This window comes from Spirosoma soli (assembly GCF_042684525.1).
Lineage (GTDB): Bacteria > Bacteroidota > Bacteroidia > Cytophagales > Spirosomataceae > Spirosoma > Spirosoma soli.
The window spans coordinates 1-57,671 of record NZ_JBHULN010000021.1 but is presented as its reverse complement, the minus strand read 5'-3'; the positions used below and the strand labels follow the sequence as shown (position 1 = coordinate 57,671).

Sequence of the window (57,671 nt, the reverse complement as noted above, 5' to 3'; positions counted from 1 at the left end):
CTGAAATACGGCATCACCGTAACAGCCCCGATCTTGGCGTTCGTCAGGAAAGCCGGATTGGGAATCTGGCCGATGGCCTGCGCCCCGCGAATGTTTTTGAGCAGGATTGGAAAACCAGCCGCACCCGTACCGCCGAAAATAGAGCTAACAATAAAGATCCGGTCGTTGGCCCCGAAGTTTTCGGCAAATGCCTGGAACACGTCGGAGTAGCGGAACTGATTCAGGACCGTACTACCGATGTTTGGGTTACCCACAAAGCCAATGTCCATCTTGGTTTCCAGGTTCTCTTCCGAAAACAGCAGGCTGGCCAGTGCTTTATTAGGACCGTCTAATCCCTCGTAATTAATATAATCCCGGAACTTCTCCTGTTGCACGCCCTGCAACTCGAATACATACGTGTCGGCGATGGTCGCATTGCCCCCGATAGAGCGATTCAGCGTCTTGATTTCGGTGCTAAAAAAGCCAGACGTTGGCTTGTTCTGGAGGCCAGCCCGGATGTTGCCGTACTCGCGCAGGAGGTCTTTTGTCCGCAGGAGGTCGTCATTGGTTGCATGAGGGTCCAGCACAATTGGGATTACCTCATCGGTGTTGTTCATCTTAACGCCCGACGCCAGTAGGAAGGTCAGCGCCTTGAGCACTCGTGAACCGGTTCCGCCAATGGCGAACACAAATAGTTTTGGCATAGTTTTTTAATTTTTGTAGAGACGCAAGTATGCCGGTCCGCCGGTGCGATCTCTATATTAACGGGATGGCCAGAGCATAGGCCGGTGTTTCGCGTTTTTACTGAAGTTTTTCATCACCATTGAGATGATAAAGAAGATGACGGCCGTCAGCAGGGCCATCTCGAAGGCGTAGCTCAGAAACACACTAACGCCCTGGTCGAAAAGCGTTCCCTGATCGGGATCGGCCTCATCGCGCAGAATCTCCTGCCCAGCTTTTTGGTAGCACGTCACCAGCGTAATGACAAACAAGGTCAGCGCACTGACGCCCAACATAATCAACCAACTCCCAAAACCGCTGAAGCTAACCCGGTTAAAGGGCCAGATGTAAAACGCAAAGGCGACGACAAAGGCGATGCCGATAGCCGACCAGGTCAACGGCGACAGCAGTTCTTCCTGGTACAGATCTTCGAGCAGGTTGCTGTTAACGAACAGGTTGTAAAAATTATAGAGCGATTCTTCCATTAGTAAAGAGTGAAAGAGCGGAAGAACGAAAGAGTGAAACAACAAAGTGGCTCTTGAAGGAATCACTCGTTCACTCATTCGGTCGTTCGCTCATTTCAGATTGATTGTTAAGGTAAAATATTCGGTTTCGTTATTGGGGTTATAGGCTCGTTCGACGCCCTGCAAAAGATTTTGTAAGCCAAACGTTGAGTTGGCATCGGGTGGAATGTCGTTGGTTGTGTTGGTTTGGGCAATCCATTTGGGCGGAAACTGCCGACGTAGTCGAATTGTCGCCGTACGTTCCCCACGAGCGGGCCGCTCGGTGGTCAGGAGCAGCTTATGCGTGGTGCCATTGGTACCAGCATAGGTCTGTACGGCAGAAACTTTGAAGTTGTCTTTACCAACCACTTCGTATTGACTGGCGTCGGTCAGTAGCGAAGCGGGCAGGCGTTGGGCTGACAGATCGACGGCGACGGGAACCGTAAGGCTTTTGTCTGCAACGTCGGGCTGTACGTCTTCGAGCGCATGAACGGCTTTGACCCGCTCGCGCACTTCTTCCTTAGCCCGCTTGAACCGTCCTTTACGAGCTGGATCAGTTACCAAAATCGTGTAGAAAGGCGTTTCCTTTTTTGTGTCACGTCCGAAGAACCAGGAGTTTTCAAAACTAGATAGCTCATCAAAACGCCGAATGGGCTGGTATTTCGGGTCGGTATAGAGCCGCTGCATGGCTTCGTTTCGGCCGATGAGGCAGAGGTAATAAGGCCGATCACCTTTGTATTGATGCTTGGCATTGTTCCAACTGTAATACGTCCCGTCGAAGTCAGCGTTTAATTTCAGCACCAACATCGAGTGGGTTCCGGTGTAAGGGCTAAATACGGTTGTCAGCAGTGAACGGGCAGCATCTAGTGTTTTCTGCGCACTCATGCCAGTAAGTTTTGGGTCGGAGTAAATCAGGTCAGATACCAGTACACTCATATCATCGCCCGACGTTTCGGATAAGATTCGGCGGAAGATTTCTTCAAAGTCGGTGCTTGTTGTTTTCCCCTTCGTCTTCGCAACCGTGAAGATGTTTTTCTCTTTGAAAAACTGCGATAACGATAGGCCAAGGTCATTTACCTCGGTGTTCACTACATACAGCTTTGCCTGATTAGGATTGGCCGCGTCGAACCCTGTCAGCACATCGTTGAGTGCGCGTTTGAAGCTGCCAGTACCACCAGGCGTATCGTACGGAAACATACTGGCGCTGGCTTCGAGATATAATTTGAGCCGCAGTGCTTTGGTCGACGTAGTGGCTCCAGCCAGCGAAACTGTCGGTGCATCGCCTTCCTTGGCCAGCTTCCGATACGTCATGTTGCGCTGAATGTATTTCAGCAGGGCAGCGTTGTCCACATTTCCGTCGCTCCCTATTAGCTTCGTCGTTTTCTTGTTTTCGGCTAGATCGTCCTTCTCTTTAGCAATGAACGAACGGATGGCCTGAGCCTCCGAAGCGTCAATAGCATTGTCATTGCTTAAGGCATCGCTGATCTGACTGTCTAAGTCGTCAGCCGGACTAGAGCAGCTGGTGAGCCAGCCAACCGATGCGGCCATAAAAAGTAATTGGCACAGGCGGGTGCGAATCATGAACAGTGTTTTGGTGATTGGAAAAGCCATGCGTGAGCGGCAAAAGTACCAAACCGCCCACGCACTCCCCCGCTATTTGACGGAAGGCTTTTAAAATTTCTTAAATTTCTACCTAACGTAACGAAACAAGCAGCCATTTTATGTCAGTCGGTACAGAAGAACCATAAACGGGCGTTTACCTTTGTAGTATCATTCCCACAACATGAAGTTTCGTCATTTCGCCCTTGGTTGGCTGTTCTTATTGCCTATTCTGTTTCATAACTGCGCTCAGGTAGCTCAACCACCGGGCGGCAAAAAAGATACAATAGCTCCCAAATTAGTGAGCAGCGTACCCAAAATTCGTCAGCTGAACTATGCCGGGCAGTCCATTACGCTGGAGTACGACGAATATGTGAACGTCGAAAACATCCAGCAAAAGGTCAGCATCACCCCCCAGGATAGTAACACGTACCTTGTGAAAGCGCTACCAACGGGGCTCCGCCTTAACTTCGACAAGCCGCTGCAACCGAATACAACCTATACGATTAACTTCTCGGACGGTATTAAAGACATTACCGAACGGAACGTCACCACCGATAACAAGATTGTGTTCAGTACGGGGTCAGTCATCGACTCGTTGTACCTGACTGGTACCGTCATTGACGATGAAAGCCGACTGCCCATCCTGGGATTTGTGGTCGGTTTGTTCGGCCCAAACGATACCCTGCCTATTAACCGCAAACGCCCTTCGTATTTCGCCCGAACCGATAGCAACGGCATTTATCGCATCGAAAACGTGAAGGCGGGTTCGTATAAAGTGTATGGCTTCGACGACAAAGACCTGAATCTGGTCAATAACACACCCGGCGAACGAGTAGGCTTTCGTGATAGTGTCGTTGCCCTGACCCGGAATTATACCGACGTAAATCTGGTAGCCTTCCGGGGGAGTGCCAAGCCCCGCATCAGCCGACGCGAACGTACCGACGAAACGCTGGGGCTGGAGCTAAGCAGCGGGATTGCCAGCTACAAAATTCAGTACCAGAAGCCTCAGGATACGCTGGTGTCTTTTCTGGAATCACCCAAAATGATTCGGTTATTTCGCCCCGCCAACCGGGCAGCGGGCGATACAATCAACGTAACAATTGCGGCCGAAGATTCGGTCGGGAACGTAACGGATTTAAAGGAGCGAATCTATTTTTCACCCTTAAAAACGAAAGCCAAAGACCGTAAGCCGCTGAACGTACAGGTAGCGCCTTCGCCGGGTGAACCCATTGACAACAATCTGGAGTTCACGCTGACCTTCAATAAACCGGTACTGCGTTATTCTACCAATCTGATCAACATTGGACGTGACACCACGAAACCGCTCGAACTCAGTCCGGAAAACCTGGTTTGGAGTAACAACTTCTCTCGGCTGGCCATTAAACGCCAGACGAACCTCCGCGATACATTGTACCTGAAGCTAGCTAAAGGCGCGTTTATCAGCGTTCAGGGCGACACGCTGGCGCGTTATCTGGCCCGCTACACGATTGCCGAAGAAGACAGCTATGGATTAATTGCCGGTCGGGTCAACCCAGCGACCATTGCCGGTAAAAATTTTATTATCGAGTTGCTCGACGAAAAATACAAGGTTGTCCGAACGGCTTATGGCACGTCAAACTACACCTTCGCCCGTTTGAAGCCAGGGCAGTACCGGGTTCGACTCATTATTGACGCTAACGGCAACAAAAGGCGGGACATTGGCAATGTGCAAAAAGGCATTCAGCCCGAAACGATTCTGTACTACACCGGAGCAGAAACCAACGAGGGCGGCCTGATACCGGTCAAACAGAATTTTGAGCTGACCGATATTGATTTTTAAAAACGCACAGGCACTACTTATTCTTTCAGAGCTCCTTTCAATACTTGCAATGATTCAGCTATCTCATCGGCAATTTCCCGGCGCACCACCCGATCAAGCTGTTTAAATTCTTCCTGCTCTTCTTTTGAGAGGCTGTCGTAATACCGAAACCATTCGGCCTCAATACGTATTTGCTCAATGCGATCCTGAGTAGCGCCGATACGTTTGTAGTGCGCTTTAAAATCAAAATTTATCATAACTGTAGCTTGTTCAAGATTTGTTGCACTTGTTGAGTCATTTGATTAACGTCGTTCAACAGATCTAAGTACCGGTCTATTTCATCTGGGTCAGCACTGGGGTCGTTCTCCGCAGAACGAATTAAACGGTATAACTGCTCACGTTGCTCATACAAAGTTTTCAGATAGGATTCGTAACGCCCTTTCAAAGGCTTTAGGGCGGATTAATCTATGACTGGCAAATAACACAACAATACGAAGACGCGTAAGCTATCATAAATTCATGTTGGGCCCGTACCTTTGCACAGGTCGCCAAAGCGTCCGAAAATCCCCCGGTATTATGTACGTTAAACCTAAAAAAGAACTTGGCCAGCATTTTCTAAAAGACCTCAGCATCGCCCAGCGCATTGCTGAATTGCTGACTGGACATGGCGATTATAAAAAGGTGCTGGAAATCGGACCAGGAACGGGTGTTATGACGCAGTTCCTCTTGAAAGATACTCGGTTTGATACGTACGTTATTGAGATCGACCGCGAGTCAGTTGATTACCTCAAGCAGAACGTTCCGGCTCTGGAAGGGCGTATCCTTGCGGCTGACTTCCTGAATATTAAACCCGAACTGTTGCCCACGAAGCAGGTTAGCACCGAACGGTTTGCCATCATCGGTAACTTTCCTTACAACATTTCGAGTCAGATTCTTTTTAAAGCCCTGGACATGCGCGACCGGGTGCCCGAAGTGGTTGGTATGTTTCAGCGCGAGGTGGCTCAGCGGGTGGCCTCGGGGCCGGGCAACAAAGATTACGGCATTCTGAGTGTGCTGCTGCAGGCCTGGTACACCATCAAATACGAGTTCACGGTAGATCCCGACGTGTTCAATCCTCCACCGAAAGTACATTCTGGCGTAATTTCGCTCCGACGCAACGACAAAACCGAACTGGGTTGCGACGAACGGAAGTTTACGCAGGTTGTCAAACACGGTTTTGGCCAGCGCCGGAAAACCCTCCGCAACGCGCTCAAACCGCTTAATCCAGCTGAAACAGCGCAGGATAGCCGATTTATGGACAAACGCGCCGAACAACTAAGCGTACCAGAGTTTATAGAATTAACGCAATTAATGGGCGAAAGAGCGAAAGAATAATAGAGCGGATTCATTCAGCGCACTCTTTCACCGCTACGGCGGACCGTTCTTTCACCCTTTCGCTTTATATAACCGTGACTTTCGAGCTCACCAAAGACTATCTTGACCACCTCCAGACGGCCATCAATGCAGGCGACGACGCATTGCTTAAGACCGAGATGGAGGAGTTGTATCCAGCCGACATCTCAGGCATTCTCTATGAGCTAGAGCCCGAGCCAGCCCATTATCTGCTGAACTTGCTCGATAAACCGGTGGGGGCCGAAATTCTGGCTAATCTTGATTCAACGGACCGGACGAATCTGCTGAAGACGTTTACGTCCGAAGAGTTGGCTCCCTTCATCAACCAGATGGACTCCGACGATGCCGTAGACGTGTTGAACGAGCAGCCCATCCAGGTACGCGAAGAGGTCATCGGCTTACTGGAAGACCGCGAACAGGCCCGCTTTATTCTCGACCTGCTTCACTACGAAGACGGTGTGGCGGGTAGCCTGATGCAGAAAGAGCTTATCAAGATCAACGTTAACCTGACTGTAAATGCGTGCATTGAAGAGATTCGTCAGCAAGCCGAAGATGTCGAGAATGTATACGCCGTTTACGTTGTCGATGACGTTGGTAAACTGCTCGGTCTGGTCTCGCTGAAGAAGATCGTTTTGGCCCGCAAAAACGCCAAAATCGCCGACATCTATGACGATGACGTCGTGTTTGTAGAAACGTATCGCCCAGTGGCCGAGGTAGCTGAGGTGATGCAGAAATATGACTTAGATGCCATTCCGGTGGTGAACGTACAGCAACGGCTGCTGGGCCGGATCACCATTGACGACGTCGTAGACGTTATTACTGAACAGGCTGAAGAAGATATTCAGGTAATTTCGGGTCTATCGGGCGAGGTGGAAGAAGACGATAGCGTCTGGCAGCGCTCTAAAGTACAACTGCCCTGGCTGGTAGCCGGAGCTATCGGTAGTTTGATGGCCGCCACGGTCATCAACGGCTTTCAGAGCGAGCTTGGCAAGATTGCAGCCCTGGCCGCTTTCATTCCAATCATTGGGTCGACGGGGGGCAATGTTGGTATTCAAACCTCATCGCTGATCTTACAGAGTCTCTCTGACACATCGGGGCTAACTACAACCCTCGCCAAGCGACTGCTTCGTACCCTTTTAGTAGCCATCATTAACGGTCTTGTTGTGGGGCTGATTGCAGGTACGTACACCTTCATTATTGGTGAGCCACGTCTGTTTTTCGTAGTCGCTACGTCATTACTGTCGGTGGTGCTGCTGGCATCGTTTATGGGCACGATCACTCCCCTGCTGCTTAATCGCATTGGCATTAATCCGGCCGTAGCGTCGGGGCCGTTCATCACCACAGCCAATGACTTAATCGGCATTGGTGTCTATTTCCTGATCGCCCAATTGCTGCTAGCCGAGGTTTGATTATTTTGCGTTTGCTATGACCATTCGCTTTGCAACCCCCGCCGACACTTCTCAGATTTTGGCGATATATGCGCCTTACATCATCAACTCAGTCATTACATTCGAATATGAGGTACCAGCTGTTAATGACTTTGCTGCCCGCATGCAAACCATTCAACAACAACTTCCTTACCTCGTAGCCGAGGTTGATGGACGGATACTTGGCTATGCGTACGCGTCGAAACATCGTGACCGCATTGCCTATCAATGGTCGGTGGACACGTCGGTTTATATCCATCCGGATGGGCAACGTCAGGGAATTGGACGTCGGCTATACACCGTTTTGTTCGATCTACTACGCCGGCAAGGATATTACAATGCCTATGCTGGCATTACAATACCCAATCCCGGTAGCGAAGCCCTTCATCGTTCGTTTGGTTTTAAACCGGTCGGCGTTTACACCAATGTAGGTTACAAATTTGACAAATGGCATGATGTAATCTGGCTACAACTGACGCTGCAACCATATGCATCCAATCCGTCTGATCCCGTGCCAATTGGTGATCTTGTTTAAGACGGCAGCTTAATACAGCGAATGAAAAACCAGGCTGTTTATATTGTGCTGCCAGGTTGATAAGTCGCTCAACTGATTCATGAGCCGGTCATCAATATGTTCTGGTGGAATCGTCAGCCTAAAACCATCAACATCAATCAGCCAGGCCTGATGGATTCGCCAGCCTAGTGCCTTGAAAGCGCTCAAAAACTCAAGCCCATGTTTAAGATTACGAACCTCATAGGAACCATACTGACAGCTGGCAGCAACCGATTTCTGAGCATTTGCAGTCTGATTGATCGGGTTACTAACAGCGAAATAAAGTGCGAGTAGTTTGGTCGTCGTTTCCATAACGAAGATAGCTAGGCAACTTAAACGTAAAAAGAGGATATAAATCAACAAGTTTAGTAAAATTATAGCAACCAGGCCCGAATTGTATATATAATACATAGAATTTGAGCAACTGGCCCAGAGTATTCTAAGTGAAGATCAGGCAACCTAGTGCAAAGCAGTACACATACGTGTCGTTCTTCCTATTTTTACCAACTTATTCCAGCTTACTTGCCTGTCCTCTCCGAATGATTGCCGTTATTCAGCGCGTTTCCCAAGCCTCCGTCACCATTGATAACCAAGTCAAAGGCCAGATTGAAAAGGGCTTTCTCATTCTGCTCGGCATTACGCATACCGACACTCGTGACGATGTCGAGTGGCTTAGTAAGAAGATCGTAGGCATGCGAATATTTGGCGACCATGAAGACAAAATGAACCTTGATTTAGCCGCCGTGGGCGGAGATATTTTGCTGATCAGCCAGTTTACGCTCCACGCCAGCACCAAGAAGGGAAATCGACCCAGCTTTATCGAAGCCGCCCGACCGGAGGTAGCCATTCCACTTTACGAAGCCATGATTGCCCAGCTCTCAGCTGATCTGGGAAAATCGATCCAAACCGGGGAATTTGGCGCTGACATGAAGGTTTCGCTTTTAAACGACGGGCCGGTCACTATTCTGATCGACTCAAAAAATCGAATTTGATGACAACCCCTTCTACACCACGTAACGTATTGGGCGGTGCACTCACTTGCTGCTGCACCAGCCCGATGACCGGCTTCTACCGCGACGGTTTTTGCCGAACTGATGAGCAGGACCAGGGCCGCCACGTTGTGTGTGCCATCATGACCGAGTCGTTTTTGACCTTTACTCGCAGCCGGGGTAATGATTTAACTACTCCTCGTCCGGAATACCAGTTCCCTGGTCTCAAGCCAGGTGATCGTTGGTGTTTGTGTGCCCTACGTTGGAAAGAAGCGTACAATGCCGGATTTGCACCGCCGGTATACCTGACCTGCACTCATGAACGGGCTTTAGACTATGTTACGTTGGATACGCTCCGCGAACTGGCTTTCGAAGAATAAATCCATTAAAATGAGTTATGTAATATTTTTTAGACACTACAGCACCATTTTGGGCGTTCGTTTCCTAAAAACTACTACTTTTACTTAAACCAGCCCATTAGTTGTGCTCTCATCGCCAGAACGGTAGCATAACTAAGTCTGCCGAATGGATTTTTTGCCTGCCGACATCACTGCCTACGCCGAAGCGCATACCTCACCCGAAACTGAGTTGCTTCATCGACTCAACCGCAATACCCGCGCCAAAATAATGGCCCCCCGGATGTTGTCAGGGCATTTGCAAGGTCGGTTTCTCTCGTTGATTTCCTGGATGATTCGCCCGCGGAGGGTTCTGGAAATCGGTACGTATACGGGCTATTCGGCGCTTTGTCTTGCAGAAGGACTAGCCGCCGATGGCAAACTAATCACGATTGACCACAACGAAGAGCTCGAAGATTTCGCCCGCTCCTACTGGCGTCAATCTCCGCTGAACGACAAAATAGAGTTACGGATCGGTCTGGCGGCCGACATCATCCCCACGCTTGACGAGACCTTCGATCTAGTGTTTATCGACGCCGATAAACGCAATAACATCCTGTATTTCGATTTGGTGATTGACAAGCTGCGGCCAGGTGGTTTCATTCTGGCTGATAATGTATTATGGAGTGGCAAGGTTGTTGAACCAGTAAAATCAGCCGATCAGGACACAGCGGCTGTGTTGGCGTTCAACGAGAAGGTTCAAAACGAGCCGCGCGTAGAGAATGTGCTGTTGCCCGTCCGGGACGGGATTATGATGATGCGAAAACGATAATTACGAGCAACAAAATGAGCCGCCGTAGCGGTGCGATTTATGAAAAAATTGACGTCTTCCCTAACCCTACTTTTTCTACTGATTGGCCTTGTGGCTTCGGCGCAGACATCAGCGCCCACCGTGCCGGAGCAGGTAACCTTTGCTGACATTTCGGTCCGCTTAGATCCCGACGCCCGGCGCCTTGTGCAGCAGGATGTGAACGCGCTGCTGTCGAACCGCCAATACTGGACTGCCAAACTCGATCGGGTGGCTTTATATTTCCCTATGATTGAAGCCATCCTGATTGACGAGGACGTACCGACCGATTTCAAATACCTCGCCGTACAGGAAAGCTCACTTACACCCGACGCCGTTTCGGCGTCGACGGCCGTAGGTTACTGGCAATTCAAGCGAGAAACGGCGCTGGATCATGGCCTGCGCGTAGACGACGAGATCGACGAACGCAAAAGCATTACAGCCTCCACACATGGCGCTGCTAAGTACCTAAAGAAGAACAACATACAGTTTAACAACTGGATTGCTTCTTTGTATTCCTATTATTTAGGCGCGGGCGGCATTGCCAAACTGATTCCGCCCGATTGGTCGTATGCCCGCGAAGTTGCGCTTGATGGCCGGACCGATCGCTATATTCTACGTTTTTTTGCTCATAAGATCGCGATTGAGAATGCGCTGCAAACGCACCAGACCAGCAACCGCTTTGCCCTGATTGAATACCCTAACGGTGGAGGCAAAAGCATTCGTACCATTTCCGAAGAACTAGGGGTTGATGAGTTCGAGCTACGCAAGTACAATCGTTGGGTATTAGGAGACGCTATTCCAACGGATAAAGCTTACGTAATGGCCGTGCCGGTCGCAAGTGACCAGATCAATGACGTGCGACAGAAGATCGTTAACGTAAGTACGAAGAAAACGCCCGACTTTGTACAAAACGATGTTGGTTTCCCGGTGCTACGGCGCGTAACGACCGGCTTAAGCAGCAAGAACGAACCGGTATTGTACGAAATCAATGGGCTACCCGGCATTCAGGCCCAGGCCGGCGACAACGCAGCATCGCTGGCGCGTAAGTCAAAAATTAGTCTGTCAAGCTTCCTGCGCTATAACGACATGAGCGACCGTGATCCGGTCATCGTGAATGATGTGTATTATTTAGCTAAAAAGCGGAAGAAAGCTTTGGTACCGTTCCACAACGTTCGCGACGGCGAAACAGCCCGCAGCATTTCGCAGCGGTATGGTTTGCGACTCAAAAAGCTAATGCGTTATAACCGATTGGACCGGGTGCAGAAGCTTGCCGTTGGTCGGGTTATGTGGCTGCGGGAACGTCGGCCGGCGAACAAACCCGTTGAAGTTATCAAGTCGCCAACGCCACCCGTATACGATCAGACACCAACACCACCAAACCGCAGCACGGACGTAGTAGCCGACCGGAGTTCAGCTAGTCCAAGCCGACCGGTAACTGGTAGCGACGGCATACCGCGTAATCCATCTGAACGTAAAGTGTACCAACCTAAGTTGGTTGGCGGAGGTGTTACACCAAACGATGGCACATCAGAACCCGCAACCCCAGCACCACGTACTGAAGCCGCCCGGCCGTCAATCCAACCAGCTACGCCATCGACTACGAATCGCCCGGTTCCGACAACCACCAACAGCTCGACCAGCTCCGATGGATCGCAGCGGGTTGTCATCGTCCGGACACCGGATGCAACGCAGCCAACGAAAGAAGTGCCTGTAGCTACTACGCCAGAGCGAATAGCCATCGGCGATAGGCCAGCTCCATCGGCATCAAAAGAACAAGCCAGCTCATCGGCTTCGACTCGCACTGCCCAGCCGACGTTCGTGCAGGATGATGATTTGCAACCGACGGCTTCAAAACCGACGAAGCCAACAGACACGTATGCCAGCACTCAACCCACTAAGAAGACACCCGCCAGGCCCGAGCAGGGCGGTTATGAAGGCCCTCGCGAACAGCAGGCGGATGGTTCACTAACGGTGCCCACAACCACGCCATCGTCTCGGCCGGCGTCGTCTCCGGCCGTTGCCAAAGCCGAACCCCGTCCAGCTCCACCCGCTGCTACGTTGCCCGAGCCCAAACCTGTTTCACCAAGTGTAACTGCCACTAATCGGCCTGCTTCCAGCAGCACACGTTCAACTGCGGGCACACACACCGTCGAACCAGGCCAGACGTATTACAGCATCTCAAAACTCTACGGCCTGACCGTCGACGAACTGCTGACAATGAACGGTCTGACAACGAACGACGTATTGGAATCAGGTCAGAAACTTAAAATAGGGGCTGCGGGTGAACGTACCGGCGCAGATCGGCCAACGCAATCAGCGTCAACCAAAGCTAGTCCTCAGCCAGAGGTAACCTATCATACAGTTGCAAAGGGTGAAACTATGTTTCGTATTTCGAAGCAGTATAACGTAACCATCGAGCAGATCCAGGAATGGAACAATCTGACTGATGTCGGCGTCAAAGAGGGCCAGAAGATTAAGATTATGAAGTAACTGTAAACAGCGTTGACTGTTACTCAAGAAGCCGCTCCGATTTACCGGAGCGGCTTCTTCGTTTCACACCTAGCAGCGTGAAGCTTTACGGACTGATTCGTATATTTACATAGCAATACCGTCAGCGTTTGAGGCTAACGGTATTGTTTTAACTCGCGGGTTTCCTCCCGCATTACGAATATGATTCTAATTGATAATACGTGCATTAGTGACGACGTAGCCGAAAAGTTTTTCGTCTGCAACTTAGATAAATGTAAAGGAGCCTGTTGCGTCGAAGGCGATATGGGGGCCCCTTTGGAAGGTGACGAACCAGCGATTCTAGACCGAATTTACGCGGATATAAAGCCCTATTTGTCACCAGAAGGCATCCGGGTCATTGAAGAAAAGGGCGGCTATGAATCCGACGAAGACGGTAGCTACGTAACGACTACAGTGGGCGGGCGTGAGTGTGTATACGCCACCTGGAATGAGAAAGGGATCTTAAAGTGCGGTATTGAGGAAGCGTATAATGATGGCAAAGTTGACTGGAAGAAGCCGATTTCCTGCCACCTCTACCCCATTCGTGTCACTAAGTACGAGTCCTTCCACGCCCTAAACTACGACCGTTGGCCCATTTGCAGCCCTGCTTGCGGCTTCGGCGAACAGCTAAACGTACCAATCTATAAGTTCGTCCGGGAAGCGCTCATTCGGGCTTATGGCGAAGAATGGTATGGGCGGCTAACCCAAGCTATAGAAAACAGCGAACAACCAACAACGAACAGCTAGCAGCATATTACAGGTGGCTTCTCACTGTTTATTGAAACCATGCTGGAGGACAAAGATTATTTTCAGGAAGTGTATCGGGTTGTGCGCGAAGTTCCCAAAGGGCGCGTAACAACCTACGGTGCCATTGCTCGCTATCTGAGCTTACGAGCGGGTGCACGCATGGTCGGCTGGGCTATGGTTGCCTCGCACGGTCATGACGTACCCGCGCACCGGGTTGTTAATCGCATCGGCGTGTTATCGGGTAAACACTTCTTCGGCAGCCCAACGGCCATGCAGGAGTTGCTCGAAGCCGAAGGCGTTCGGGTTGAAGACGACCGAATCATTGATTTCAAGAAACTGCTTTGGGACCCAGCCATTGAATTGGCCGTGTAGCCTTCCTTATTGAGTCTGAGTGGAATGTTGGTGCTGAACTGCCTGAATTAGGGCATTTATGACTGCCTGGAGGGCCTTGGCGGTGCCCGTATCAGTTAACTGCCCTTCGGTATCAAGCTTAGTCCGCACAAAAGGGACGATTAGAGAGGCCTGTTCAGATAACTGGGCCGTCATTACCTCTAAGGTATGCCAGAGCGATGCATGGGCCCTTGCCCCGCCCGTATCCGACGGACTGGCACTGATAACGCCAACCGGTTTATGCACAAACTCGCCCGATGAGACGACCCAGTCCAGCATATTTTTCAATACACCCGGCATGCCGTGAATGTATTCAGGTGTGCAAATAATGACGGCATCGGCTCCACGAAGCAAGGTTCGCAGACGATTTACCGGCTCCGGAGCGGAATCACCATCGCGTTCAGGACTAAAATGCGGAAGATCATCCAGACCATGGTAGAAAACAGTTTGTACACGTTCAGCCGCCAAATCGGCCACTGCTTTTAACAACAATGTATTTGTTGAGTTAGCTCGCAGACTTCCGGAGACGGCCAAGAAATTCATAGTTAATAGAAATAGATGATGGTACTATCTTAGTTTATGCCAGTAAGTTCTCACCGCAACACCTTCGTAATCTCGTTTAGTTTCTCCATCTTCTGAACAAAGTCGCCTTTGAGCTGATTACGGATGGCCGTCAGGTTATCCAAAGTCTCCTGCAAACTATCGGGTAAGATCTCTTCTAAAACTTCCCTAAACCGTTTGGCAAACGTTGGCGACTTTCCATTCGTTGAAATCGCAATCTTCAGATCACCCTTCTTTACAACTGAACTCAGGTAGAAATCACACAGATCCGGCGTGTCAGCTACGTTGACAAGTATACGTTGACTTTTACAATCAGCCTGCACCTGCCGGTTAACCGATTTGTCGTTGGTTCCAACGATAACCAGGTCTTTATCGGTCAGATGACTTGGCTGATACGATTCCAGAATCAGTTGCAGCTTGGGATGCTGCTGGGCCAGCTCCTGAATTTCACCACGTATCTCAGGCGCTACCAACGTAACACGAGCATCAGGCGAGTTGGTCAGCAGGGCCGTTACTTTTTCTAAACCGACGTATCCGCCACCCACAATTAATATGTGTAAGTTCTCGGCTTTAACGAAAATGGGAAACAGAGTATTCATGTATAGTAAATAGTAAGTGACAGACGACCGCTGATGTAAGAATCTTTACACTGTTCTCGACCGTTAACAACATTTATCAGGAATAAATACAGAAGTTCGTAAGATTTCCTGAGATTTTACAAAGAAGTGCCGGGATGACCTGAGTAATAAATTATTGTTAGCTCTCGGGTAAGCTGTTCAAACAATACTTAAATTATATAGAGATTATACAATAAATAAACCCAGAAAGCCTATTCCGTTAAAGAACCAATACGAACAGACATGCAAACCACTAACAACACCGTCCTGATCACAGGGGGTAGCACAGGCATTGGCCTGGCAATTGCCGAGGTTCTAATCAAGGCTGGAAATGAAGTAATCATTTGTGGCAGACGAGAAAGCAAACTGCTGGAAGCAAAGCAAAAATTTCCGCAACTACATACCCGAGTCTGTGATGTTGCCCAAAAATCAGCACGAGAAGAATTGTACCAATGGGCGACTTCCGAGTTTCCTCACATTAATATGCTCTTTAACAACGCCGGAATCCAAAAGGAAATCGATTTCCTGACGGGTGCCTCTGGGTTATACGATGAAGAGAGTGAAATCGAAACCAATTTGGTTGCTACCATTCACTTGTCTGCCCTTTTTATTCCTCATTTTCTACAGCAGCAGAAAGAATGTGCTGTAGCCAACGTAACATCTGGCTTAGCTTTTATACCGCTGAAAATTGTACCAGTCTATTGCGCTACCAAAGCTGGCCTTCATTCGTTTTCTATTTCGCTGCGCTCGCAGTTAGCCAAAACAAATGTTCGTGTCTTCGAGATTGCACCACCAATTGTAAAAACGGAGCTGCATCGAGAAGCACAGGCCCGCAAGCAGTCGCAGCGCGGAATTGCGGCCCCGGCAGTCGCAGAGGCAACAATTCGGGCTTTGAAAAATAATCATTACGAAACTATAATCGGTGAGGCCAACGTATTAAAAGGGGCGTCTCGGATCGCCCCTAAGTTTTTTCATAACCTGCTCAACAAGGTCGCGACTGGCTAATTACTACCAGACAGCTACGTATAGAACAAATCGCGCACCGGACGCAAGCAAATCAATACATCTACGATTCAGCCTACCAGGTTAGACGTTGATTCATGAGGGCACTTCATAGCGATATGTGGACATCGTTACGGAATTATTCAGGATTTCTGACTACTAGAAACCTACCTGATTTCAGCGAGTGTTTCCTTGAAGCAGATCTACAGGAGAGAAGGCCGACGGACTTATACAACAACAAAAAAGGCTGCCCAACCAGGAGCAGCCCTCATAAATCACATGTTCTGCAAGTTACTAGAACTTGAAGCCCACATTCACCGCTAATATCCGGCGTTGCGTGTTACTGGTATTTTTTATTACGTCAGCAAAGCCATAGTGATAGACAAAATCAATCATCAACGGCCCTGCATCAAAACCTAAGTTAGCTAGCCCATTGAAGGTAGCCGCTCTGAAATCGCTCTGTCTGAAATTGAATTCGTTATTGCCTACGCCCAGTGGGGTAGCATATTCCGCACCAATTTGAAGCCGCACGGCTGATACACCCCGCTCCGACTGCGCTAGTTTAACCCCAATGTAAGCCGGAATGTGCAAGTATTTCTGGTCTACGTTACTAATGATTTCTTTGACACTGGTCGTGGTATCAGCGCCACCTGCCTGGTAAAAGTCTGAGCTGGAGGTCAGGTATTCGGCGCCAATTTGTCCGTAGACCCGGCCACCGCCCCGGACAAAAAAGCCTAACTGATACCCCAGTCGACCGGCTAGCGAATTACCGCCCACATCTTCGCCCTGGAAACGAGTGGAGTTAGCGCCACCGTACACCCCAAACGAGAAGTTTTTATAGTTTTCCCGACGCTCTTTCCGTTGCTCGATCTCGACACTCCGCTGACCATCTTCATATCCTTCATCATACGCCTGGCTGAGATCGCGTTCGTCGAACATACGATTGCTGCGACGGTCATTTCCCATACGATCTTCATAGCGGTTGTCATATCGGCGATTTTCTTCGCTCCGCCGATTGAACTCCCGACGCTCATCGAACCGATCTTCCATACGCCGATCCTCCCGGCGTTCATCGCGACGTGACGGGCGGTCATCACGGTCGTATCGATCATCGTACGAGTTTCGCTGACCAAACACGAAACCCGTGGTGCACACCCCTGCCATCAACAGAGTTGCTTTCAGTAAATTTTTCATAACGTATTAAGTTGAGTAAACTAAACTAGCTTTCATCCCTACAACCGTTCATCTGTTGGGAATGTTTGCAGGCCGAAGCCTTACCTATTGGCAGGCTAAGTCAGTATATAAAAAAGGCCACCTTTGCAAGAAGGTGGCCCAACATATAGCCTGCGACTTAAACCTAGAATTTAAAGCCTACACTAGCGCTTAAAATACGGCGTTGCGAGCCTGAGAAACCCGCGTTTTGCTGAATTGCGTTCGAGAAGCCGTAGTGGTACGTCAAATCAAGGAAGACCGGACCTGCATCGAAGCCTAATTGACCCAGACCGTTGAATGTACCACTCTTTAACTGAAAATTGTTCAGGTCGCCAAATTGATTGGCATTTGACCCAATCTGGTTCGCGTATTCAACACCAACTTGTAGTCGAACAGCCGAGATACCCCGATCCGACTCCACTAGCTTATAGCCGATGTATACAGGCACCTGAATGTACTTGATATTGATCTGATCCTGAATGTTGTTCGCAGACTGTCCCGACCCGGCCACGAAGTAGTTGGAACTTGATGCAAAATATTCGGCACCTAACTGACCGTATAAACGACCACCACCCCGCACAAAGAAGCCTGCCTGGTACCCCAGCCGACCCGACAGATCGCCGTTAGCATTAGTAGCATCAGCGCTTTCGCCGGCAAACTTGGTTGTGTTCAAACCAGCGTAGATACCGAACACAAAGTTCTTGTAATCTTTAGCTTCTTTGGTACGTTTCGTATCCGTTGTGCTATACGTATCCGTTGTCGTGGTTGTCGTTGGCGACGCGGCACTGTTTGTTGAATATGTACCGTTCGTGGTAGTACCATTTGTTGTGGTACCAGTGCTGTTCATGGTGCCGTTGCTCATGGTTGAGCCACTGCTGCTCGACGGCGATGATGAATACGTACTGCCGGTGGCATTGGTGCTGTCGGTCGTTACCGGCGAAGTGTACGTTGGATTCGTCGTGCTGCTTGTCGACGAATACGTGTTTGTGGTAGTTTGTGCGTTTGCCACGCTAATACCACACAGGCCAACGGCCAGAAGTGTAAGCTGAATTTTCATAACGTTACTAGAGCGTTGAGTTGTACAAAAAAAGGGTGTAATCATGATTACACCCCATTAACAGGCTACTATCAGCCAATGTTTAGAATTATTCTAATAACGTCCCAAATTTAATCCGTACCGGAAATTTATAGGGATGAGCGGCTTATACCGTTGGCTAAGCGGTCGTGTTACGCATGGATTTAAAAGCATTCATTAATCCATTTGTTGAGCTATCGTGAGAGCTAACCGGGGTGTCGTCCTGCAATTCGGGTAGAATTCGACTAGCCAGTTGCTTACCCAATTCTACCCCCCACTGATCGAAACTAAAAATATCCCAAATAACGCCCTGCGTAAAGATTTTATGCTCGTAGAGGGCAATCAGGCTTCCTAACGTACGGGGTGTTAGCTGCTTAAACAGGATTGAATTGGTCGGTCGATTTCCGGAAAACATCTTAAACGGAGCCAATGCCTGCACGTCTTCTTCGCTCTTTCCTGACTTTCGCAGCTCCTCAGCCGCTTCTTCCTCGGTCTTACCGTTCATGAGCGCTTCGGTCTGCGCAAAAAAGTTAGCCATCAAAATTGTATGATGTTCACCGATGGGCCGTTGGCTCAATACTGGAGCCAAAAAGTCGCACGGAATTAATTTAGTACCCTGGTGAATGAGCTGATAAAACGCGTGCTGGCCATTCGTACCGGGCTCTCCCCATATAATCGGGCCGGTTTGGTAATCAACCGGTCTACCATCGCGATCAACCGATTTGCCGTTGCTTTCCATATCTCCCTGCTGGAAATACGCGGCAAACCGATGCATATACTGATCATAAGGCAAAATCGCCTGGGTCTGGGCCCCGAAAAAATTATTATACCAGATACCCATCAGCGCCAGCATGACCGGTAGGTTCTGGTCAATCGGCGTATCGCGGAAATGCAGGTCCATGGCATGGCCACCCGCTAAAAGCTCTTCGAAGTTGTCAAAGCCGATGTATAACGCAATGGAAAGGCCAATAGCCGACCAGAGGGAATAACGTCCGCCAACCCAATCCCAGAAACCAAACATATTGTCGGGATCAATGCCGAATTTTTCAACGGCTGATCGATTCGTCGACAGAGCCGCAAAATGCCTGGCAATATCGCCTTCCGATCCACCCTGCTCCAGAAACCACTGCCGGGCAGTCTGGGCGTTCGTCATCGTTTCCTGAGTGGTAAACGTTTTAGAAGCAATTAGGAACAGAGTCGATTCGGGCCGAACCGTCTGTAACGTTTCGTAGATGTGGACACCATCTACGTTCGAGACAAAATGCACCCGCAACCCTTCTTTAGCGTACGGTTTCAGCGCTTCGGTCACCATTACCGGCCCTAGGTCAGAGCCCCCGATGCCAATGTTTACAATGTCAGTTATAGTCTCCCCGGTATACCCTTTCCATTCCCCCGACCGCACCCGCTCGGAGAACGACTTCATCCGATCCAGCACCTGATTTACTTCCGGCATTACGTCCTGCCCCTCTACGATGATTGGCGTATTGGAGCGATTTCGCAGCGCTACGTGGAGCACGGCCCTGTCTTCGGTACGGTTAATTTTATCACCGGAGAACATCTTGCCAATCGCATCGGTCAGCCCAGCCTGCTCTGCCAGTTGCAGCAGCAACGTAAGCGTTTCATCCGTAATGCGATTCTTTGAAAAATCGAGCAGGATATCCTCGAACCGGCGGGTAAACTTGTCGAAACGCTGAGCATCTTCGGCGAACAGATCGCGGAGATGACGGTCTTTCAAAACATCGTAATGGGCCTGCAGTTGAGCATAAGCCGGCAGATCAGTAAATCGGTGATTAGCGAGCATGGGTTGGTTAGTTTATCGTTTTCAGTTTACGGTTCATGGGCTTTGGACTTTACTATAAACCAAAAAACCGCAAACCGCTATGTCGGACCGTTGACACTGAATTCGGCGCGAATATCGCCAATCGCCTGCAATCTTTTTCCCCCGCAACGGGTTAGGTTGAAAACAGTTTCCTTTAACGTTACCTTTGCGTCATGATTACCACTAATCCAACGACGTCCGATACGCTCTTCGATTACGACCGCTGGCATAACACGTTGCCTACCGACGCGCAGCGTTACCAGGCGAATCAGCCTTATCCTCACATTGCACTGGAGAACTTTCTGGAGCCTTGGGCAGCCGAGCGGGCATTGGCCTCCTTTCCGGCCGTAGGCGACGCGGGGTGGATTCATTACGTTCACGTGAACGAAAAAAAGCACGGGCTCAATAAAATGGAGTTGCTCCCAGCTGCCGTGCAGGATGTCATTCGGGAAATGAATTCGCCCCGGTTTGTGGCGTATCTGAGCAAACTGACGGGTATTCCAAACCTGATTCCCGACGACTCGCTCGAAGGAGGTGGCTTACATCAGTCTAAGCGTAACGGCTTCCTGAACGTTCACGCCGATTTCACGGTGCATCCACACAAACGGAACTGGCGTCGGCGCGTCAACTTACTCATCTACCTCAACCACGATTGGAAACCCGACTATCGTGGTGATCTTGAGCTCTGGGATCGTCAGATGAAAGGCGTTGTGCAGAAGATAGCGCCCATTTTCAACCGGTGCGTCATTTTCAACACGGACGAGGACTCATACCACGGCTTGCCCGACCCGATCCTTTGCCCCGACGATATGACCCGTAAGTCGATTGCGCTTTATTATTTTACGGAAGAAGCGACTACGCCCACGCTCCGGGCCACCAACTATAAAGCCCGCCCAGACGATGGTGCCAAAGCCATTCTTATCTGGCTCGACAAGAAAGCCGTGGCTACCTACACCGCCATAAAACGCACCTTAGGCCTTAATGATCAATTCGTTAGCAACATCTTAAATAAGCTGGGCGGCAAGAAGTCGTAGGCAAATCCTATAGGTCTTTGTGGCTATATGGGTTTACATTTACCGTTTTCAACTACTTTTACGGCCCCGTTCGTCACAACCGAGCGGGGCATTTTGCATACTGATGAATCAACGACTTTTCTATTCGCTCGTCTTCGCGGCTTTAGGTGCCCTGTTTTTTATTCCCTTTTTAGGAGGAGTTCGCTTGTTCGACTGGGATGAAATAAACTTTGCCGAATGCTCGCGCGAGATGGTGGTGCTGGGCGACTATCTGCGCGTTCACGTCGACTTCAAGCCGTTCTACGAAAAACCGCCTTTCTTTTTCTGGTTTCAGTCGGCCATGATGAATTTGTTTGGCACCAACGAATTTGCTGCCCGGCTCCCCAACGCGATTTGTGGCGTCATTACGCTGGTTTACTTATATAACTTAGGCGCTAAACTTCACGGCCACCGGTTTGGCTTACTTTGGTCGCTGGCTTATTTAGGGTCTGTCACTCCCCATCTGTACTTCCGATCCGGAATCATCGACCCTTTCTTCAACCTATTCATTTTTGCTGGACTTGTTAACCTGATTTTCGCATCCTGGAAACGAGAAGGCATGGCCAGCAACCTTCTGATTCCCCGTGGCGTGTGGGCCTATGTGTTCATTGGCGGGTTGGTGTTGGGGATGGGCATTATCACCAAAGGTCCGGTTGCTTATCTGGTTGTGTGTATGGTGCTGGGCGTTTACTGGCTACTCAGCCGCTTCCGTTGGTTCATCACGCCTATTCAGTTCCTGGCTTATTCGCTGGCGGCCACCTTAGTTTCGGTACTTTGGTATGGCCTGGAGACGTACCAGCATGGGCCAACATTCATCCGCGAGTTTTTGATTTACAACTTCCGGCTTTTCAAACAGCCCGATGCCGGTCATGCTGGCTTTCCAGGGTACCACTTCGTTATTCTGCTGGTTGGCTGTTTCCCCGCGTCTATTTTTGGCATCCGGGCTTTTGGGCAATTGTTTATCGAACGCAACTACCAACGTGAGTTCCGGCGTTGGATGCTGATTCTATTTTGGGTAGTACTCATCCTGTTCAGCATCGTACAATCGAAGATTGTGCATTACTCATCGCTTTGCTATTTTCCGTTAACTTACCTGGCCGCGCTTACGCTTATTCAGCTGGAGGAGTACAAAATTCAGCTGAACAACTGGCTGAAAGCAGGCCTGATCATTGTTGGCGGTGTCTATGTACTTGCCACCATTACTTTACCCATTCTGGCGCATCGCATGGACCTGGTTAAGTCGGTAGCGGATCAGGATGCCTTTACCCAGGCTAATCTAGACGCCAAAATCAACTGGACAGGTTGGGAAGTACTACCCGGTGTATGGTTGCTTATTATTTTGATCTTGACCCTTCGGTGGTTCAATCAGCGGGAAGTCAGTCGGGCTATTTTTACGCTCTTCGGTGGTATGGCCGTCTTTATTACCCTAACCCTTTGGTTTTTCATTGGCCGCATCGAAGGCATCTCGCAGGACGCAGCTATGCGTTTCTTCGAGCGGGCGCAGGGGCAGGATGTCTACGTCAGTACGTATGGTTATCGCAGTTACGGGCCTTTCTTCTACACCCAGAAACCCGCCGTCAAGAACCCCAATTATTATGACATGAACTGGTTGCTACGCGGCAAAATCGACAAGGACGTATGGTTCATTAAGAAAAACACAGAACTGCATACTCCTCTTGATTCTCTATCAGACATTCAAAAAACAGGGGAAGAAAACGGCTTTGTCTTCTACCGAAGGCGAGCGAAATAAACACTTGTAATAGCACAAAAAAACGGCTCACAGAGCCGTTTTTTTGTAACGACAGTATTTCTTATAATCACTGAGAAATAAGCCGTATGGCATTTGGTGTAACTGATTATACATTACTAGTGCGATGAAGCCTCACCTATTTGGCGCGTCTGGGTCCGGCGTAACTACTTTAAGCCAGTTACTTAGTCAAGAATTGAACGTACTATACTACGACACTGATTCTTACCATTGGGTGCCAACGTATCCTGCTTTTACAATTAAACGCCCTGCCGACGAGCGTCATCAGTGGTTGATAAGCGACTTGGCAAAACAGAATCGATGGATATTGGGTGGTACAGTGTATAACTGGGGAACATACTGGCAATCAGCCTTTGATCTTGCCGTTTATTTATGGATCCCGGCTGAGATTCGATTACAGCGTTTGAAGCAACGAGAAAAGGCCCGTGGCGTGCTCCAAGGCAAAGCCCTCAATCAATCTCAGCAGTTCTTAGAATGGGCTGCTCATTACGATACTAACGATTTACCAGGCAGAAATCGAAGCAGGCACGAACAATGGATGCTTCGGCTTACCTGTCCTGTACTACGAATTGAAGGTGATACTACTTTGCCTAAGCGGCTACAACTCGTTCTCGACGCGCTCAATAAAATGTAAAAAGCCGGAAGCCTGTTTACTGTAATAAACAACCAGAGCTGGGGACATGTAATGTCATGTTGGCATATCCTTTAAATCAGTACAAATCCAAAAAAAACAGCCTCTTAGCACACTTGTTGAGGGACGACTAATTGAAGAGTCACTGGAGGGATTCGAACGGCAGCGGCCGACCGTCCCCGACGCGCTTGGCCATCCTGATGACAAATCAGGCGGAATCGACCGCACAAAAAAAGCACCTCGCTGTTGAACGAGGTGCTTTCCTATTAACCGAGCCAGTGGAGGGATTCGAACCCCCGACGCGCTTGCGCATCCTGATTACAAATCAGGCGGAATCGACCGCTATCCGACACTGGCAAGGCCATTTTTAGAGTTTTAGAGAGGTTTTTGAAGATAGGTCAGACCTAAATGTTTTACCTATGTTTTACCTTATTCTATGAACCTATCAATTAGAATTCTGCTACGGCTTGATAAGCCCAATTCTGACAAACAGTATCCCATCCACATTAGGCTAACCCAAAACCGGAAGCATTATTACATAGCCACTAAGCACCGGGTCAGTTATGATCAATGGGATGAAGTCAGATTACGAGTTAAAAAAAACTGCCCTGCTCAAAAAGCTATCAACGAAGATTTGTCAGAGATCTACAACCGGATCATCCGACTGAGCAATGATGATCTCCATCCAACTCAAATTATTCAACAGATAAAAAAACTTCCTGAAGCCCCCCCTGAGCTTACTGTTCCTTTAGTTGGAGTAGCTATTACTGACTTAGCTAAACAGCTACGGGCCGCCAACCGGATTAGCTACGCCCGGGCTTTTGATGACTTACACTCGGCTTTGCTCAGATTTTGGCAGGAAGACAAACCGGCTACGGCTATTACATATACCATGCTGGTAGACTGGGAGACCTTTCTACTTCAGAATGGTTGCCGTATGAATAGTGTCTATGTGTACATGAGGCATTTAAAAGTTGTTGTTAATCGGTTACGTAAAGCTGGATTGATGCCCAAAGAATGGTACCCATTTGAATCATTTAGTTTCTCCAGATACGGACGAATCCGCACGATTAAGCGGGCTATCAGTCAAGAAGCCATCCAACAACTGATTCAACTAGAGCCACCCACTCTAGCCCAGCTTAAAGCCCGGGACTTCCTTCTTTTCTCGTACTATTGCCGGGGTATAAATTACCGGGACATGGCCCTACTGACCTCAGAGAATCTGCATGAGGGACGATTAATGTACATACGGTCTAAAACAAAAAAATCATTTTCCATCAAAGTAACTGAACCGGTTCAGACCATTTTGACAAATTACCACAATAAAGGTGGTTATCTGCTTCCTATTCTAGACAAGCGAATTGACCAAACACCCGAGGCTATAGAGGAGAAGATCCGAAGCTCTCGTCAGAATGTTAACCGATGCTTACGTAAACTGGGGAAGTCTATCGGCCTAAACCTGAATATAACAACTTACACAGCCCGGCATAGCTTTGCTACGGGCCTGAAGAAAAAGGGGGTACGGAATGGGCTTATCTCTGAAATGATGGGACACCCAACCGAAGCTGTTACTCAGATCTATTTGAAGAGCTTTGAAGATGACGAGTTAGATTCAGCTGCCGAGGTTCTCCTGTAATATATAACCCTAAGTTTAACTTGCTAACAGTTTCACAATAGCTGTATCTATTGCAGTAATTAGCGGCTGGCTAGGGTAATGTTCGGAATACAAACCCCAAACCTAAATACAGGGGTCTAATGATAATTCGTTGGATGGAGTTAACCAATAGTTCATCTACACAAAGCTATTAATGAAATTATCTGAAGGTAAATTTTGTGTATTAAAAACCGTGAGGTAACTTTGTCACTGTATTAGAAGAGTGGCAATCACCTCACGGTGAGTTCTTCAATCACTCTTTTCCTTACTAGTGTCTATTTTTACGGACTCCTCCGCCGGTTGTAATTGGTATCTTCCTTAAGAAACCTTAACCGTTGACTCCTTACTGACACTGCTCCTTTACAATTCGGTCTAGTAGGCCTGAGCTTCATAAAGCCAGTCGGCCTAGCTGTACCCCTCCCTCCGCCAACTGTCGGACATCTCCTGTAGAAGACCATCACCCAGTCAAGCGGCCATGTCCCACCTCTAAAACATGACTCATGTTTCTAGAATTTACCGACGATGAGGCTGACTATCGCAGAGCCTTACCGTTCCGTAACTCAAACCCAGAACCCGTACAAACCCCTTCCTGTATCACATCCTTTTACTCTATCGACTCCCAAGGACAACGTATGTATGACCGGGCATTTATTGTAGCCCAAAACCTACCTGACAAGTCAACTGTGATAGATACTATCTCAGGAGATCCCTACGTCCTGGATGTTTACAGAGCTCCAAAACAAAACTTTCTATTGCTTCATGTCCGGGTGAACCCTCCCCAGCTCACCTATGAACTTGCTCAGAATCTAATGATTAACTGTTTCAACAGCAGGTATAGCTGTGTCAACCTGTTCTAGATGATACCCGAATAGCCGACGATTACTCTGGCAGCAAAGTATACCAGTATCCAGACTCATACTCTCTCTGGAGAGGCTAATTCTTGAGCGTCTGATTTAACTGATCTAGGCTAGGCACCGCTGAAAAGTAGCTTTAGTATATTCCGTAGGTCTTGCTGATCCGTTCTTTAACGGAGTTATAATGCTCCCTCCTACGGCCTTCTCCTCTGATTCACTCCCCCAATTTACGAAGTAGTTTTACCCTAAGATAATCACCACCTTTTATGAACCAGCAGTCGTTAATCTGTCTTGAAGAATTTTTGAGGAGCCAGTATGAGTTCCGAAACAATGAAGTAAAGGGCCGTGTTGAAGCCAGGCCAAAAAGCGGTAAGGCAGCCTTTAAGAATGTAAATGACAGACTTATCAATAGTCTTTGGAGGTCTTGTTCAAAGAACTCTATACAAACTTCCCCAGATGAGATTAGACGACTGATTGAATCCGATTTTGTTTCCACTTACAATCCGTTCCGGAGCTACATAGACGGACTACCTGCCTGGGACGGGACGACTGATCACATCCAGCAATTAACTGACACGATCAAAACCACCAATCAGTCTTTCTGGGCCAAATACCTGCGTAAGTGGCTGGTGGCAACAGTAGTTTGCCTATATAAGGATAAGGCTGTTAACCAGCAAGTTTTAATTTTGATGGGCCGACAAGGCTTAGGTAAAAGTACATGGCTTGATAGATTGGTTCCTAAATCATTAAATCAATATTATTATTCAGGTACAATCGAGCCAAATAATAAAGACACCCTTATACACTTATCTGAATGTATGCTGATTAACCTCGATGAGCTTGAGAATATGAACCGAAAGGATGTTGGCTCTTTTAAACAGATCATTACACAAGGATCTATTTTAGTCAGAAGACCCTATGCTCGGTATCCTGAAAATCTTGTTAGAAGAGCATCCTTTGTGGGATCAGTTAACAGTCCAAGGTTTCTCAATGACCCTACCGGCTCCCGACGTTATCTTTGTTTTGAGGCTACAAAAATTGACCATAACCACAAAGTTGACATAGATTTGGTATACGCTCAAGCCGTAAATCTATACTTAGATGGGTTCATATCTCACCTTAGTACTGAAGAGGAGAAGGAGGTAATGAAGGAGAATGAACAATTTACCGTTGAAACTACCGAAATGGACTATTTGTCGAAGTATTTTGAAGTGACTGATGAAACCACAGCAACGGACGTTTTAACTACTACTGAATTACTTCATGAATTAAACAAGTTGGTTGGTAATTTAATACCTGTTAATAACTCCAGCCTCCAAAAGTTAGGAAAATCTTTATCTAAAAGTGGATTTACCAGGGTAAAGCGGGCCAATGTTTATAAACACCTGCTTCTTCGGAAAGAACTTCCAGCAATAACCAGTCATTTTACTTTTGACAACATCAGAGATCAAGTCTGATTATTGGGTAAGGTAGGTAAGCAATTCTCCAAAAAGGTACGGCTCGTAATGTGCGGCCGTACCTTTTTATTATAAGCCTATTTTCAAGACTAACCGCTTACCCTACTTACCTGAATAACCCCCACCCCAAAATCCTTTATATACATGCCCCCCCCTACCTGGGAAGGTGGAACGCCCCATCTTCGGTCGGTCGGCTGGGTACGCCCCGGTAATTAGTGGTATGAACTTGTTTGGCTGATGTTGCCGGATGTTTGAACCTAAGCAAAACAGGCGGCTTACTACTATTTCGGCAGTAGCTTACCATTATAACTAATCAGTTTACTATAGCCACTAGTTGGAACCTAGCCCACCTAGAATCAATCTTTTCACATTCAAACCAATTCTAATTATGGTTACTGTATCGGATTACCAACAACGAACCCCAGCCGGGGGAGAGCCCTTCTTTGTACTAGAATTGACCAATCAGGAGCTAGAAATGGTCGTTTCTCAACAGACCGGCCGATTCTATGCTACCGTCCGTAAGTGTTACATACCGGCCACTTTCCCCGAGCCGGTCTGTAAGATGATGGTCGGTAAGCAACTGCCAGGTAGTATAACCCGGACAGAGTGTGACCCTTATGAGTTTACTATCCCGGAAACCGGAGAGGTTGTTACGAGAACACACCGGTACGAATATCAGCCCATTGAGCAGGGATCTTTGGAGCAAACGGTATTGGCCGGTACACCGCTGCTATCTGTATTATGAGACGGGTAAGGAGGGTAAGCAATCTGACGGAAGGGGCCATAACGGTCCCTTTTCTTTTTTCACCCAAACTATAACAACCATGATCTTACGAAAAGCTAAACGGAAACAAGCCCGTATCCGTACCTTTTTGCAAGGCCCCAGTGGAGCTGGAAAGACCTACTCAGCCTTATTGATGGCTTTTGGGTTAACCGACGATTGGTCAGCCGTTGCCATCATTGATACCGAGAACCATGCGGCTGATCTTTACGCCCATCTTGGAGACTACCAGGTGTTGACCTTGGAGCCGCCGTTTACCCCCGAACGGTATATTGAAGCCTTGGTAACCTGTGAACTAGCCGGGACAAAAGCCGTGATTATGGATTCCCTGTCAGCGGAATGGACCTTCATCCTAGAGGCTCATGGTGCTACAACTGGTAACAGTTACACGAACTGGTCTAAGTTTACACCCAGGCATGAAGCTCTGATACAAACCATTCTTCAAAGCCCATGTCACATCATTGCTACAGTCCGGGCCAAGCAGGATTACGTCCTAACCGAAAAGAACGGAAAGCAGGTTCCCGAAAAGGTTGGTATGAAAGGAATTACCCGAGAGGGTATGGACTATGAATTTACTCTGGTTTTTGAGATCGACGGACGGCATCAGGCCAAAGCTACAAAGGACCGGACTGGCCTTTTCTCGAATAAGCCGGAGTTTGTTTTAACGGCCGATACTGGTAAGCAAATTCTCCATTGGTGTAATACCGGGACCAGCCAGCAGCAGGTGCAAACCCTGATTCAGCAGGCTCCAGATGTAGCAACCTTACGGGATCTGTATGCCACCTACCCGGAATTTCGGCAGGTACTAGGTCCTCTTTTCACCCAGAGGAAAGAACAACTTCAACTGATTTCTCAACCCCAATCCCCCAATAATTAATATGGAAACCCAACTTATGCGTCATGAACTTGATGCTTTGGAAGCCGTTGTCCTTTCTGACGGTGTCTCTTCGGATTCGGCTTTTATTACAGCCAATACCCTGCCTGCATCCCTGACCGAGATGCAGCAACACCACATCATCCCGGTGTACAGCAAGGACAATGAACCACTAATCAGCCATGGAGAGTTCATAGAAGCCACTATGGAAGTGGTGTACCAGTTGTTTCCCGGAGAAACGGTATTAGAACCGGCCGTTCGGGTTTCTCATCCAGTGAAGGGCCGAATCCCCCAAGCTCGTAACAAACCGGCCAAAGATTTACAGGAATGGGAAAAAACCTTGTATTATGAACGGGCCGCCTTTGTCATTGAGATACCGACTATTCATGACAATATTGGAGGTAATCCATTATCCTTAACGGTTGGTGGAGTAAAAGCCTACAATATGGATAGCCTACACCAAAAGAAGGGAGTAGATGAGCACTTTAAGGTATTTATTGGCTTCCAGAACAAAGTGTGTACAAACCTGTGTGTCTGGTCGGACGGGTATGTAGCCGACTTACGGGTTAAGTCAGTCGATCAGTTAGCCAAGGCTATTGCCGATCTTATCAGCCGATACAGAGCCGAACATCAATTACAGGTACTAGCCCAGTTAACAAACTACTATCTGACCGAATCCCAGTTTGCTCAATTGATGGGTCGATGCCGGTTGTACCAGTTCCTACCGACAGCTGCTAAACGGGAGGTTCCACCGCTGCTCCTGGGTGATCAGCAGTTCAGCACCATTGCCAGGGATTACTACCGGGATGGGTCTTTCTGTCGACAGGAAGACGGCTCTATAAGTTTATGGAGGGTGTATAATCTATTCACTGGGGCGGTTAAGTCTAGCTACATTGACACATTCCTGGACCGGAATGTCAACGCTTTTGACTTGACTTCGGGTTTGTTACAAACGGTTCAAGGTGACAGGAATAATTGGTTTCTCCAATAGACGGACAAGGCAGAGGGCTAATTAGCTCTCTGTCATTCCCTGTTTACTCATGGGCCAGAAATCTTCTCTCCAACCTATCAGCTTCGATGAGGCCAATAGCTGTCTGTTTATCAACTCGGCCGGTGTTCTGTTTCGAGTCTTCTGTCCATTTCAAGTAGTTTGCCGAATTGCTTACCCACCTTACCGGGTAGGGGACCGACTTGTCGTAACCCGAATCGGAGCCAATCCCGATCAAACCATATTGTTCCAGATTGACCGAGAGTATAGACCTCACCATTTCTTTACTCTATACCTCAGATAAGACAGTTGAGTAGGCGGTTATGCTGAATTTTGTTGGCCACGTTCTTTTGAGACGGTTTCCGCAGTAGACAAAACCACTGAAAATGAACGTAGCATTCTTACTCTGGCACGATTGAGACCTTTTTTGATTATCATTACAACAGAAGCATACTACAACTACGGCCAAGATAAAGTTATTTAGGCAGGGTCTTGAGCCGGGCAGTACTACGTCAATGACTCAGGGAGTAAAGTTTACATTCCCACATCAAACAGACCATTTTAATTGGAAGACTGGTCAAGATTAACCCGCATATGGTTTCTTTGGTAAGTACTGTGAATTAAGATTATGAACAGCCTGCTAACACGAGCTAGCAGGCTGTTTCAGCAAATTGATAATCCATTAGAATATATAACTCATTATTCACAATCAGAATACATGTAAGTAACCTCAAGAGGAGGGCTATCTGGATAATTTGGAGGAATACCTATTAAGGTTTGACACTGTATTGGATACCCCTTCTTGTTGTAACTATATTTACTTCCCTCACCAAAATAACCACCAGAATTATTGGTAGTTGACTTTGTTCTATTATTGACACTTGTACCATATAATTCGTAATTAGGTATTCCTTTAAACTGAGATAATAATAGTTCAGGATTTATCTTATCATCGTACTCAAACAAATTAGTTCGGGTTACCTTTCCTCCTATAATCTCCTCAGACCGGATCAAGTGACCTGTATTATCATAACTGAATTGTCCCGAAGATTTAGTTACACCTGTTTGGTCTAAGTTGTTAACCTTGACAATATATCCTTGAGAATTAAACTCATACTTTTGCTGATTGGAAGAATACTTGTCATTAACGATTAAACCGGATGGTTTACCATCTGTAAAAATGAGCATAGAGATACTACTAGAGCTTTCATCTCTAACCTCTTTAAGATTGTTACCCTCATACTCAAAGTATCTCTTGTACTGAGCTTGGCCCTTTACTTCCATTTCAACTAATAGACCTTTGTCATTATATATATAACTTTCATCATATACAGTTGATGAATCAATTTGCCCAGTATTATATATTCCTCTCTGGCGGATGAGTTTTCTTATCAGAAACTGACCTTTATTGTATGTATAGCTTGTGGTTTTAACAGATACGTAACCTTGCTTCCGATCTAAGGTTTCTACGTCTTGAGTAAGTAAGTCTAATTCGTTGTATGTAAACTTTCTGTCCGAAAAGAAGTAGCCCCGTTTGGTTATAGATTGTAGCTTACACTTTCGGATAGGGGTAACCTCTTCAGGTTTCTTGGGAGTACAACCAAGTAGTACAGCTGTAAGGAAGATAGAAAGAAGAATAAATCTCATTAGGTATCTGGGTGTATAACAGTATGAGCCGGACGGTTGTATCAGGGTCCAACCTGCAAAAATAAAGTGTACAGGAGTAGCTAGTTAGCTAAATTTATTAATTGGCAGATAGTATAAGCAGATACCTGGAACATCTACATCTTGAAATCAAATAAAGTTAAACCTGCCATACAACCAGCCCGAGTTGATAAGCACCCAGCTTATGCAGCTGGTGTAAACTTACCCTATTTATCAGACTACCTGAAGGATAGTCTTAATGGATGCTTATATGTTATCAACGGCATATTATCAGGGTTGATACCATTCATCAAGAATGTAGTTAACGCAGACTCAATTGAGATTCTATCTCCGACGGAACAACAATCTTAGGTGCCAATTCGGCAAGTGGTAGCTTTCAAGGTAGTGGATCGGACAGTGTAAGTCCGTACGGGAATGGATCGGTTAATGGGTCAGGAAGGGTACTCTAAGTTCTTACAATACATGTTAACTGGCTGGTATCGGTAACCAAACCTTGCAGTTTGCAACACCTATATATACCGATTACGAAATACAAGGTTGCCATTGGGTTACATGGTGTGTAATCTTTGTATATTACATGCTTGTAATATATTCATACTAAATGACTCCCGAACAAATTGCCCGCCAGTTTATCGACCGGATGTTGGTTGAGGCTGGTTGGGTTATACAGGACGTTAAAGCTCTTAACTTCTCTGCTAACGTAGGTGTTGCTGTACGAGAATACCCGACCGATTCCGGACCGGCAGATTATGTACTTTTTATCGACCGAAAGCCGGTAGGAATTATTGAAGCTAAACCGGAGGGAACCATCTTGACACCGGTAGAGGAACAATCCGGTCGGTATGCAGTCAGTAAGCTAAAATGGCAGAAAGATCACCAACCGCTGCGGTTTATCTACGAATCCACTGGTACGGAAACCCACTTTACGGACAACTCTGATCCAGCCCCCCGAGCCAGGGAGGTGTTTTCATTCCACCGGCCGGAAACGTTGAAGAACTTGGGCAGACAGGGTATTGCTCTCCGCCAACGGTTGCAGCAATTTCCGGAACTGGACACCCGGAACCTACGGGAGTGCCAGATTAAGGCTATAACTAACCTTGAAACGTCATTTGGGAAGAATCAACCCAGAGCCTTGGTTCAAATGGCCACTGGATCAGGCAAGACCTTTACGGCAATTACGGCTACTTACCGGCTGTTGAAATATGCCAAGGCTCATCGGGTTCTGTTCTTAGTTGATACCCGGAACCTTGGAGAGCAGGCCGAACAGGAGTTTCAGGCTTTTACTCCCAATGATGATCCACGGAAATTTACCGAACTGTACAACGTACAACGGCTCCGTTCATCTTTTGTAGACCCTTCCGCTCAGGTTTGTATCAGTACCATTCAACGGCTTTACTCGGCTCTTCGGGGGGAAGAGATAGATGAGTCTGCCGAAGAGACATCTCTTAATGAGACAAAGACTACTCCTGTTTCAAGGGAGGTTGTTTATAACTCAAAGATTCCAATAGAGACCTTTGACTTTATAATTATTGACGAAGCTCATAGGTCTATCTATAATGAATGGAAGAAGGTTCTTGACTACTTTGATGCCTTCCTGATTGGTTTAACCGCTACTCCGGATAACCGGACCTTTGGCTTCTTCAACCGGAATGTGGTCAGTGAATACACCTACGAACGGGCTGTGGCCGATGGGGTTAACGTCCCCTTTGATATATACAGTATTGAAACCGAGATAACCAAAAACGGGGCCGTTGTTAAGGCTGGAGAGTGGATTGATAGAAGGGATCGGCAAACCCGTCGGAAACGGTGGGAGCAGTTAGACGAGACTACGGCCTACACGGGCACTACTCTTGACCGAGATGTGGTCAACCCAGATCAGATCCGGACGGTCATTAAAACCTTCCATGACAAGCTACCTGAGATTTTCCCTCACCGGAAGGAAATTCCCAAAACCCTGATATTTGCCAAGAGTGATTTCCATGCGGATGATATTATTAAAACCGTCCGGGAGGTGTTTGGAGAAGGGAATGAGTTCTGCCGGAAAGTTACCTACAGTGTAGGCAAGAACGGTGGAGAAAAGCCATCCGAGGTACTAACCCAATTCCGAAATGATTACAATCCCCGGATTGCCGTTACGGTGGATATGATAGCCACGGGGACGGACGTAAAGGCTATTGAATGTCTGCTGTTCATGCGGGATGTGAAGTCCCGGTCATATTTTGAGCAGATGAAAGGCCGGGGAACCCGTACCATGGCTGCCGACGATCTCCGGAAAGTCACCCCTTCAGCGGTAGGCAACAAAACCCACTTCGTACTGGTGGATGCTGTGGGGGTCAGTAAGTCGGTCAAGACGGACAGTCGGCCTTTGGAACGTAAGCCAGGCGTATCCCTAAAGGATTTGCTCTGGAATGTGGCTGTTGGGGGAGATACATCCGAAGATACCCTAACCTCCCTGGCAAACCGCCTGACCCGACTGGAAAAGCAGCTTAGTCCGCCCGAACGTAACCGGTTAACAACGGCTTCGGGAGGTAAGACCATTAACCAGGTCGTTAATGAGCTACTGGATGCATACAATCCTGATAAGATAGAAGAACGGGCCGGACAACTCCAAGCCCAATCCGGAGGAGACATAACACCGGAAACCCTGGAGGAGGCTCGGGAGGAGCTAATCAGAGAGGCTTCCAGTGTGTTTGACAATCCGGATTATCGAAACCTGATTGAATCTATCCGTCGGGACCATGAGCAGTTGATTGATGTGGTCAACTTGGATACGGTTGTTGCGGCCGGCTGGGATACTTCTATGACCGAAAAGGCTGGCACTATCATTCAGGACTTCAAGACATACCTGGAGGAGCATAGGGATCAGATAACAGCCCTGCAAATCTTCTACAACCAACCAAACCGACGTCGGGAGCTTACCTACCGAATGATTGAGGAGGTTGTAGAGAAGCTAAAAGCAGATCGGCCAACCTTAGCTCCGTTAGCTGTCTGGAAGGCTTATGAAGCTTTAGAAAAGGTAAACGGTAACCAGCCAAAGAATGAACTGATTGCTTTGGTGTCTCTTATCCGTAGAGTCCTGGAGATTGACCCGGAGCTAACTGCCTATGACCTGACTGTAAACCGGAACTTCCAGAACTGGGTATTCCGTCAGCAAGCCGGGGCCTTGAAGTTTACTGAAGAGCAGATGGATTGGCTTCGGATGATGAAGGATACCGTAGCCCGATCTATCCATGTTGACCGGGACGTTTTTGATTATTCTCCCTTTGTAGAACGGGGTGGGCTGGGCAAGCTCTGGAACCTGTTCGGAGAACGGACCTTCCCGCTGATAGAAGAACTGAATGAATACTTAGCCGCCTAATACAGATGAGCAATCACTTTGGGGGAAGCTGGACCTTCCAGAAGGTACGGATCATTGAGGAGTATGCTAAGGCTTACCTTCAGATTATGAAGGAGCACCCCTATTGGAGTCTCATGTATTTTGATGGTTTTGCTGGAACCGGCGAGTTTCAGATAAAGGGTAAAATGGCTCCTGGCGTTTTTGAGGACAATAGTATTGGACTCTTTGATGGAGCAGCCAAAATAATTGCCTCCATTAATCAACCTAAACCATTTGACATCTGCTACTTTGTTGAATTGGAAAGAGAGAAGGCTTTGCTTCTCAGAGCAAGTATGAAGAAGATTCGGGATGGGGGAATATTTGTAGTAGATAAGGACTGCAACGAAGAAATCTTAAGATTAGCCGACTTCTTGGCTGGTAAACGAGGAAATGGAGGTAAAAGCTTTAAGGTTTTGGCCTTCATTGACCCATTTGGGATGAATGTGAATTGGTCATCTATTGAGGCTCTACGCGGGCTAAGTGTTGACATGTGGATACTGGCTCCAACAGGTATAGGAGCCAACCGTCTACTTCCGCGAACTGGTAATATACCTGATACTTGGGCTGCAAAGCTGGAGAGTTTTTTTGGGGTCCCAAAGGATCTGATCTATAAAAATATTTATCAGGAAACCACTGAGACTGATTTATTTGGTAATTCAACCACGGTTTTACAGAAGAACAAAAAGGCTCTGAAGGAAATAAGTAAGCTATATTCGGAGCGGCTATCTACCGTTTTCAAGTTTGTGTCTAACCCATATGAGATGCGGAATAGCAGTAACTCAACTATGTATCATCTTTATCTGGCTTCCAATAATACTACGGCTGTTAAGATAGCCAACGACATAGTTTTGAAGTATAACCTGAAACACTAGGAAACTATGGCTCAATCCAGTATCGAATGGACTGAAATGACCTGGAATCCCACAACTGGCTGTACTAAGATCACGGCTGGCTGTAAGTTCTGCTATGCTGAGGTGATGTCCCGTCGGCTGAAGGCAATGGGTGTACCTAAGTATCAGAAAGGCTTTCGGATAGCTGTTCATGAGGATCAGCTAAGTATCCCTTATACCTGGAAGAAGTCAAAGGTCGTCTTTGTCAACTCCATGAGTGACCTCTTCCATAAGGATGTCCCCCTGGAGTTTATAAAGAAGGTATTTGCCGTTATGAATGATAACCCCCAACACGTTTTCCAGGTGTTGACCAAACGGGCTGATGTACTGCTCAAATACCATACTCAGCTTAAATGGACCCATAACATTTGGATGGGTGTCTCTGTAGAGGACGACCGGGTAACGGACCGGATTGACCTATTACGGCAAACCGGAGCACGAGTTAAATTTCTGTCCTGTGAGCCATTAATTGGCCCTCTACCAGCCCTTAACTTGGCCGGAATTGATTGGGTGATTGTCGGCGGGGAAAGTGGCCATAAACCCCGGCCAATGGACACGGATTGGGTTCTTGACATACAAGATCAATGTGAGAAGGCCGGAGTATCTTTCTTCTTCAAACAGTGGGGTGGTACCAACAAAAAGAAAACCGGTCGGATTCTCAACGGCCGGACTTATGACGAGATGCCGGAGTTAGTAGCTTTCTTGTAAGTACGGATAATTATAAACAAAATAATGTCAGAAATAAAGTTGCCGGAAGGATGGGTTTGGAAGACCTTAACAGATTTAGTCGGTAAAAGAGGAGTTTTCTGTGATGGTGACTGGGTTGAGTCCAAAGACCAAGACGAAAAAGGTGAGATTAGGTTAATTCAGTTGGCAGATATTGGCGATGGATCATTTCGGAATAAATCCAACCGTTTTTTAACTCACCAAAAAGCTGTTGAGTTAAGGTGTACATTCTTAAACAACGGAGATGTTTTAATTGCTCGGATGCCAGATCCGTTAGGTAGAGCTTGTATTTTCCCTTTACAAGAGAAAAGCCGTTATGTCACAGTTGTAGATGTTTGTATTGTCCGGCCAGCACCGGACTTGGTGGATAATAAATTACTGACATACTGGATAAATGCCCCCCAGATCCGTTCTGAGATAGATTCTCTACAAAGCGGATCAACTCGGAAGAGAATATCAAGGAAAAACCTTTCAATTATTCGATTCCCTATCCCTCCAATTCCTATCCAACACCAAATCGTAGCCCGGATTGAGGAGTTATTTTCCGAGTTGGATGCCGGAGTAAAGGAGCTACAAACGGCCCTCTCCCGGCTAAAGACGTACCGGCGTTCCCTTCTGCAGGCGGCATTCTCGGGCACTTTAAACGGAACAAGCCAACATTGGACAAAAACTAAGCTTGGTGAAGTGGTGGATTGTCTTGATCATAAGCGGAAGCCAGTTAGTTCAAAAATAAGGCAAACCCAACACGGGGATGTACCCTACTACGGTGCCAATGGGCAAACCGGATGGATTAACGAATATCTATTTAATGAAGATTTGGTTTTAGTTGTAGAGGATGAAACGTTCACTGGTAGAGAAAAACCATTCAGTTACAAGATAAGCGGTAAATCTTGGGTTAACAATCACGCTCACATACTGAAACCGAAATCTAAAAGTGTCCTTAATATTGATTTCCTTAACTATTCTCTTTGGTACTACCCATTTTTACCTTTGACTACAGGTACCACTGGCAGAAAAAAATTAACTAAAGCAGCACTACTAAATGCTCCTTACATAATTCCCGACCTCAGTACCCAAACTCAGATCGTTTCGGAAATCGAAGCCCGGTTGTCTGAGGCTGATGCTATGGAAGTCACCATCCGGCAGGAGTTAGTCCGGGCTGAAAATCTTCGGCAAAGTATTCTGAAACGGGCCTTTGAGGGTAAGCTGGTCGCATCCTCCGTAGAACAATCTAAAGCAGAAAACCTTGTCGAGGTTGCCGAACCATCTGGCCCGACTTACAATGGTCCAGCGGAACAGCTGAGTTTATTCTGAACAGTACTTTATAGTTTCTAAGACACCCACCATGTTTGAAAATATTACTCGAGACCACATCATAAAGGCTTTGGAGAAAAAGGGACCTATGTATTTACCAGCAGGTGAGTACTTCGTCTATGAGAGAAAGAAATACTACCAGCCTTATAATGTTGTAAAGCTAGCTTACCAGTATGCCAATCCTGATGCTCAGGTACCAGATATAGATTCTAATCAAGCTCTAAAGCTATTAAAGAGGCTTGGCTTTTATACAAGAAAGGCAACTACTCAGGCAACAGAATTAGAGCAGCAGACCGACACATCTAGTTTTACTTGGGTTCCTTTCTACCAAGAAATGTGCCCCAAGTTGCTCCAGTACACACCATCCGAATTAATCGGCTTTATCAAACAAGTATTGAGTGTACAGAATCAGGTAGGTTTGAAAGACAAGGATGCTGAGGGGAATGTGTTTGATCTGGCCGACATGGACCCGTACACTTTCTTGTCTTTTTTGAATAAAACTGGGGACGCCAAAAGATTGGCTTCATTGGGTTTACTTAAGGACATAATGAACCTGACAGCCCCGGCCCCAACGGACGTTCGCGGCCTTCCTTCATCTCAGGCTCAAAGTGTCTGGATGTTCGGCTATTCCTTTATCCGGAAGCCGGAAGACATTAGCCAGCTTCGAACACTATATAAGCAAGTTGAGGACGGTGGGCTGAGTGATAGCCAGTTCCAGCGGGTTCTTCAGATTTACAAGGTGGGTCCAGCTAAATTAACTGAGTCCATGTTCTGTCAAAAACCGACGTCATACTTGCCAATCAACAGTCAAACCAAGCCTTGGCTAAAGAAGCGAGGGTTACCTTTTCGGTATGAAACTTTAGTTGATTACTGGAAATTGTTAAAAGCTGTTCGGGAACATGACTCCCGGCATTTTTATGAAATATCATGGGAAGCTTATCTTGAGAATAACACACTAAAGGAGCTTCAAAAGGATCAGAGCAAATACTACTGTGTTGGGGTTACATTTCGCCCAGAACATGGCGGGGACCAATTACCTCGATTTATTGAGGAAGGCATTTGGCAAAATGGATACAAAGATACCCAAGACCGATACAAGGAAATTGTAAAAAAAATACCGGTCGGGTCTAAACTGGCGGCCAAATCTACTTTTACTCAAGGCCCGAACCGTAGTATATCGGTTCTAAAAATAAGGGCTATTGGAGAAGTGGTTGCTAATCCAGGAGATGGCCTATTCCTAGATGTGATATGGGACGAAGACTTTGAGCCTTTCTCTATCAATGGTAAGGGGTCATACCAAGCCACTGTGAAGGAAGTTACTAGTTTAGAAGATATTCAATTGATTTTTTTTCATCAACCCGACCAGCCCACTGAAACAATGCCGGAGCCGTCAAGCCATCCAAAAAACATAATCCTGTATGGACCACCAGGTACAGGAAAGACATATGAGACAATTGATTTGGCTGTAGAAATAGTAGATGGCCCAAATAATAATAACCACCCAACAAACAAGCAACGGTTCGATCAGCTACGGAAAGAAAGCCAAATTGAGTTTATTACTTTTCATCAAAACTACACGTACGAAGATTTTATCACGGGCTTAAAACCGGCTACAGATGGCGGGGAGTTAAAATTTGAGCAACGGTACGGTGTGTTTTATCGGATGGCTAAGCTTGCTCGGGACAATTACAATGCTACCAGAGTTTCCAAAGGGAATAGTACATTAAAACCGTTTTATGAAGTAATCGAGGATGTTTTAGGTCCACTTATATTTTCGGATACTCCTGTTCCCGTATCAATGCCATCTGGCAAAAGCTATTTGTTGACGGAAGTGACCAATAACAGCATAAAATTTAGCAAGTCTAATGGTAATCAAGATCATTCGTTAAGTACAGCCACTTTAGAAGGCTTGTATGAGGGCACTATTGCCTTCCCAACAGGAGGCATGAGAACTTACTATAAACCACTTGTTGAATTACTCAGAACTAAGGGAAAGGTTGAGGGGCCAACAACCACTCCTCTAAAAAACTACGTTCTTGTCATTGATGAAATTAACCGGGCCAACATGTCACGGGTGTTTGGAGAGTTAATTACTCTGCTGGAAGATGATAAACGGCTGGGCGGAGACAACGAGCTTACCGTTACCTTACCATCCGGAGAACTGTTTTCCGTACCACCCAACATGTACCTGATCGGTACTATGAATACTGCCGACAAGTCTTTGGCTCTTTTGGATATTGCCCTCCGTAGACGTTTTGAGTTTATTGTTAAAAACCCAAACTATACTGTTTTAAACGACCCGGCAAAAAGTTTGTTGGAGCAACTTAACCGGTCAATCATTAAGCACAAAAAATCGGCTGACTTCCAGATTGGTCATGCCTACTTTATTAATAAGTCTGCTGAACAGATCAATTCTGTTTTGGATAACCGAGTCATTCCCCTGCTGTTGGAATATTTCAACGGCCGAACCGATATGGTTGAAAAGGTATTGGCGGAGGCTCAGATCCCCTTTCACAAAGATGATTTAACCCTACAGTTTGAAGCCCGTTATGGAGCAGCCGTTTAACCTGGTTGAAAACCAAACCCGGACGGCTGACTTTGTGGCCCGAATATCTCTTTCTGACCTTGACCAGTATCTGGATGAGGTATGGCAAAGCCGTGTTCAGTTCGATTACTCATTTTATAGAGACGTATCAACCAAACAGCCTTTTCTAACATTTGGACAGGACCTAAAAACGGGAAAGTCAACCGTCAAGGCTGGTAAGTACGTTGGGTTTATTCAATATGAAGGAGTAACCATACAAATTTTACCTAAACTGTTTCAACCAGAACAAGCTCAGTTAGCCTTTAAACATTTGATCTGGTGGTTATCCTACTGCCAAAGGGTCAGGTTTCCATTCAGCAATTTGCTTGGGGATGTTGAGTTGGTAGAAGAATTTCCAGAAGCCCTAATTAGCTACTTTGCTCAAACTACATCCCGGTTAGTGGGATCACTGCCGTACAGTCAGTATGAGGAGAGGACCGAAACACTGCCCTTTCTTCGCGGCCGATTAAATGTCCAGCAGTACTTGAACACCAGTATCAGCCAGGGCAATTGGCACCATTTGATTTGTGATTATGAACCGTTTCTGTACAATAACCGGCTGAATCAGATAATCAAGTATGTAGCCCGAAAGCTCAATTCTCTGTGTCGGACCACGGAAACCCACCGATTTTTAGAGAAGCTTATTTTTACGCTGGATGAGGTTGACGACCTACCCGCCACAGTTCAAGATTGTGATAGCCTGCACTTAAACCGGTTCTACCAGGAGTACGAAGATTGTCTGGCCATGTGCCGGTTTTTCTTATCCGATAGCTACCTGACTCAGCCGGACATTGACCAGCAACAGTTCTGCTTTCTGGTCCCAATGGACTATGTGTATGAAGGCTTTATTACGGGAGTATGTCAAAGCCATTTGGGTAGCCAGTTCCAAAAGATCACGCCACAGGCAACTGAATGGCTAACTGAAGAAGAAATATTTAAAATTCGGAATGATATATTATTGACTTATCCGGACAGGAGTAAGATAATTGTGGACACTAAATACAAAATACGAAACTATTTACCTTCTGATAAAAAGACCGGAGTTATTCAGGATGACTTGTATCAGATGGTTAGTTACGCACTAAGGCAAAACACTCAAGAGGTTTTATTGCTGTATCCAATTGCCCACGATCAACAACCAGCTTTGGAGCAGCAGTTTACTGTAACATCTGAACTAATGGCTAACAAGCCGATCCATATCCGAGCCGTTGATCTTACCATAACCGGGAAGACCAAACAGGCTATATTAAACCAATTACTACCCCAGTTAACAACAGCACTTAAATTACCTGCCGATCATGAGTACTAACGCACTGATTCAAAAAGTTTGGAATTTCTGTAATACCCTCCGTGACGATGGGATGGGCTACGGAGACTACCTGGAACAGTTAACCTACCTACTATTCCTGAAGATGGCCGACGAGTACAGCAAACCGCCTTACTTCCGGGATACCCATATACCAAAGGAATTCAACTGGGATAGCTTAACCAATAAGAACGGGGCAGAACTAGAGGTCCACTACGTCCACATCCTAACTGAGCTAGGTAAACAGCCAGGGATGATTGGGCAGATATTCTTCAAAGCCCAGAACAAAATTCAGGACCCGGCCAAACTACTCAAACTGGTAAGGTTGATCAATGAGGAGACTTGGATTGGGTTAGATACGGATGTTAAAGGAGACATCTATGAGGGGCTTTTGGAGAAGAATGCTGAGGATACTAAATCCGGAGCGGGGCAGTACTTCACCCCCCGTCCACTGATCCGGGCTATGGTGGAATGTGTCCGGCCAGAGACACTAAAAACCATTGCCGATCCCAGTTGTGGGACGGGCGGGTTCTTCCTGGCAGCTTATGACTTCCTGGCCAAGCAGGAGTTAGACCGAAATCAGTTAAAGTTTCTCAAGTATGATACCTTCCGGGGTTGGGAGATTGTCCCCAATACCGCCCGTTTGTGTCTAATGAACCTGTTCCTGCATAACATTGGAGATCTGAACAGTGAGCCACCCATTGAACGGAATGACAGCCTGATTAGCTTACCTTCCCAACGGTTTGACTATATACTAGCGAATCCACCCTTTGGGAAGAAGAGCAGTATCACGGTCACAAACGAAGATGGAGACCAGGAGCGGGAAGCCTTAACCTATCAACGGCAGGACTTTTGGGCTACCACATCCAACAAACAGCTTAACTTTCTCCAACACATCCGGTCGTTGATGAAGATTGACGGTAAAGCCGCAGTTGTTTTACCGGATAATGTCCTGTTTGAAGGAGGGGCCGGGGAAACTGTCCGTAAGCGGCTCCTTCAGAGTACAGACCTACATACCATCCTGCGGCTGCCCACTGGTATTTTCTATGCACAGGGGGTAAAGGCCAACGTCCTGTTCTTTGATAACAAGCCAGCCAGCAAAGACCCCTGGACCAAAGAAGTTTGGGTATATGACTACCGGACTAATATCAAGCACACTCTAAAAACTAATCCCCTACGGCTGGATCACCTCCAGGACTTCATCAACTGCTACCGGCCTGAGAAACGACACAACCGGATAGAATCTGACCGGTTCCGCAAGTTCAGTTACGAGGAGATAATCAGCCGGGACAAAACCAGCTTAGACATCTTCTGGCTCAAAGATGACTCCTTAGGAGATTTAGACAACCTCCCCGACCCGGACCAACTAGCACTAGATATAGTAGAGAACTTGGAATCAGCCTTAGACAGTTTCCGTCAAATTGCCAGCCGGTTACAGACAGTATAGACCAGGAGGTTTGTAGGTTGTAATTACTATAGAAACAGCTTCTGCAAACAAAATATAAGGCCCGGTTAGCAGTATCTAGTCGGGCTTTTTAATACGCCTAATGTGCAACTTTTAACCACCGTTTATTATGAAGAAGAGTTTTCTCCTACCAATAGTTGTTTCCTGCGTTATAGCCATCTTGGATTCCAGCTGCTCTAAATCAGCAGATGTTGACCCCAGGGAGCAGTACCTGGGCCGCTACCAGGTTACCTATACCCAGACAACCGAGTACTCCCGGTTACCCAAGGAAGTAATTACGGGGACTACCTCGTTAACCGTAAGTAAAGGGACAAACAATAACAGTCTGACCTTTAAGCTACCCACGGAATCCGCTGAGGTTACCTTGTCGGGTAGTTCTTTTACCTTTGACCCGGTGGTAAAAACAGTGATAGCTGGTACACAAACAACAACCGCTTCAGGAAGCTTTATCCAGAACGGGCTAGAGTTTACCCAGAAAACAACTGTTAGCTCTAACGAGTATACTCAGCAGTTGATAGCCAAAGGGATAAAACCTTAAGGAAGCTTTCTAATTAAGATTTTAGTAATACTGAAGAGTAAGTGATTTAACAGCTGCCGGATATATATTCCAGCTAGGAATAACCAAATGAAAAGGTCCAGACAACTTTTCATCATTGGCTTCAAATAATAGATTTTGATTACCTTTCAGCCAGCTTATCTAAAAACACCTCTACTATCTAAAAATGTTTTACCCCGGTGTTACCTTCCTAAGAAAATAACTACCGGGGTAAATTAAGTTGGGAGCTAACTCCCTGAGCCAGTGGAGGGATTCGAACCCCCGACGCGCTTGCGCATCCTGATTACAAATCAGGCGGAATCGACCGCTATCCGACACTGGCAGAAATTAACGTTTCGTTTCCGAATTGTGGTGCAAAAGTAGCGAATTGAGATATTCGGCGCAAGACGAATGCATAAAAAATCCGCCGATCACCTAAAAAAGTTGATCGGCGGATACGTTTCAATCTATGCCTGAGCAACGCGCAACTGATGCCGTAAGTCATCTAGCTGCTTTTCAGCATCAGCAATCTTTTTGTCAATGTCAGCCCGAAGCTTATCTGCGTTTTTCGAGCGGGCAAAGAACTCGATGTTGTTGCGGTACGTAGCGATATCGTTCTCAATGGTCGTGATTCGACGACGAATATCGCTTTCCCGTTTGTTACCGCCACCGCTGCCACCATCACGGTCACCGCGGTTGTAGTCACGATCACGTCCACCACTACCACTCCGGGTAACTTCGGCTTCGTTCTGCAACATAACACGCTCCTTATCTTTCGCGGGTATCTTCCCTGTCGAGCCTACCAATGCGTTTACAGCATTGATATAACGCTTTTGGGTAGACTGCATGTCTTTCTTAGGGACGAACCCGATGCTGTTCCACTCCTTCTTGAAGTCATTCAACTGGGAGAGATCAGCGTTTTCGGTAGCAGCCGCTTCGATGCGCTCGATAAGGGCGATCTTCTTAGCCAGGTTGCTTTCAAACTCGCGTTCGGTTTCCTGGTTCTTCGAGCGTTTCTTGTTGAAGAACGCGTCACAGGCCGCCTTGAACCGGTCGAAGATCGAGTTCTTCTGTTTCTCCGGAACCTGACCGATATTTTTCCACTGGCGCTGCAGTTCGATAACCGTCTGCGTAATCTCGGGCGATTCTTCGCCCGATGCCAGGATGGCCTCAACCTGCTCGCAAAGTTCCGTTTTAGCCCGAAGGTTTTCTTCCCGCTTCGTTTCCAGCTGTTTGAAGAACTCTCCTTTATTATGGAAGAACGTCTTCAGGGCGGCCCAGAACTTCTTGCTCAACTCTTTGCCTTCTTCACGAGGCATTGGCCCTTTGATGGCGTTCCAGCGATCCTGCAGGGCCATTACCGCCTTTGTTTTGTCGTTCCAGTCGTTGATACTGTTTGATGTGAACGAGGTAAGCGGTATTAACTCTTCATAAATCGCCGACTTTTCTTCATACAGCTGAGCCGACTCTTTACGCTGCTCATTGGTTTGCCCCCGTCGTTTATCATACAGTACGTCGAGAGCAGCTTTCATACGGCCCCACAACACTTCCTGCTCCGCCTTAGGGGCCGGTCCAATGTGCTTATATTCTTCAAACAAGGCGTTGGCTTCGTCGATCGTCTGGCGCGTTACCGGCGCTTCTTCCGATGCCTTAGCCATAGCTTCGACCTTCTCGATTACCTCCGTTTTCAGGCTGGCATTACGTTTCCGATCAAGCTCCTTTAGTTCAAAGTAGATATTGCGGTTACTGTAATAACGATCAACCAGTGCATGATAAGTCGCCCACAGCGTAGCGTTATGTGGGGAATTCATGTTTCCGGCCGCTTTCCAATCGTCCTGAATCTTTTTGAACTCGTTCCAGCTTGCTTTTGGGTCACCGGCGTTGTTTTCGTCGTTCTCAACCAGTTCACGCAAACGAGTTAAAAGTTCGGTTTTAGCCGCAAAGTTGCCGTCTTTCGCTTTGTCAAGATTCTGAAAGTACGTATTCTTCTGGCTCTTGATCTGCTTATACAGCTCATCGAAACGCTGAACCTGCTCGTCGTACTTATACTCAAAACCTTCTTCGGAGCCTGTGTCGGCAATGTAAGCCTGCAGAGCGGCTTCCCGTTCGGCCCGCTTCATCTGGTCGAAGAGCGGCTTCACTTCTTTTAATATCTGGTCAGCTTTTTTGAAATCACCAGGCGTAACAGAGGCTCCGCTGGTTGCCGTTAGTTGACTCTCAAGTAAATTGACAAAATCCGGCTTCGAGAACTGGCTATAATCGACGGCCTGCTGAGCGGGAGCATCTTCTTCGCTCTCTTCCACTTCAGGAACGTCGGCGTATTGAGCCTGAATATCGTGGCTAGCGACGGGGTCTGCTGTTACCTCATCAGAAGCTTGGGGGTCGACAACGGGAGCAGCCGTTTCGGCAACGGTCTCTAAGGCAGCTTGGTGACCATCTTGCGAAGTGACCTCCTCTGTTGCTGAATCACTCGTCGGCACCACGGCCGCATCATCAGTCGACGGTACGTCTGTCAGATTATTGGATGCAGTTGTATTTGTGTCTTCGGACACACCAGCTTCTGGCTGCGCTTCTTCGGTCGACCCATCTGGCTGAGCAACGTTTACTGGAGCAGCATCCACTGGGGCAACCTCTGTTGGGGTAGCATCCGCTGGGGCCTCGTCCGTGGATGCAGCAACAGTAGGAACGTCCGCCGATTGGGGCGTAGCATCCGTACCTTTCGCTGCACCCTCCGTTGGCGTTGCCGCAACAGGGGTTTGGGTGTCTTCGGGCGTATTGACTGCCAGCGCGTCGGCGGCCTGGGTTGGGGTCTCCGGCTGCTGGTTAATTTCTTGTTCTTCGTTTGCCATGTTGGGAACGTACCGATTACTTTTGCAAAATTACGACAAAATGCGGATTTTCTTGTAGTACAGTTCTTGAAAAGCCGTTAAACAAGCCCAGCAGAATGCCGTCGACGATCAGCGATTTACGTAAGGAATACACCCTAAACGGTTTGGACACGGCCGATGTTTCACCTGACCCGATTGCTCAGTTTCGCCATTGGTTTGAGGCTGCCCTTGACGCTGGTGTACCCGAGCCTAACGCTATGCATGTCAGCACAGTAACGGCCAATGGGCGACCAGATGGACGAATTGTCCTGTTAAAAGACGCATCGGATGCAGGGTTTGTCTTTTACACAAATTATCAAAGTAGTAAAGGTCAGCAACTGATTAATCATCCGTTTGCCAGCCTTACTTTTTTTTACCCCGAGCTCGAACGCCAGATCAGGATTGAAGGTCACGTTGAAAAAGTGAGTGAGGCCGAGTCGGACGTTTACTTCAATAGCCGTCCCCGCGGAAGCCAGATAGGCGCCTGGGTATCGAACCAAAGTTCGGTGATTGCGAGTCGAGACGTACTGGAAAATCGCCAGCGTGAACTGGAATCACAATTTGCCGACAAGCCAGTGCCACGGCCGCCCCATTGGGGTGGATTCCGGGTTATGCCTGACGCCATAGAGTTTTGGCAAGGCCGGCCAAGTCGTTTGCACGACCGAATTCGGTACCGAAAACAAGACGGGAACTGGATCATCGAGCGGCTGTCGCCTTAAGCGTTTAAACACAGAGTAAACGCTTAGGTATAAAACCCAATCCGGCCGCTTTTACGCCTGAAACCCTCTCCTTATGCTCGCTAATAAAGCAAGAGCCAAACAGGCTGTTGACAAACGTACGCTCTTCAGTGTCATTTCGGCTTCTTCGGTCGGTACGCTCATTGAGTGGTATGATTTTTACATCTTCGGTAGCCTTGCTGCTATTTTATCGTCGCAGTTTTTCCCGAAAGATAATCCTACTGCCGCGCTTTTATCAACGCTGGCGACGTTTGCCGCTGGGTTCATTGTTCGTCCGTTTGGCGCGCTTGTGTTTGGTCGGCTAGGCGATCTGGTTGGGCGAAAATACACCTTCCTCGTAACGTTGGTGCTGATGGGCGGCTCAACCTTTGCGATTGGCCTCATTCCTGGCTACGCAACCATTGGCTTTTGGGCACCACTTTTAGTACTTGTGCTGCGTTTGGTGCAGGGGTTGGCCCTGGGTGGCGAATATGGTGGAGCCGCTACGTATGTTGCAGAGTATGCTCCGGAGGGCCGACGGGGCTTTTACACTAGTTTTATTCAGACGACGGCAACCTTAGGGCTGTTTGTTTCGCTGGGCGTTATTCTGCTGACTCGTCAGGCGCTAGGTGTTGATACGTTTGCCGAGTGGGGTTGGCGGGTTCCGTTTCTGCTTTCAATTCTGCTGGTTGCCGTTTCCATTGTCATTCGTATGCGCATGGCAGAGTCTCCCCTGTTTTCTAAATTAAAGACAGAAGGGAAGATCTCTAAGAATCCGCTGGCTGAGAGTTTTGGCAAGAAACAGAATCTAAAAATGGTCTTGTTGGCGTTGTTTGGCGCTACAGCCGGTCAGGGCGTTATCTGGTACACAGGGCAATTTTATGCGCTCTCCTTTATTCAGAAAGCCTGCAATATCGAGTTTGTCCAATCGAACATAATCGTAGCGGTCGCTCTACTGGCGGCTACGCCATTTTTCGTGATCTTCGGGGGACTTTCGGACCGAATCGGCCGCAAGTCAATTATGCTGGCAGGCATGCTGCTCGGTGTGCTGACGTATCGTCCCATTTACGACAAAATGTATAGTCTGGCAGATGTAAGCCAGAAACAGGAATTTGGCGATGCCCGAACTATTGACAGTAAACTTGTCAAACAGCCCAATGGTGATCTGCTGACAACCACGACCACTACGCATTTTTATATAGATGGTACGCTGCTAAAAGAGACTCAGAAGAGCACTAAAGCCATTGGCAGCGCTAAACAGTTACCTTCAGAGGTATCGAAGGCCGTTCTACTGACAACGAACGACCTGATTATTATGATGCTGCTCATCTTTGTGCAGGTCTTATACGTAACAATGGTCTACGGGCCTATTGCCGCTTTCCTGGTCGAATTGTTTCCGACTCGTATCCGCTACACATCTATGTCGCTGCCTTACCATATTGGCAATGGCGTATTCGGTGGTCTGACGCCATTTATTGCAACGGCCCTTGTTGCAACAGCTACCAAGGCCAATGAAACAGCGCCGGGTTCGGTGGCCAAACCGTATCTGGAAGGGCTGTGGTACCCTATTCTGGTGGCTGGAGTTTGCTTTGTTATTGGGTTATTGTATCTGAATAACCGGGCGTACAGCCGGGCCGACGATTGATTTGTCTGGGCCAATCTCCAGATTGGCCGTGTTTAGAATATAACGGGCCAATCTGGAGATTGGCCCGGACATTAACTCATGGAATTACTAAAAAAATACCTCGGTGTAGTCTGGATATTATTAGGCGTTTACGTTGGTTACGATCGGATCACGGACAGCGTAACCAAAATTAGTAGCGATAAGCTCGAAGACCAGGTGTTTGGCTGGGTCGTTCTGTGCGTACTGGTACCAATTATCGTTGGCGGACTCGTTTTGTTCGGCAAATACGCACTGGACGGAGAATATAATTTAAAGAGTGAACGACTAAAAGAGCGAAAGAGCGAATAATTTTACAGCGCGTATGTGAGAATGGCTCCACTTCTGGATCACTCTTTCACCGCTACGGCGGACCGTTCATTCACTCTTTCGCTTTTACTTATGCGTATCCGAACCTTTGACGAGTACCAAACCGCTTACCAGAAAAGCGTTGACGATCCTGAAAGCTTTTGGGCAGAGATTGCTCAGGAATTTCAATGGCGTAAGCCCTGGACCAAAACACTACAGTGGAATTTCGACGAACCGAATGTAAAGTGGTTTATCGGTGGTAAACTTAATATCACCGAAAATTGCCTCGACCGCCATCTGGCTACCCGGGGTGACCAACCCGCCATTATCTGGGAACCCAACGACCCGGCAGAAGCCAGTGTAACGCTGACGTACCGAATGCTTCATGACCAGGTCTGTCGCATGGCCAATGTTTTGAAACGTAACGGCGTGGTGAAAGGCGACCGGGTTTGTGTCTATATGCCGATGGTGCCTGAACTGGCCATCGCTGTGCTGGCCTGTGCCCGGATTGGGGCAGTGCATTCGGTCGTATTTGGTGGGTTTTCAGCGCAGTCGATTGCCGACCGTATCAATGATGCGCAATGCAAAGTGGTTATTACGGCCGACGGCGCTTACCGGGGAAACAAAGAGATTCCCTTGAAGGGCGTTGTCGATGATGCGCTTATTGGTTGCCCTAGTGTGCAAAAGGTGATCGTTATGACCCGTACGCGCACACCAGTAGCCATGCTAAAAGGTCGCGATGTGTGGATGGAGCAGGAATTGAAGCAGGTAACGGCAGAGTGTCCTGCTGAGGAAATGGACGCCGAAGACATGCTGTTTATCCTTTATACCTCCGGCTCGACGGGCAAGCCCAAGGGGGTCGTCCATACCTGTGGGGGGTATATGGTCTACGCAGCCTACACGTTCCAGAATGTATTCCAGTATGAAACGACCGAGGGCGCGTCCGCTCAGGTCCATTTCTGCACGGCCGACATTGGCTGGATCACAGGTCATAGCTACATTGTCTACGGTCCGCTGGCCTGCGGAGCGACTTCGCTGATTTTTGAAGGTGTGCCGACATATCCCGATGCCGGACGCTTCTGGGACATCACAGATAAACACAAAGTCAATATTCTGTACACGGCCCCAACGGCCATTCGTTCACTGATGAGCTTTGGGCTGGAGAAGGTCGAAACCCATGATCTGAGTAGTTTGCAAGTGCTGGGTTCGGTAGGTGAGCCAATTAACGAAGAAGCCTGGCACTGGTACGACGATCATATTGGCAAGAACCGCTGCCCGATTGTCGATACGTGGTGGCAGACCGAAACGGGTGGCATTCTGATCTCGCCATTGGCAGGTATAACCGAAACCAAACCAACCTTTGCAACACTCCCGCTACCGGGCATACAACCCATTCTGGTCGATGAAAACGGAAAAGAGATTGAAGGCAACGGCGTTAGCGGTAATCTTTGCATGAAGTTCCCCTGGCCGGGCATATTGCGCACGACTTACGGTGACCACGAACGCTGCCGTCAGACTTACTTTGCTACCTATCCAGGCCTGTACTTTACGGGCGATGGTTGTCTGCGCGACGAAGACGGCTATTATCGCATTACTGGCCGTGTCGATGACGTTCTGAACGTATCGGGGCACCGCATTGGTACAGCCGAAGTCGAGAACGCCATTAACATGCATACGGGCGTCATTGAAAGCGCAGTTGTGGGGTACCCGCATGACATTAAAGGGCAAGGTATCTATGCGTACGTCATCGCCGAAGAACAGCAACCGACTGATCACGATGCCGAACTGACCAAGCGCGACATTCTGGCAACGGTCAGTCGGGTAATCGGGCCAATTGCCAAGCCTGACAAGATCCAGTTTGTGACGGGTTTACCCAAAACCCGCTCGGGTAAGATTATGCGCCGAATCCTGCGCAAGATAGCCGAAGGCGATACGTCAAACCTGGGCGATACAACCACGCTCCTCGACCCAGCTGTGGTTGATGAAATTAAGGCTGGGGCGATTTGATCTAAACCTATGAGGTTTTAGAAACCTTACAGGTTTCAAAACGCCGGGCGTATGAACCCGGCGTTTTTGTTGATGGCTAAGTGGTTTGGTAAGCAGTAACGAATCGCTCCGTTCTGTCTTTATGAGTACGTAACCCACTTTGAAAATCATGTTCAAACGTATCTTTTTAGCCCTGGTGACAATTAGTTATAGCTATCTAACCCTACAGGCACAGGCTATTAACACCTTATCAGCTCAAGAGAAGAAAGAAGGCTGGACACTTTTGTTCAATGGCCGCGACGTATCAGGCTGGCATACATATGGTGGAAAAAGTGTGGGCGCAGCCTGGCGTATCGACCAGGGCGCATTGCAGTTATATGTTCCCCAACGAGCAGGTAACAAAGCCGTAAACGGTGGCGATTTAGTGACCAATGCGGCCTTTACCGGCGATTTTGAATTTAAAGCGGAATGGAAAGTTGAGCGGTTTACGAACAGCGGTATATTCTTCTTCGTGCAGGAAGCGCCCCAGTATAAAAACATCTATGATACAGGCCTGGAACTTCAGGTATTGGATGATGCCATTTATGAAGGAGCCAACGAAAATACACACCGGGCCGGCGATTTTTTCAGCGTAGCCAATGCCCGGGTTCGCGAATTAAACCCAGTTGGCTCGTGGAATCAGGTGCATTTTGTGCTAAAAAAGCATAGGCTAACCGTCTCACTGAACGGGTTTACAATTCAGGAGCACGACCTAAACAGTGCTGATTGGAAAAAGCGAATTGCAGCTAGTAAATTAAGTAAGGCCCCCATTGGTAAAGGTGAATTTACCGGCCGAATTGGATTGCAGGATTGGGGAAGCTCCGTTTGGTTCCGGAACATCAAGATTCGTAAATTATAGTGTAATATCGGTCGCCCCAGCCGGTATTAAGGGCTTCACCGCCGGACAGCTTCGTCCGGCGTTTTTTGTATCTTTGGTTAAGATAGCTTTTACCTTATGGAACCGACCACAGACTTGTTCACCGATCGATATGGCATACCCAAGTATGCCGGGCAACGCATGGCTAAAGCCGATTTTCTACATTGGGAATCGGATGACAACTATGTGTATGAATACAACAACGGTACTCTTGAACCCACCACCTCTATGAGACAAGATGAAGATTACCTGTTAACTAATTTAGAGAATCATTTTTTTCAAACTGATGCATTTAAAGAAGGTAGTCGTTTGCGGGCGGAGATGGACATTTGGCTTACGGAAAAACAGATGCGTCGACACGATGTATCGTATTTCACGGCTGATCAGCTTAAAGGAATGGCTGCTGGCGAAAACGAGATAGCGAAATTCACCATCGAATTTTCGTCAGAAAGCGACGATATGGCAAAGAGTATAAAAAACTACACGCGTATTTTAAGGCAGGCGTTCAGGTGGTGTGGTGGGTTTTATCCCCTTTTTAAAGAAGTGTACGTATACACCTCACCGAAAACAGTTACGATCTGTACCGACACCGACATTCTTAACGCAGCCCCTGCCCTACCCGAATTACAATTAACAGTTGACGAATTGTTTCGGCGATGAGTAAATTTGCCTGCGCAACACGCAACGCAAATGACGGTCCCCCCTCCCCCGCAAAAGTTACGTTCTCGCTGGCGTACGATTGAACCGATTATCAGACGTACTGGCCACTGGCTAAACTGGCTATCTATTGGGCTTTTCGTTTGCTGGCTTTTAGGTCGCGTATTTGGCCGGTTTTACTTCTTCGAATTATTCAGCCACTTTCAAGTGCAGTACGTCTGGCTGGCATACGTTCTGCTGCTCCTGCAAGGCTTTTGCCTACGAATTGATTCTATAAGGTCTCAATCAGGGCTGGTGTTAATTCCTATTTCGCTGCTAGCCGTTGTCATTTATTTTGAAGATCGTAATTGGGTACCCAGGTATACTAGTGAGCCACCAAAAACGCCCGGTGACATACGGGTTCTTCACGCAAACGTACTTTACACACGCGACGAGTACGATACGACGATAGCACTCATTCGCCAACAGCACCCTAATTTGTACGTATTGCAGGAAATGACGCCCCAGAGCATTCGACTAGTGACGTCCGAATTACACAATGAGTTTCCACATTGGTTTGCGTGCTGGTCGAAAGGCCCTTGCTGGGTGCTGGTTGGTAGCCGGACGCCATTTAAAGTTGATCAGGGATTGGCTAGAAAATGGCGGGTTGTTTCGCTGAAGACGCGCGTTAAAGACCAAGACGTTGCCCTGGTTACGGTTCATCCGCGTACGCCCATTTTGCCCTCCTGGTTCCGTGAGCGCAATGCTCAACTAGCCCACGTAGCAAACGCGACTCGCCAAAGCCCGCTTCCAACTGTGTTGATTGGTGATTTTAATATCAGCGTTTTCTCGCCGATCTATAAAGACATTTTTGAGACTAACGATAACGAACAAAAAGCTTCATTAAAGTCGGCGCGGAGCGTACTAACTCAGCCAACATGGCCGCGTTTCATTCCGCCTATGATGATCCCAATTGACCATGCGTTTGTCAACTCAGGTTTTTACACCCAGTCATTCCAAACGCTCGAACACCCGGGCTCTGATCATAAGGCAGTCGTCGTTGATCTGGGATTCACTCGCTAAATATCCAGTAAACACAGAGGCACCACGTTCACGAAGCCAGTTAAATGCGCCGTGAACGTAGTGCCTCTGTATTGTCAATCACTTAGGCGGCTACTCTTGAACCGCTTTTTTGTTAACCCGTTGCTCGGCTAGCTTCGTTAACTTTTCGTCGGTGTTCTTTTCTTCTTCGAGTGTTTTCTCCAGTAGCTTGGCTACTTTATCCTCACCGGCCTCTTCAGCCAGCGAACGGGCTGTGCCATAAGCAGCAATCTCGTAGTGCTCCATTTTTTGAGCAGCCCCAATGATCACAGCATCCCGCAACGACTCGTTTTTAACCTCTTTCAGCAGGGTTTCTGTTTCGTCGATTAAGCCCTTCAAACCAACAGCGGGTTTACCTTTGGGGGTAATACCTAACAGTTCGCAAGCTTCTTCAATCCGTTGGGCTTGCTTTTCGGTCTCTTCGGCATGTCGTTCAAAAGCCTGTTTCAGCTTAGGTTCGCTTACTTCCTTGGCTAATTTGGTTAATGCCTTGACGCCTTCCGTTTCGGCGGCATACAACTCCTGGAGGCAGTGCTCCATTACCTCATCCATCGTCTCCATGTAACGTCTGTAATTGATTTTACTTTTTCTGGTACACCGTACCTATCGACATGAAAACTACCAATACAGTAGAGTATCCTGATAAAATCAGTTATATGATTCAATGGTCTAAGCAGAGCCAAAGACGCGGAAACATAGGCTAACCTCTCCTGAAAGAATATACTCTGCTTACTTCTTCAGATAAAGAAATACCACAAGTAACATAACTACACCGCCCAGGTGCGGCAGTGCTCTTAACAAACCAGCCTTCTCGTAGAAGAGCACAATGGTGGCGTCTCCCAGCGGCAGCACCATGCCAAGTCCTATGGCAATACTTAATGAACGCTGCTGCTTTAACAAGGTAAGCGTCAAAATCAGCAACCCATAGAACAGATCCCGGACGCCGACGGCGTAGTGCATACTGTACTTGCCTTGCTCGGGTACCGCGACGCCGTAGAGCTGCTCGATTAATTCAGGCGCCACAAAGTAGGCTAGGGCGAGGGCAAGCATGAGAAGTCCTACTCCGTAACTAACAACCAACTGTCTACGGTTCAATAGCTTATGTGTTGTCATAATGATCGGATTGGCAGACGTAAGCTCAATTTACACGTAGCGCAGCAGCGTTATTTCAGGATGAGCGGACTTATAACGGCCGTACCACTTACAAAGGGGATAGAGGATAATCACCAGCGCCAGCCATACCAGATACACCACCCCAAGCGACACACCGGCCCCGGCGGGCCGACCAAAGTTCAGCGCCCCCGTCGGCAGATCGGCCAATGAATACCCTTGAAGAAGACTCATAGCAATCATACTCAGGTGCACCAGATACCAATGTAGGATGTAGTAAAACATCGGTACTTTGCCGTATACAGTTAACACGCGGGTAAGGGCGTTATAGGCACCATCGGTAATTGACAAAATAAGTAGCGCAATCCCAACCATCAACAAGGTATAGAGCAGCGAGGGGGGGTATTTGCTCACGTTGATGAACGACATAAAGGTAAACACCGAATTTTTTTGTACCGCCCAAGGCACCTGATCGCCGTACAGATTGACGAGTCGAAGTATTAGAAACAAGGCCAGCGAAGCCAGGCCCAGCCCGAACAGCAGACGCTTACGCTGCTCCATCGGCCGCTCCATCAATTGCCCACCGACAAAACCAACCAGCATGATACCCAACCAGGGAATCAGTGGGTAAGCGGCCAGAACCGTAAACGTCGGGCTGAAGGTAAAAAGGTCTATCCGAAAAAACAGCGTCCAGATGAAGCGGGCGGTCTGATTACCAAACGGTGGAACGAGCAGCAACAGATCGTGACCGAAGATGATAATTAGCCCTATGATACCGAGTGTTCTGGCAGGTAACTTCGACAAAAACGACAAGACAATGAACCCGCCCCCAATCGTGAAAATGACCTGCAACATGATCGTCCGGAAGTGGATGTCGAACCAGAAGGCGAAGTTAACGATGGTCAGTTCCAGCAGAAGGAGCACGACGCCCCGCTTTAGCAGAAAAAATCGGTTTGCCCGGACAGTTTGCCCTGTAGCACCACGTCGGCGCAGCGATAGGTAAGCCGATGTACCGGACAAAAACACAAACGTCGGTGCACACAGATGCGTGATCCACCGGGTCAGGAAAATAGTGGGCGTTGTTGTAGCCAGATTGGCTGGGTCCTGCGTTAGGGCGGAAATATGCAGCAGGTCGCGAACGTGGTCTAACGCCATGATAACCATAACCAACCCTCTGACCACATCAATGGAACCTATCCGGCCCGCGGCTACTTTTAGCTGCTGGGTGACCGGCTCACTTCTTTCCATATCGACATTGTGTATTGTCCGATTTTACGTAATACGATTTATAGTTCAATGCTTTCGGGTCGGTACAGCCTTTGAGGTTAAGCACCTCTACGCTTTTGAAATCAATCGGATGGCTTTCGGCCTGAAGGGCAATGTATCCTTCACCCAGTGGCGTGTTAGCCCGACTCATCCAATACTCCCCGTTATCGATATGCGCAGACTTCCAGTCGTAGTCTTTACTCACAAAGCCGCCCCCTACTTCCGGACGCTGGTAGGTGAGCACCGTATCGCCTTCGATCAGGTGATGGATAACCGAATCGCCATAGACGATTGCTTCGGCGGTTACCCACTGATCGCCGTCGTATGTCTTCGAGTCAGAGTCAATACAATGCGCCTGGTCGAGCTTACCGTTAATGTACACCTGCGTACCGGGTGTGCATAGATTCCCGGTATGTCTGGGGCCTTTGCCCAAGCCGCCTAACAGCTGAATCTCCAGCGATACCGGAAAATCCTGGCCCATCGACAAGCTCTTCGCCGACTGCGAATGAATCATGATCCCACTGTTCCGCACATTCCAGGCCGCTCCACCGGGCGTCTGGTTACCGACAAACCGATACGTAAACCGAAGAATGTAATACGAATAAGGCTTGTTGTAATAAAGATGCCCGTATTTGCCGTCGAAGTTAGTATACTGGTCGTAGGCGATACGTAGCACGCCGTTCTCCACGCGGAACGTATTTTTATAGTTATCGTTGAGTGGCTGACCGGCAATCTTGATATCCCAACCGCTCAGGTCTTTGCCATTAAAAAGCGGAACCCATTCTTTTTTGTCTGCCTGCTTTTGGGCAAGAGCGGCAGGCATAGTCATCAGCAAACAGAGAGCACTAGCCAGTACAGAAAAACGAATTTTCATGAGTTATTTATCAGGGCTTACCGATTTTAACCAAACCTACAAGGCCTCATAGACCTCATAGGTTTGGCAGCTATTTCATTACCTCTACTGTATTCAGTTCTGGACCGATTTCTATGGTTCAAACAAGGATTGGCGTATAATTTTTATCATATTTTTCGTTCCGGCGCACAACGGCATAAACGCGATGAATTAGCTTATTTCGTACAGCGTTTAGAACTAACATACGATTTT

Annotated in this window: 51 protein-coding genes, 2 tRNA genes and 1 pseudogene (1 of these 54 running past the window's edge); 35 read left to right on the top strand and 19 right to left on the bottom strand. The window is 47.7% G+C overall.

Translation table 11 applies throughout. The annotated features are described in order from the left end of the window. From ACFSUS_RS24545 to ACFSUS_RS24535, 3 genes are all read right to left on the bottom strand, one after another. On the bottom strand, window positions 1-683 hold the 5' portion of the coding sequence (locus tag ACFSUS_RS24545) for a hypothetical protein (protein ID WP_381526850.1). The gene continues 808 nt to the left of window position 1, outside the view; only the first 683 of its 1,491 coding nucleotides appear in the window; its start codon is at window positions 681-683; the stop codon falls past the left edge of the window. A gap of 57 nt (window positions 684-740) precedes the next feature. Then, window positions 741-1,184, bottom strand: a complete 444-nt coding sequence (locus tag ACFSUS_RS24540; RefSeq protein WP_381526848.1) for a hypothetical protein — start codon at window positions 1,182-1,184, stop codon at window positions 741-743. A gap of 90 nt (window positions 1,185-1,274) precedes the next feature. Continuing rightward, window positions 1,275-2,813: a hypothetical protein gene (locus ACFSUS_RS24535; RefSeq protein WP_381526846.1), complete on the bottom strand. Its 1,539-nt coding sequence runs from the start codon at window positions 2,811-2,813 to the stop codon at window positions 1,275-1,277. Between the two features lie 172 nt (window positions 2,814-2,985). Here ACFSUS_RS24535 and ACFSUS_RS24530 point away from each other — a divergent pair, with 172 nt between their 5' ends. After that, complete coding sequence (locus ACFSUS_RS24530; RefSeq protein ID WP_381526844.1) at window positions 2,986-4,623, top strand: Ig-like domain-containing protein; 1,638 nt, start codon at window positions 2,986-2,988, stop codon at window positions 4,621-4,623. Between the two features lie 17 nt (window positions 4,624-4,640). On the opposite strand, the gene ACFSUS_RS24525 is transcribed toward ACFSUS_RS24530, so the two are convergent. After that, entirely contained in the window at window positions 4,641-4,859 is a 219-nt protein-coding gene (locus ACFSUS_RS24525) for a hypothetical protein (RefSeq protein WP_381526842.1), read from the bottom strand. A 319-nt stretch (window positions 4,860-5,178) separates the two neighbouring features. On the opposite strand from ACFSUS_RS24525, the gene rsmA reads away from it, so the two are divergent. The 3 genes from rsmA (at window position 5,179) to ACFSUS_RS24510 (ending at window position 7,956) form a co-directional block, all read left to right on the top strand. Further along, window positions 5,179-5,976 carry a 16S rRNA (adenine(1518)-N(6)/adenine(1519)-N(6))-dimethyltransferase RsmA gene (gene rsmA / locus ACFSUS_RS24520; RefSeq protein ID WP_381526839.1) on the top strand — a complete coding sequence of 266 codons (798 nt, stop codon included), beginning with the start codon at window positions 5,179-5,181 and terminating at the stop codon, window positions 5,974-5,976. 74 nt (window positions 5,977-6,050) lie between these two features. Then, window positions 6,051-7,403 carry a magnesium transporter gene (gene mgtE, locus ACFSUS_RS24515; protein WP_381526836.1) on the top strand — a complete coding sequence of 451 codons (1,353 nt, stop codon included), beginning with the start codon at window positions 6,051-6,053 and terminating at the stop codon, window positions 7,401-7,403. 16 nt (window positions 7,404-7,419) lie between these two features. Continuing rightward, window positions 7,420-7,956: an arsinothricin resistance N-acetyltransferase ArsN1 family B gene (locus ACFSUS_RS24510; protein ID WP_381526833.1), complete on the top strand. Its 537-nt coding sequence runs from the start codon at window positions 7,420-7,422 to the stop codon at window positions 7,954-7,956. Window positions 7,957-7,965: 9 nt separating this feature from the next. Here ACFSUS_RS24510 and ACFSUS_RS24505 read toward each other — a convergent pair whose 3' ends face one another. Continuing rightward, window positions 7,966-8,286, bottom strand: a complete 321-nt coding sequence (locus tag ACFSUS_RS24505; protein WP_381526831.1) for a hypothetical protein — start codon at window positions 8,284-8,286, stop codon at window positions 7,966-7,968. Between the two features lie 227 nt (window positions 8,287-8,513). Here ACFSUS_RS24505 and dtd point away from each other — a divergent pair, with 227 nt between their 5' ends. From dtd to ACFSUS_RS24475, 6 genes are all read left to right on the top strand, one after another. After that, window positions 8,514-8,966: a D-aminoacyl-tRNA deacylase gene (dtd, locus tag ACFSUS_RS24500; protein WP_381526829.1), complete on the top strand. Its 453-nt coding sequence runs from the start codon at window positions 8,514-8,516 to the stop codon at window positions 8,964-8,966. Next, window positions 8,966-9,343 carry a DUF2237 family protein gene (locus ACFSUS_RS24495; RefSeq protein ID WP_381526827.1) on the top strand — a complete coding sequence of 126 codons (378 nt, stop codon included), beginning with the start codon at window positions 8,966-8,968 and terminating at the stop codon, window positions 9,341-9,343. The genes dtd and ACFSUS_RS24495 overlap by 1 nt, the downstream gene beginning before the upstream one ends. A 145-nt stretch (window positions 9,344-9,488) precedes the next feature. After that, window positions 9,489-10,130 (top strand): O-methyltransferase, encoded by a 642-nt coding sequence (locus tag ACFSUS_RS24490; RefSeq protein ID WP_381526825.1) that lies wholly within the window; start codon window positions 9,489-9,491, stop codon window positions 10,128-10,130. 39 nt (window positions 10,131-10,169) lie between these two features. Continuing rightward, window positions 10,170-12,638, top strand: a complete 2,469-nt coding sequence (locus ACFSUS_RS24485; protein ID WP_381526823.1) for a LysM peptidoglycan-binding domain-containing protein — start codon at window positions 10,170-10,172, stop codon at window positions 12,636-12,638. Window positions 12,639-12,818: 180 nt separating this feature from the next. Then, window positions 12,819-13,403 carry a DUF3109 family protein gene (locus ACFSUS_RS24480; RefSeq protein ID WP_381526821.1) on the top strand — a complete coding sequence of 195 codons (585 nt, stop codon included), beginning with the start codon at window positions 12,819-12,821 and terminating at the stop codon, window positions 13,401-13,403. Between the two features lie 39 nt (window positions 13,404-13,442). Further along, window positions 13,443-13,775, top strand: coding sequence for an MGMT family protein (locus tag ACFSUS_RS24475; RefSeq protein ID WP_381526819.1), 333 nt, complete (start codon window positions 13,443-13,445; stop codon window positions 13,773-13,775). A gap of 6 nt (window positions 13,776-13,781) precedes the next feature. On the opposite strand, the gene ACFSUS_RS24470 is transcribed toward ACFSUS_RS24475, so the two are convergent. Further along, the gene (locus tag ACFSUS_RS24470) at window positions 13,782-14,336 is read right to left on the bottom strand and encodes an NADPH-dependent FMN reductase (RefSeq protein ID WP_381526817.1); all 555 of its coding nucleotides are present in this window, start codon (window positions 14,334-14,336) and stop codon (window positions 13,782-13,784) included. A gap of 50 nt (window positions 14,337-14,386) precedes the next feature. Further along, window positions 14,387-14,953 carry a precorrin-2 dehydrogenase/sirohydrochlorin ferrochelatase family protein gene (locus tag ACFSUS_RS24465; RefSeq protein ID WP_381526815.1) on the bottom strand — a complete coding sequence of 189 codons (567 nt, stop codon included), beginning with the start codon at window positions 14,951-14,953 and terminating at the stop codon, window positions 14,387-14,389. Between the two features lie 261 nt (window positions 14,954-15,214). Between ACFSUS_RS24465 and ACFSUS_RS24460 the strand changes: the two genes are divergently transcribed. Next, entirely contained in the window at window positions 15,215-15,976 is a 762-nt protein-coding gene (locus tag ACFSUS_RS24460) for an SDR family oxidoreductase (protein ID WP_381526813.1), read from the top strand. Between the two features lie 291 nt (window positions 15,977-16,267). On the opposite strand, the gene ACFSUS_RS24455 is transcribed toward ACFSUS_RS24460, so the two are convergent. The 3 genes from ACFSUS_RS24455 to pgi all read right to left on the bottom strand — a co-directional run bounded on the left by ACFSUS_RS24455 (window position 16,268) and on the right by pgi (window position 20,061). Further along, window positions 16,268-17,167 (bottom strand): hypothetical protein, encoded by a 900-nt coding sequence (locus tag ACFSUS_RS24455; RefSeq protein WP_381526811.1) that lies wholly within the window; start codon window positions 17,165-17,167, stop codon window positions 16,268-16,270. 163 nt (window positions 17,168-17,330) lie between these two features. Then, the gene (locus ACFSUS_RS24450) at window positions 17,331-18,242 is read right to left on the bottom strand and encodes a PorT family protein (RefSeq protein ID WP_381526809.1); all 912 of its coding nucleotides are present in this window, start codon (window positions 18,240-18,242) and stop codon (window positions 17,331-17,333) included. 157 nt (window positions 18,243-18,399) lie between these two features. Next, the gene (gene pgi / locus ACFSUS_RS24445) at window positions 18,400-20,061 is read right to left on the bottom strand and encodes a glucose-6-phosphate isomerase (protein WP_381526806.1); all 1,662 of its coding nucleotides are present in this window, start codon (window positions 20,059-20,061) and stop codon (window positions 18,400-18,402) included. A 191-nt stretch (window positions 20,062-20,252) separates the two neighbouring features. Here pgi and ACFSUS_RS24440 point away from each other — a divergent pair, with 191 nt between their 5' ends. From ACFSUS_RS24440 to ACFSUS_RS24430, 3 genes are all read left to right on the top strand, one after another. After that, on the top strand, window positions 20,253-21,113 hold the full coding sequence (locus tag ACFSUS_RS24440; RefSeq protein ID WP_381526803.1) for a 2OG-Fe(II) oxygenase: 861 nt from the start codon (window positions 20,253-20,255) through the stop codon (window positions 21,111-21,113). A 103-nt stretch (window positions 21,114-21,216) separates the two neighbouring features. Next, window positions 21,217-22,881: an ArnT family glycosyltransferase gene (locus ACFSUS_RS24435; protein ID WP_381526800.1), complete on the top strand. Its 1,665-nt coding sequence runs from the start codon at window positions 21,217-21,219 to the stop codon at window positions 22,879-22,881. 193 nt (window positions 22,882-23,074) lie between these two features. Further along, window positions 23,075-23,533 carry a P-loop NTPase family protein gene (locus ACFSUS_RS24430; protein WP_381526798.1) on the top strand — a complete coding sequence of 153 codons (459 nt, stop codon included), beginning with the start codon at window positions 23,075-23,077 and terminating at the stop codon, window positions 23,531-23,533. Between the two features lie 270 nt (window positions 23,534-23,803). Here the strand turns inward: ACFSUS_RS24430 and ACFSUS_RS24425 are convergent. Beyond that, window positions 23,804-23,887, bottom strand: a tRNA-Thr gene (locus tag ACFSUS_RS24425). A gap of 79 nt (window positions 23,888-23,966) precedes the next feature. On the opposite strand from ACFSUS_RS24425, the gene ACFSUS_RS24420 reads away from it, so the two are divergent. From ACFSUS_RS24420 to ACFSUS_RS24395, 6 genes are all read left to right on the top strand, one after another. Beyond that, window positions 23,967-25,166, top strand: coding sequence for a site-specific integrase (locus ACFSUS_RS24420; RefSeq protein ID WP_381526796.1), 1,200 nt, complete (start codon window positions 23,967-23,969; stop codon window positions 25,164-25,166). Between the two features lie 1,138 nt (window positions 25,167-26,304). Continuing rightward, complete coding sequence (locus ACFSUS_RS24415; protein ID WP_381526794.1) at window positions 26,305-27,495, top strand: VapE domain-containing protein; 1,191 nt, start codon at window positions 26,305-26,307, stop codon at window positions 27,493-27,495. A 388-nt stretch (window positions 27,496-27,883) separates the two neighbouring features. Continuing rightward, window positions 27,884-28,240 (top strand): hypothetical protein, encoded by a 357-nt coding sequence (locus tag ACFSUS_RS24410; protein WP_381526792.1) that lies wholly within the window; start codon window positions 27,884-27,886, stop codon window positions 28,238-28,240. A 79-nt stretch (window positions 28,241-28,319) separates the two neighbouring features. Next, window positions 28,320-29,153 (top strand): AAA family ATPase, encoded by an 834-nt coding sequence (locus ACFSUS_RS24405; RefSeq protein WP_381526790.1) that lies wholly within the window; start codon window positions 28,320-28,322, stop codon window positions 29,151-29,153. Between the two features lies 1 nt (window position 29,154). Then, complete coding sequence (locus ACFSUS_RS24400) at window positions 29,155-30,141, top strand: DUF3871 family protein (protein WP_381526788.1); 987 nt, start codon at window positions 29,155-29,157, stop codon at window positions 30,139-30,141. Window positions 30,142-30,190: 49 nt separating this feature from the next. Further along, entirely contained in the window at window positions 30,191-30,442 is a 252-nt protein-coding gene (locus ACFSUS_RS24395; protein WP_381526786.1) for a hypothetical protein, read from the top strand. Window positions 30,443-30,837: 395 nt separating this feature from the next. On the opposite strand, the gene ACFSUS_RS24390 is transcribed toward ACFSUS_RS24395, so the two are convergent. Further along, window positions 30,838-31,785 carry a hypothetical protein gene (locus tag ACFSUS_RS24390; RefSeq protein ID WP_381526785.1) on the bottom strand — a complete coding sequence of 316 codons (948 nt, stop codon included), beginning with the start codon at window positions 31,783-31,785 and terminating at the stop codon, window positions 30,838-30,840. 619 nt (window positions 31,786-32,404) lie between these two features. Here ACFSUS_RS24390 and ACFSUS_RS24385 point away from each other — a divergent pair. From ACFSUS_RS24385 to ACFSUS_RS24350, 8 genes are all read left to right on the top strand, one after another. Next, window positions 32,405-35,161: a type I restriction endonuclease subunit R gene (locus ACFSUS_RS24385; protein WP_381526783.1), complete on the top strand. Its 2,757-nt coding sequence runs from the start codon at window positions 32,405-32,407 to the stop codon at window positions 35,159-35,161. Window positions 35,162-35,166: 5 nt separating this feature from the next. Continuing rightward, a complete protein-coding gene (tcmP, locus tag ACFSUS_RS24380; protein WP_381526781.1) occupies window positions 35,167-36,051 on the top strand; it encodes a three-Cys-motif partner protein TcmP in 885 nt (294 codons plus the stop codon). Window positions 36,052-36,057: 6 nt separating this feature from the next. After that, the gene (locus ACFSUS_RS24375) at window positions 36,058-36,777 is read left to right on the top strand and encodes a DUF5131 family protein (RefSeq protein WP_381526779.1); all 720 of its coding nucleotides are present in this window, start codon (window positions 36,058-36,060) and stop codon (window positions 36,775-36,777) included. Between the two features lie 24 nt (window positions 36,778-36,801). After that, window positions 36,802-38,109, top strand: coding sequence for a restriction endonuclease subunit S (locus ACFSUS_RS24370; protein ID WP_381526777.1), 1,308 nt, complete (start codon window positions 36,802-36,804; stop codon window positions 38,107-38,109). 31 nt (window positions 38,110-38,140) lie between these two features. Then, window positions 38,141-40,675, top strand: a complete 2,535-nt coding sequence (locus tag ACFSUS_RS24365; protein WP_381526775.1) for an AAA family ATPase — start codon at window positions 38,141-38,143, stop codon at window positions 40,673-40,675. Further along, window positions 40,647-42,002, top strand: a complete 1,356-nt coding sequence (locus ACFSUS_RS24360) for an McrC family protein (RefSeq protein WP_381526772.1) — start codon at window positions 40,647-40,649, stop codon at window positions 42,000-42,002. Before ACFSUS_RS24365 ends, ACFSUS_RS24360 begins: the two co-directional genes overlap by 29 nt. Beyond that, window positions 41,992-43,446 carry a class I SAM-dependent DNA methyltransferase gene (locus tag ACFSUS_RS24355; RefSeq protein ID WP_381526769.1) on the top strand — a complete coding sequence of 485 codons (1,455 nt, stop codon included), beginning with the start codon at window positions 41,992-41,994 and terminating at the stop codon, window positions 43,444-43,446. Before ACFSUS_RS24360 ends, ACFSUS_RS24355 begins: the two co-directional genes overlap by 11 nt. A 127-nt stretch (window positions 43,447-43,573) precedes the next feature. Then, window positions 43,574-44,002: a hypothetical protein gene (locus ACFSUS_RS24350; protein WP_381526768.1), complete on the top strand. Its 429-nt coding sequence runs from the start codon at window positions 43,574-43,576 to the stop codon at window positions 44,000-44,002. A gap of 256 nt (window positions 44,003-44,258) precedes the next feature. On the opposite strand, the gene ACFSUS_RS24345 is transcribed toward ACFSUS_RS24350, so the two are convergent. Beyond that, window positions 44,259-44,342, bottom strand: a tRNA-Thr gene (locus ACFSUS_RS24345). A 124-nt stretch (window positions 44,343-44,466) separates the two neighbouring features. Beyond that, entirely contained in the window at window positions 44,467-46,848 is a 2,382-nt protein-coding gene (locus ACFSUS_RS24340; protein ID WP_381526767.1) for a DUF349 domain-containing protein, read from the bottom strand. Window positions 46,849-46,943: 95 nt separating this feature from the next. Here ACFSUS_RS24340 and pdxH point away from each other — a divergent pair, with 95 nt between their 5' ends. From pdxH to ACFSUS_RS24305, 7 genes are all read left to right on the top strand, one after another. Further along, complete coding sequence (gene pdxH, locus ACFSUS_RS24335; RefSeq protein WP_381526765.1) at window positions 46,944-47,585, top strand: pyridoxamine 5'-phosphate oxidase; 642 nt, start codon at window positions 46,944-46,946, stop codon at window positions 47,583-47,585. Window positions 47,586-47,658: 73 nt separating this feature from the next. Next, a complete protein-coding gene (locus ACFSUS_RS24330) occupies window positions 47,659-49,227 on the top strand; it encodes an MFS transporter (RefSeq protein WP_381526763.1) in 1,569 nt (522 codons plus the stop codon). 78 nt (window positions 49,228-49,305) lie between these two features. Beyond that, on the top strand, window positions 49,306-49,554 hold the full coding sequence (locus tag ACFSUS_RS24325; RefSeq protein WP_381526762.1) for a DUF6814 family protein: 249 nt from the start codon (window positions 49,306-49,308) through the stop codon (window positions 49,552-49,554). A gap of 90 nt (window positions 49,555-49,644) precedes the next feature. Next, on the top strand, window positions 49,645-51,558 hold the full coding sequence (acs, locus tag ACFSUS_RS24320) for an acetate--CoA ligase (protein WP_381526760.1): 1,914 nt from the start codon (window positions 49,645-49,647) through the stop codon (window positions 51,556-51,558). 148 nt (window positions 51,559-51,706) lie between these two features. After that, entirely contained in the window at window positions 51,707-52,435 is a 729-nt protein-coding gene (locus ACFSUS_RS24315) for a 3-keto-disaccharide hydrolase (RefSeq protein WP_381526758.1), read from the top strand. Between the two features lie 96 nt (window positions 52,436-52,531). Further along, window positions 52,532-53,113: a hypothetical protein gene (locus ACFSUS_RS24310; RefSeq protein WP_381526756.1), complete on the top strand. Its 582-nt coding sequence runs from the start codon at window positions 52,532-52,534 to the stop codon at window positions 53,111-53,113. A 30-nt stretch (window positions 53,114-53,143) separates the two neighbouring features. After that, the gene (locus ACFSUS_RS24305) at window positions 53,144-54,172 is read left to right on the top strand and encodes an endonuclease/exonuclease/phosphatase family protein (RefSeq protein WP_381526754.1); all 1,029 of its coding nucleotides are present in this window, start codon (window positions 53,144-53,146) and stop codon (window positions 54,170-54,172) included. A gap of 90 nt (window positions 54,173-54,262) precedes the next feature. Here ACFSUS_RS24305 and ACFSUS_RS24300 read toward each other — a convergent pair whose 3' ends face one another. The 5 genes and pseudogenes from ACFSUS_RS24300 to ACFSUS_RS29185 all read right to left on the bottom strand — a co-directional run. Continuing rightward, window positions 54,263-54,751, bottom strand: a complete 489-nt coding sequence (locus ACFSUS_RS24300; RefSeq protein WP_381526752.1) for a YciE/YciF ferroxidase family protein — start codon at window positions 54,749-54,751, stop codon at window positions 54,263-54,265. Between the two features lie 168 nt (window positions 54,752-54,919). Further along, the gene (locus tag ACFSUS_RS24295; protein ID WP_381526750.1) at window positions 54,920-55,285 is read right to left on the bottom strand and encodes a DUF4267 domain-containing protein; all 366 of its coding nucleotides are present in this window, start codon (window positions 55,283-55,285) and stop codon (window positions 54,920-54,922) included. 48 nt (window positions 55,286-55,333) lie between these two features. Then, window positions 55,334-56,548: a DUF1624 domain-containing protein gene (locus ACFSUS_RS24290; RefSeq protein ID WP_381526748.1), complete on the bottom strand. Its 1,215-nt coding sequence runs from the start codon at window positions 56,546-56,548 to the stop codon at window positions 55,334-55,336. Beyond that, window positions 56,535-57,440, bottom strand: coding sequence for a 3-keto-disaccharide hydrolase (locus tag ACFSUS_RS24285; protein ID WP_381526745.1), 906 nt, complete (start codon window positions 57,438-57,440; stop codon window positions 56,535-56,537). Before ACFSUS_RS24285 ends, ACFSUS_RS24290 begins: the two co-directional genes overlap by 14 nt. A 118-nt stretch (window positions 57,441-57,558) precedes the next feature. Then, window positions 57,559-57,671, bottom strand: a pseudogene (locus ACFSUS_RS29185) (IS110 family transposase); the annotation flags it as partial.

What these genes read in the sequence shown, in the direction of transcription:
- ACFSUS_RS24540 (WP_381526848.1), bottom strand. Translation starts at nt 1,184, where the DNA reads ATGGAAGAATCGCTCTATAATTTTTACAACCTGTTCGTTAACAGCAAC.
- ACFSUS_RS24535 (WP_381526846.1), bottom strand. Translation starts at nt 2,813, where the DNA reads ATGGCTTTTCCAATCACCAAAACACTGTTCATGATTCGCACCCGCCTG.
- ACFSUS_RS24530 (WP_381526844.1), top strand. Translation starts at nt 2,986, where the DNA reads ATGAAGTTTCGTCATTTCGCCCTTGGTTGGCTGTTCTTATTGCCTATT.
- ACFSUS_RS24525 (WP_381526842.1), bottom strand. Translation starts at nt 4,859, where the DNA reads ATGATAAATTTTGATTTTAAAGCGCACTACAAACGTATCGGCGCTACT.
- rsmA (WP_381526839.1), top strand. Translation starts at nt 5,179, where the DNA reads ATGTACGTTAAACCTAAAAAAGAACTTGGCCAGCATTTTCTAAAAGAC.
- ACFSUS_RS24510 (WP_381526833.1), top strand. Translation starts at nt 7,420, where the DNA reads ATGACCATTCGCTTTGCAACCCCCGCCGACACTTCTCAGATTTTGGCG.
- ACFSUS_RS24505 (WP_381526831.1), bottom strand. Translation starts at nt 8,286, where the DNA reads ATGGAAACGACGACCAAACTACTCGCACTTTATTTCGCTGTTAGTAAC.
- dtd (WP_381526829.1), top strand. Translation starts at nt 8,514, where the DNA reads ATGATTGCCGTTATTCAGCGCGTTTCCCAAGCCTCCGTCACCATTGAT.
- ACFSUS_RS24495 (WP_381526827.1), top strand. Translation starts at nt 8,966, where the DNA reads ATGACAACCCCTTCTACACCACGTAACGTATTGGGCGGTGCACTCACT.
- ACFSUS_RS24490 (WP_381526825.1), top strand. Translation starts at nt 9,489, where the DNA reads ATGGATTTTTTGCCTGCCGACATCACTGCCTACGCCGAAGCGCATACC.
- ACFSUS_RS24485 (WP_381526823.1), top strand. Translation starts at nt 10,170, where the DNA reads ATGAAAAAATTGACGTCTTCCCTAACCCTACTTTTTCTACTGATTGGC.
- ACFSUS_RS24480 (WP_381526821.1), top strand. Translation starts at nt 12,819, where the DNA reads ATGATTCTAATTGATAATACGTGCATTAGTGACGACGTAGCCGAAAAG.
- ACFSUS_RS24475 (WP_381526819.1), top strand. Translation starts at nt 13,443, where the DNA reads ATGCTGGAGGACAAAGATTATTTTCAGGAAGTGTATCGGGTTGTGCGC.
- ACFSUS_RS24470 (WP_381526817.1), bottom strand. Translation starts at nt 14,336, where the DNA reads ATGAATTTCTTGGCCGTCTCCGGAAGTCTGCGAGCTAACTCAACAAAT.
- ACFSUS_RS24465 (WP_381526815.1), bottom strand. Translation starts at nt 14,953, where the DNA reads ATGAATACTCTGTTTCCCATTTTCGTTAAAGCCGAGAACTTACACATA.
- ACFSUS_RS24460 (WP_381526813.1), top strand. Translation starts at nt 15,215, where the DNA reads ATGCAAACCACTAACAACACCGTCCTGATCACAGGGGGTAGCACAGGC.
- ACFSUS_RS24455 (WP_381526811.1), bottom strand. Translation starts at nt 17,167, where the DNA reads ATGAAAAATTTACTGAAAGCAACTCTGTTGATGGCAGGGGTGTGCACC.
- ACFSUS_RS24450 (WP_381526809.1), bottom strand. Translation starts at nt 18,242, where the DNA reads ATGAAAATTCAGCTTACACTTCTGGCCGTTGGCCTGTGTGGTATTAGC.
- pgi (WP_381526806.1), bottom strand. Translation starts at nt 20,061, where the DNA reads ATGCTCGCTAATCACCGATTTACTGATCTGCCGGCTTATGCTCAACTG.
- ACFSUS_RS24440 (WP_381526803.1), top strand. Translation starts at nt 20,253, where the DNA reads ATGATTACCACTAATCCAACGACGTCCGATACGCTCTTCGATTACGAC.
- ACFSUS_RS24435 (WP_381526800.1), top strand. Translation starts at nt 21,217, where the DNA reads ATGAATCAACGACTTTTCTATTCGCTCGTCTTCGCGGCTTTAGGTGCC.
- ACFSUS_RS24420 (WP_381526796.1), top strand. Translation starts at nt 23,967, where the DNA reads ATGAACCTATCAATTAGAATTCTGCTACGGCTTGATAAGCCCAATTCT.
- ACFSUS_RS24415 (WP_381526794.1), top strand. Translation starts at nt 26,305, where the DNA reads ATGAACCAGCAGTCGTTAATCTGTCTTGAAGAATTTTTGAGGAGCCAG.
- ACFSUS_RS24410 (WP_381526792.1), top strand. Translation starts at nt 27,884, where the DNA reads ATGGTTACTGTATCGGATTACCAACAACGAACCCCAGCCGGGGGAGAG.
- ACFSUS_RS24405 (WP_381526790.1), top strand. Translation starts at nt 28,320, where the DNA reads ATGATCTTACGAAAAGCTAAACGGAAACAAGCCCGTATCCGTACCTTT.
- ACFSUS_RS24400 (WP_381526788.1), top strand. Translation starts at nt 29,155, where the DNA reads ATGGAAACCCAACTTATGCGTCATGAACTTGATGCTTTGGAAGCCGTT.
- ACFSUS_RS24395 (WP_381526786.1), top strand. Translation starts at nt 30,191, where the DNA reads ATGGGCCAGAAATCTTCTCTCCAACCTATCAGCTTCGATGAGGCCAAT.
- ACFSUS_RS24390 (WP_381526785.1), bottom strand. Translation starts at nt 31,785, where the DNA reads ATGAGATTTATTCTTCTTTCTATCTTCCTTACAGCTGTACTACTTGGT.
- ACFSUS_RS24385 (WP_381526783.1), top strand. Translation starts at nt 32,405, where the DNA reads ATGACTCCCGAACAAATTGCCCGCCAGTTTATCGACCGGATGTTGGTT.
- tcmP (WP_381526781.1), top strand. Translation starts at nt 35,167, where the DNA reads ATGAGCAATCACTTTGGGGGAAGCTGGACCTTCCAGAAGGTACGGATC.
- ACFSUS_RS24375 (WP_381526779.1), top strand. Translation starts at nt 36,058, where the DNA reads ATGGCTCAATCCAGTATCGAATGGACTGAAATGACCTGGAATCCCACA.
- ACFSUS_RS24370 (WP_381526777.1), top strand. Translation starts at nt 36,802, where the DNA reads ATGTCAGAAATAAAGTTGCCGGAAGGATGGGTTTGGAAGACCTTAACA.
- ACFSUS_RS24365 (WP_381526775.1), top strand. Translation starts at nt 38,141, where the DNA reads ATGTTTGAAAATATTACTCGAGACCACATCATAAAGGCTTTGGAGAAA.
- ACFSUS_RS24355 (WP_381526769.1), top strand. Translation starts at nt 41,992, where the DNA reads ATGAGTACTAACGCACTGATTCAAAAAGTTTGGAATTTCTGTAATACC.
- ACFSUS_RS24350 (WP_381526768.1), top strand. Translation starts at nt 43,574, where the DNA reads ATGAAGAAGAGTTTTCTCCTACCAATAGTTGTTTCCTGCGTTATAGCC.
- ACFSUS_RS24340 (WP_381526767.1), bottom strand. Translation starts at nt 46,848, where the DNA reads ATGGCAAACGAAGAACAAGAAATTAACCAGCAGCCGGAGACCCCAACC.
- pdxH (WP_381526765.1), top strand. Translation starts at nt 46,944, where the DNA reads ATGCCGTCGACGATCAGCGATTTACGTAAGGAATACACCCTAAACGGT.
- ACFSUS_RS24330 (WP_381526763.1), top strand. Translation starts at nt 47,659, where the DNA reads ATGCTCGCTAATAAAGCAAGAGCCAAACAGGCTGTTGACAAACGTACG.
- ACFSUS_RS24325 (WP_381526762.1), top strand. Translation starts at nt 49,306, where the DNA reads ATGGAATTACTAAAAAAATACCTCGGTGTAGTCTGGATATTATTAGGC.
- acs (WP_381526760.1), top strand. Translation starts at nt 49,645, where the DNA reads ATGCGTATCCGAACCTTTGACGAGTACCAAACCGCTTACCAGAAAAGC.
- ACFSUS_RS24315 (WP_381526758.1), top strand. Translation starts at nt 51,707, where the DNA reads ATGTTCAAACGTATCTTTTTAGCCCTGGTGACAATTAGTTATAGCTAT.
- ACFSUS_RS24310 (WP_381526756.1), top strand. Translation starts at nt 52,532, where the DNA reads ATGGAACCGACCACAGACTTGTTCACCGATCGATATGGCATACCCAAG.
- ACFSUS_RS24305 (WP_381526754.1), top strand. Translation starts at nt 53,144, where the DNA reads ATGACGGTCCCCCCTCCCCCGCAAAAGTTACGTTCTCGCTGGCGTACG.
- ACFSUS_RS24300 (WP_381526752.1), bottom strand. Translation starts at nt 54,751, where the DNA reads ATGGAGACGATGGATGAGGTAATGGAGCACTGCCTCCAGGAGTTGTAT.
- ACFSUS_RS24290 (WP_381526748.1), bottom strand. Translation starts at nt 56,548, where the DNA reads ATGGAAAGAAGTGAGCCGGTCACCCAGCAGCTAAAAGTAGCCGCGGGC.
- ACFSUS_RS24285 (WP_381526745.1), bottom strand. Translation starts at nt 57,440, where the DNA reads ATGAAAATTCGTTTTTCTGTACTGGCTAGTGCTCTCTGTTTGCTGATG.